Genomic DNA, 57,671 nt, shown 5'->3' with positions numbered 1-57,671 from the left:
GGTTGCAGTATCGCCGCTTTTTATTTGACGCTGAAAATCGATTTGATAAGCATAAGCATTAATCAGCTCTATTATACTATTATTCGATAAACCCAGTTTTTTAAGGGCTGACATAAAATTTGATTCAATACTTACCGATGATTTAGCAACTTTCTTAGTTAAGGGCGCTATAATTTCTGCAACTTTGAAATTATCACCTTCTCTAATTACTTCAATAGTTTTTAGCTTATCGATAATTATAACGATTTTATTTAAGAATGTTACCTCTGAAGTTAAATCTTCATCTTCGTTTTCGGTAATTTTTGTTTCATATTCAAAAGTAATTTGCTGCCCTATTTTAAGAGCAGAAGATAATTTTCCCTCTTTTATTAAACTTACAATTTTTTCTATTTCATTTTTAGGGATATGTTGTTCTATCAAAATTGACTTTATAGTATCGCCTTTTTTTACTACTACTTCTTTAAATGAAATTGTTTCTTCTTCATTACTATCAGGTTGTACTAAAGTTATGGATAAAGTGTCGTTAACATAATTATTAACGGCAAAAGAGACAAAAACAACTAATGCTATAAATAATAATAAGGAGGAAGAGGTGAGAATTTTCCTGAGACGTGCACTAATAAAAGATGATGGTAATATGTCATTAAAATCATAAGATAGTGCGGTATCATTCATTAAAATTGCTCTGAAGATTATTTGAATCAATTTTTCATTACTAATAATAATATGAACTATATATAAACAAATTACAATAGAAAATTATAAAATTTTGTTTTATTTCTGTTTTATTAGTTTTTTATTGATTAAAATTAAATTTTTTATATAAGTTAATTTTTATTAACTTATTTAGAGAAAGATTATGCCTAGACTTTTCCTATTTCTATTAATTTTTATAAATCTTATGTCCTGCTCATCTAACCATAATGCTGTCAAACCGCCCAAAATAGAATATTATGAGAATATTTCTTTAAATAAAAACTGCCCTATAAATAGTGAAATAGTTCTAGTAGGCGGTTGTTTTGATTTATTACATTACGGTCATATAGAATTTCTACGCAAAGCTAAAAAACAAGGTAAATACTTAATAGTCGCTTTAGAGCCTGACGAAACAATTATTAAATATAAAAAACGTCAACCTATACATAATCAGGTCGTGCCTCGAGTTATGGCAAAAATAGATGTTAAGTGTAGATATTGTAACAACACAGAAGAAGTAATAAAGTCAGGATATTCAATTTCAAAACAACAGAGATATCAATGCAAGCGGTGTAATCGATATTTTCAATTGGAGTATATTAATAATGCATCTAAGCCTGGAGTTAAGGAGCAAATAGTAGAAATGTCAATCAACGGCTCTGGAGTTAGAGATACAGTAAGAGTATTAAAAGTGGGTATCAATACAGTTATCCGTGTTTTAAAAAATCTAGTATTAAAAACAATAAATCATTCTATCAGTACAACAGAAGTAATTATTGCTCCTGAGATAGATGAACAATGGTCTTATGTACAGAATAAATCCAGACAACGATGGCTTTGGTATGCCTTGGATAAGATTTCGTTAAAAGTAGTTGCTTATACGTTTGGTACAAGATGTGATAGCACATTAGAATCATTACTGAAAAAACTAGAGAATTTCAAGGTGACTTTTTACTATACAGAGGCATGACCACATAATCAATTACAACGAGCAAAAATTTTAAGTTCTTTCACATTTGTTGATAAAGTACTTATATTACCTAAACTAAAAGATTTTAATGATTACGCCCGATTAGTACAAAATATTTGTCCTGCTGTAATCGCTGTAACAAAGCACGATCCTCAGTTAATAAATAAACAAATTCAAGCAAAATTAATAAATGCGAAAGTAATAGAAGTTATTGACTTACTGCAACATCCTAATATAGGAACACTTTCTAGCTCAAATATTATTAAAAATATGTAGTTTTTACAAAAATTTATCGATTTTTACTTTAATAAAACTGTATATACATTTATATTATATATAGAAATAACTTTATATGTGCTATGAAAAATATTATTAGACATCTTTTTAAACCAGCTTATAGAGAGGAATTTAAAGGAGACACTTCACCTCGCACCGCAGCATACATAAGCAATTGTGCAGATGCGAGTCTAGGCTCGACATCTAAATTACCTCTAGAAGCGAAGTTTGGGAAAATGTCTATTACTTTTATTAGTTTATTGATTTTTAGCAATATTTGCTTTGCCTCCGAGCCGTTACCTTGGCAGGTAACGTTCCAGCCGCCGGCAAGTCCGATTATGGAGGAATTACATCATTTTCATAATTTTCTGCTTTATATCTCAACAGCTATTGTTTTATTCGTTGCCGGATTACTTGGCTTTGTATGTATCAGATTTAATGCAAAAAATAATCCAGTACCGGCAAAATTTTCACATAATGTTTTAATAGAAATAATTTGGACTGTAATCCCTATTATAATTTTAGTTATTATTGCAGTGCCGTCTTTTAGAATATTGCGTCATGCCGAAAAAATACCCGAAACGGATTTAACTATTAAAGTAGTAGGTTATCAATGGTATTGGCATTATATATATCCTGATCATGATAATTTAGAATTTGATAGCGTAATGATCTCTGATGAGAATTTAAAACCTGACCAAAAAAGATTATTAGACGTTGATAATCGAATTGTTATACCTGAAAATGCTACCGTAAGGTTTCTCATTACCGCAGGTGACGTAATACATAGTTTTGCCGTTCCGTCACTTGGGTTTAAAATAGATGCAGTGCCTGGAAGAATTAATGAAACATGGACAAGAGTTGCCAAGAAAGGTGTATATTACGGGCAATGCTCGGAGCTTTGCGGCATCAATCACGGCTTCATGCCGATTGCTATAGAAGTAGTAAGCAAAGAAGATTTTGATAACTGGATTGCAAGCAAGAACAAGACGGCCATGAATGGCGAGAATCCAAAATTAGCGGCTAACTAATTATTATTTAGAAATTTTACGGGCATTTTCAGATATGACCAACCACAATAATCCTTATCCACATCTTTTTCCTAAACAAGCAAAAGAAACGATATTTTTAAAACATTTTATCCATAATCCAAATATAATAGTCGGATATTACACTTATTACAATGACGCTAATCATCCTGAGAAATTTGAATATGAAAATGTTAGAGGAGCTTATTTTGTTAAATTGATTATAGGGAAATTTTGTGCTATTGCTATGGGTACTAGTTTTATAACCGATGATATGAATCATCCTATGGACGGGTTTTCTACTTATCCTTTTTTTATTTTTGAAAATTGGAATAATTATACGCCTTCACCTGACAAAAGAAGAGACACAATTATAGGAAATGACGTATGGTTTGGTACTAACTCTACCATTTTACCTGGAGTTAATGTAGGTGACGGAGCAATTATCGGTGCTTGCTCAGTAGTAGCAAAAGATGTACCACCATATAGTATTGTTGTCGGTAACCCTGCAAAGATAGTACGTTATAGATTTTCTGATGAGATAGTTGAGCAATTACTTGAAATTAAATGGTGGGACTGGGATTATGATAAAATCACTCGGAATATTCCGGCAATTGTTGGAGCAGATATCGAAAAATTAAAACAGGCAAAATAATAATTATGGATATAACTACTACCGAAATTTATCACGATGACCACCATACCCCGCACGGCTGGAGGCGATGGCTTTTTTCTACCAATCATAAAGATATCGGCATTATGTATATCATATTTGCCGTTTTTGCCGGAATTGTCGGAGGGTTATTTTCTCTTCTCTTTAGGTTAGAGCTTGCAATGCCTGGCGGCACTTTCTTAAATCACGATTTCCAGCTATATAACGTGCTTATCACCGCACATGCGGTTATTATGGTATTCTTTATGATTATGCCGGCTTTGTTCGGTGGTTTTGGTAACTATTTCGTACCTCTGTTAATAGGGGCACCCGATATGGCATTTCCACGCCTTAACAATATCAGTTTTTGGCTGTTAGTTCCTGCTTTCATCCTACTTATGGGTTCTGCTTTTGTTGACGGCGGTCCTGGAACGGGCTGGACGCTCTACCCTCCTTTAAGTAATTTGAGCGGTCACCCGGGAGCAGCCGTTGATATGGCTATTTTCAGCTTACATTTAACCGGTCTATCGTCAATCCTTGGATCAATTAATTTAATCGTTACTATATTTAATATGAGAGCTCCGGGCATGGGGCTTTTCAAGATGCCATTATTTGTTTGGTCTATATTAGTTACTGCATTCCTTATAATCTTAGCCATGCCGGTACTTGGCGGAGCTATAACTATGCTGCTTACCGATCGTAACTTTGGAACTAATTTCTTTAAACCGGACGGCGGCGGTGATCCTGTATTATTTCAGCATCTATTTTGGTTTTTCGGTCATCCTGAAGTATATATCGTAATACTTCCAGGCTTTGGTATAGTAAGTCAGGTTATCTCGACTTTTTCACGCAAACCTATATTCGGTTATCAAGGTATGGTCGGAGCTATGGTAATAATCGGATTCGTCGGGTTTATCGTATGGGCTCACCATATGTTTACTGTTGGTCTTTCTTATAATGCACTTATATATTTCACTGCCGGAACAATGATTATAGCAGTTCCGACGGGCATTAAAATATTTAGTTGGATAGCGACTATGTGGGGTGGCTCGATTACATTCCCGACTCCTATGCTATTTTCAATAGGGTTTATCATATTATTCACGATTGGCGGCGTAACCGGCATAATCCTATCAAATTCAGCACTTGATAGGGTACTGCATGATACATATTATGTTGTGGCACATTTCCATTATACAATGTCGCTCGGTGCTTTATTTACGGCATTTGCAGGATTTTATTACTGGTTCGGCAAAATATCCGGTAAACAATATCCGGAAATTTTAGGCAAAATTCATTTTTGGATTACATTTATTGGGGTTAATTTAACTTTCTTCCCACAGCACTTTTTAGGGCTTGCGGGCATGCCAAGAAGAATACCGGACTACCCTGAAGCTTTCGCCGGCTGGAATATGGTTTCGTCGATAGGAGCAGGTATCTCTATGTTTGCTGCTCTTTATTTTGTATTTATCGTTTTCTATACACTAAAATACGGAAAAGATTGTCCTAACAATCCTTGGGGAGAAGGGGCAGACACATTAGAGTGGACACTTACCTCACCACCACCATTCCATACTTTTGAAACACCCCCGCATATTGAGGGGTAATAGTGGCTTTGCTGTGTGGATGCCAAGTCGTCATTGCGAGGAGTTGCGTTAGCAACGACGCGGCAATCTCATAAGATAATTTAAAAAACTCCTGAGATTGCCACGCCAGCATAAATGCTGGCTCGCAATGACGGGACTTTTATGAACAACATAGCTGACAGAAAAATAATAAAACGATAATAAAATGAAAAAGAAACCGATAATAGGTGTTACACCTGATTTAGCTCAAAATTGTGAAAAATATACTTACGCTGCTTTTCCATGGTACGCCTTGCGAAGAAACTATACCGATGCTATTATTGCCGCCGGTGGTGTACCTCTATTATTACCTTATCAAACTGATACAATAAATCAGCTTATGGAACTTGTTGACGGTGTTGTAATTCCAGGCGGTGATGAGGACATACATCCTAAATTTTATGAGCCGGAATACGCCAAAGATGTAGTAATTTCTAATGAAGAACGTGATAATTTTGAGATATTAGTTTTAAAGAAAGCATTAGAGAGAGATATTCCGATTTTAGGAATATGCCGAGGTATGCAGCTATTAAACGTTATTTTTAAAGGCACGCTTATTAAACATATTCCTGATTATATTGAAACTGTAATTAATCATACACAACCTTCGCCTAAAAACATAGTTTCGCATGCAATTAATATAGAAGCAAATACTAAACTTGCTAAAATAGCTAATAATCAGCCACAAACTATGGTTAATTCAACTCATCACCAGGCTGCTAAACAACTTGGTAATGACCTTATCGTATCTGCAAAAGCAGAAGACGGTATAATTGAAGCCATTGAATCAACGAAACATAAATTTGTTATCGGCGTTCAATGGCATCCTGAATATCTTAACGATAATGGAGTAGATTTAGAATTATTTAAAGAACTCGTAAAAGTTAGTAAGTAAATATTAGTTTTCAACATAATTAGATGAACATATTACAAACGCTTTATTATATTCATATCCAAGCGGCCAACAACATACGGAATTTTTAGAGCGTTCACATACGAAAATAGAACCTCTACCATTGTCTCCCAGTTGATACTGACCATAAATTACAGGTCCACATTGTTCTTGCCAAGCAATTGAATATTTTACTCGATTATCTTGCACATCCCATTGTTGTAAACAGCCACCAATAATACAATTCATTTCAGCCGCAAATAGTTTAACCAATTTTTGTATTATCAAATCTTCTTGTTGTTCTACTTGTATATTATCACAATAAGCTATATGTGAGTTTAAATTATTAGCATAAGCTCGTGATGTTATAGAGACTATAATAGTAAATAATATAATAAAAATTTTCATATGATACCTTATTTATAAAATTTAAATTAATATATTTTAAGATACTTAATAAGAAACTAATAAGCAAATATTATTTATTGTACTATATTATCGTTTTAAATAAGATTTGTTTCAGACCTTGGATCTGCTATATTATCGTAAAAAACATTATTTATGACTGCTGATTATTCTTTTTTGAAAAGTTTTGCTGAGTATATCATTGATAAATTAGAGAAAGGTACAGAAGTTCAAATAATATTGCCTAATAATTTCTCATGCCTAGAATTAAAGAAAATTTTAACCGATAAATATAAAATTAAATTACCTATAATTATTCCTTTTAATTCTCTTATTTCAAAAAAAACCGATTCGGATTATATATCTAAAATAGAAGAACTTCTTATTATATCAAAAATAATTACAGAATATAAAGACTTACAATTTAATAAAAATGAATCATTAAAAGCTGCAGAAATTCTAAGAAAATTGTTTAATGATCTTATAATCAATAATATCGATATAAAATTAATTGAAGTCTATAACAATTCTAATTATTGGCAAAAGATTTATAAATTTCTAGAATATTGCTTTTTAAGATGGCAAGAAGAAATATCGTTTACTCAAAAACAAACCAAAGCAATCCATAAATTAAAGCTATTACAAGAAGAAATAATAAGGATAAAGAATAGGAATAAGCAAATAATACTCGCCGGAATGTTCAAGTCTAATATTTTTTTAAAAAGATTTGAAGAAGAATTAAAGAATTACATAATTCACTATAATCCAGCCTCCAAGCAGGTTAGCGATGGTATATCTTATTATGAACCTAATGACATTTATGAAGAGGCGGTAGCAATAGCTTATATATGTAGCCGTAATAAAGATAAACGAATAGCAATCGTTACGGATAATAATAAGCTTAAAAGAGTATATTGTAATTTTTTAGACAGATACGAAGATCTACTAGGTAATGACTTAAGGCTTACTAATATAGGTGAATTACTAACTTCCATTATTAAAATATTATGTAATAATTTTGATTTAAAACTCCTATTTTTATTACTTAAAAATCCTTTAATTAACTGCTCTGCCGTACAAAAGTTAGAGATGATACTATCTAATAAAAACCGCTTTATATCCTCACCGAAATATTTATTACAATTACAATTTGATAACGAGGATACAATAGAATATTGCCGTAACTTAATAGATATTTTATTTACCGATAACCTGCATAATATACTAGATATTCTGACCTTAACTAAAGAAATAGCTGAAAAACTTTTACCTACTATTTGGGAAAAAGAAGGAGGAGCAGAACTAGTTGAGTTTTTAACAAATTTAACTGCATATAGCAAATATATAAATTCAATGGATAAAAAGGATTTTCCTAAAATTTTTTCTTTTTTACTCTCTAATATCAAATATTATAAAAATACTGACTCTGCTAGTATTATTATAGGACGACCTGAAGATTTAGCATTATGTACATTCGACTTAATTATATTACCGCATTTTAATAGCGAAAACTGGACACCTACCGCTAAATCTCACCCATGGCTTAGCAAGAAAGCTTTGCAGATACTAAATATAGATTACGAGGAAATCGCCTCTACTCTATATTCAGATTACTTCAATTTATTTCTACAAAATAAACAAGTAATTATACTAAACGCTAAAAAATATGATGGTAAGTTGTCAGTGCCGAGTACTTTATTTTTGAAATTACAGGATGTCATTCCTGCGGAAGCAGGAATCCACCTAGACATGGATTCCCGCCGTTGCTGGAATGACATAAGGAAGGATGACATAGGGGACGAGTCCACAGCACATAGCCACTTTTTCCCAAGCATCTTATCAGTAACCGACATAGAAACATTAATAAGAAACCCATACGGGTTTTATGCTAAGAAAATCCTTGGACTACGTAAAAAAGATAATATATGGGAAGAGCCTAAAATATCGGATTTCGGTAATTTTATTCATAAAGTTTTAGAGGAGTATTCTAAAAATTACGACAAACAATTTATTAATTTAAATTTGCTTGATAAACAAGCTGCTTTAATAAATATCGGCAATCATATTTTATATGGCACTATTTTACCAAACTACACAAAAAAAACTTGGCAAATAAAACTCACGGCTTTCAGCAAAGCTTTTATTTTATTTGATATAGAACGCCGAAAAAACTGCAAAGAAATCTATTTTGAGACTAAAGGGGAATTACGGCTAAATATTGCAGGTCAAGATATAAAAATAATCGGTATAGCTGACCGAATTGAAATAAGTAAATCAAACCATATAACTATACTAGATTATAAAACCGGTACTATTCCGACTAAGAAAGAAATAGAGCTTGGACTCTCTCCGCAACTTATTATAGAAAGTTTGATGTTACTAGAAAACGGATTTACTACAGCGTCGTTCAGAAAGCTTGATACAAGCGAATTTTCTGACATTCGCCTTTGCTCACGTACTTTTGTACGCTCCGCAGGCTCAGTCGTCAATTCATCTTGTCTAAAGCTTTCTGAATCTAGCTGTATAAATAAAGAAGTCACTATAGCCTATGTGAAAATAACCAGTACCGAACCTTATATACAAACAACAGAAATAGCTTTAAGCATCGAGACTTTAAATAGACATAAAGCAGGACTCGTAAAATTACTTGAATATTACGTTACAAATAAGTCTTTTTCTTATGATTTGAATTTATCAAAATATAATGATTATTTGCATCTCTGTCATACCGTGGCTTGACCACGGTATCCAGGAAAACAACTTAAAATATCAATAATATTGATATTTTTAACTGGATCCCGTGAATAAATCACGGGATGACAGTGGTGAAACCGAGCCCTGTGCCTACGGTCGCATAGCTCATGACGACGCAATAGCACTTACAACCCCATCACTAACTTAAATCCTTTATTCTTCCCCATAATAATCTTACTATCCGTATTATAAATAATCGGATCATTAATTTTTTCATGACCGAATCTATTTGTTTTAAATACCGGAATATTTAAATTATCTGCAAAATTACGAAGCACTAACATTGTGGCGTCAAGATCTTTACCAAATGAACCAAATATTATAGCCTTAACATCCTCAAGTAGCCCAGCTTGCTTTAAGTGTAAAAGCTCACGATCTAATCTAAAAGGAGCTACATTCACATCTTCTAAAAAAAGAATTTTGCCTTTAGTCTTTATTTGCCAACTCGTTCCTATACTAGTTTGCACCATAGTTAAGTTACCGCCTGTTAGTTTACCGTTAACAAGATCACTTGATTTTGCTATATCGTTAAGCGGACTCAAATTATCTATAGTAACCTGCTTTACCTTACCTTTTAATATTTCAGCAAGCTTGGTAAAATTACTTTGTTCTTTATCAGGTTTTAATAAATCAGCTATATTACTGCCGTGAATAGTTTTCCATCCCCATTCTTGTGATAGAAAAAGATGTAAAGCCGTTATATCGCTATATCCTATAAAGAATTTCTCTTTATTTGGTTTTGGTAGCTTTAGTAAATCGGGAATTATTCTAGCAGAACCGTAACCGCCTCGTAAACTCCATACTACATTATCAGACTCATCAAATAATATATCCCGCAGGCAATTAAATCTTACTTCATCGCTACTTGCAAGAAAGGGTAGCTTACCTTTAGCAAAACATTTAGAAGGAATTTGTAAATTTAATCCATTAATATTTTTTAAATCCGATAAAGTTTTATTATCAGCACCTGTTGCCGGAGCAACAACAGTAATAGGAATATTTTTTAGGTTAGTAGCAGCAGAAAAAGCTGATATTGAAAAGAATAATATTATTAGTAAAGATAAGTTTTTAAGAATCATGAATATAATTGATAGGTATTTGAGAATCCTGTTATATGAATCAGTAAACCCTACTATGTCATGCCGTGACTTGACCACGGCATCTAGTCTTTATTTTATTTTTTCTAGATACCGTGGATAAACCACGGTATAACAGAGGAAAAAAATTATTCTAAATAAGAAGCACCACCGGTAATTTCTACTTCTTTGGCTTTTATTTCATCAATACTCAAATTATTATTTGCTAGCCAACCATCTGATAAATCAAAATCATCATTAAAAGAATAAATTATCTTGCCTGCATCCCTTTTAGTAATAAGACCTTTTTGTACATCATATACAAGCTTTAATACTATTTCTTTTTCTACCAGTTCAGCAATATCAGGGGTCACTTTTTTTAAAACCATATTTACAAACTCTTTATCAGATAGATCTTTTAGAATAGCCTTAACTTCAATTGTAGTACCATTATTAAGCGTTACTTTAGATTCTAGTAATTGTGATATAACCTCTATATCATCATCAGAATCTTCTTCTTCAAAACTAGCTCCCTGATCAGCAGTTGAAGCATTAGCACTGTTATACGCTTCTTCCTGCACCTCGCTTTGCATACTTGGTTCTATTTTACTATCAAAAGAGGCATATGGATTTGTTATACCATTTTCTATAAAAAACTTTTGTGTTGAAACACCGTTCCATATTGTAGGATATTTGATATTCAGTGCGTTATCTAAAAGAGCAGTACCCACACATCCGTCAACATTAATCGTTGTACCTTTAGTACGGTGCATAAATTCTACTACACCATCAGGATCTAACTTTGAGAAGTGATCTTTAAATTCAGCAGTTACATTATTTGCTTTAGTGCCACGTTCTGCTTCTGCTAAAGCCTTTTCTACTAATTCTTCTTGACTGATTTGTTGTGTCGGTACAGTAATATTATGCTTCTTAATATTAACATCAAGTGCATTTTTGGTACTAGCATTCAAGTTAGATACTAAACTATTATATTGAACCGGGTTACTTTTAGCTTCCTTTAAAGTTCTTACTACATCCTTAAATATTTGCACTATTTCTGAATGACTACTCGTAGTGCTTGTCATCCAATCCCATTTAAAATATTCAAACCCGCCGGTAGCATGATTTGGAACTTCAACATGTGCAGATTTATGGTCATATCTAATGCCAATTACATCAAGATCTTTTTTATATTTCTTTACTTGAGTATCGGTATCATTACGCTGTTTCTTAAAGTGTTGCTCTAATTTTTCATACTCTCCTCCTTAATTCATATTATTAATTAGTTTCCATATCATACTTATATATTACTATATGTCAAAACAAAACACTAATGGAAAATTAACTTTTCACTATATCACAAGCATGTAAGTCACGCTTAAAGTACAAGTTACTATTCTTATTTAAGATTACCCTATAAATTTGAATATTTTCAAGTACCCGTTGGACATAATCTCTAGTTTGAGAGTATGGTATTAATTCAATCCAGTCAATAATTTTTCTTGTATCTTTGATATCCCTTGGATCCCCGAATCTATCAATCCATTTTACTACCTTATGACTTCCGGCATTATAAGAAGCGATAGATAGAATATAAGAACCTCTATGATCATCTAATAGTTTTTTGAAATGATGCGAACCAAGCTTAATATTATATACCGGATTTCTAGTTAAATCCGCTACATCACATTTCATATTGATAGATTTTGCGGTATCACAAGCAGTACCCTTAATAAGTTGCATTAGCCCCATAGCATTTGCATAACTCACTGCCTTGTGATCAAACACCGATTCCTGCCTAATTATTCCGTAAGTTAAAGAGGATGAAATCGGTAAACCTGCTAAATTATAAGGAGCCGGGAAAGCACAATCCGGAATAAAAGCATTATTTTGAGCAGCAATTTTTGCTACATCAACCATATAATGGGTATTATTACATCCCTTAATAATATTCACGATTATTTGAATCTCAGCAGGATTTTTAGTATTTTTAATTGCTTCTTTGGAATATATCATAGCTAAGTGGCTTTTATTATATTTAACCAATAACCTTATTGCTTTGATAATCTCTTTATTTTCTATAGTTTTCCTTTCTTCAGAAGTTATCACGGGAACAGGCGGCAAAACTAACTTCGTCCTATTTAACTCAATATTTGCTACCTGTCCATAAAAGGTAAAAGAATATTTGGCTGCCTGTTCATAAAATTTCTTAGCAGTTTGTTTATCACCTTTTGCTTCATAGGTGCGACCAAGCCAATAAAATCCACGTGCCAAACTAATGGGGGTCTTAACAACTTTGATAAACTTATTAAAATGTAATAATGCTTGATCCGGCTTTTTTAAAAAGCTTAAGGAAAGCCAGCCCGCAAGCCACTCCTGCTCCCTTATAGTTTCAGGGCATGTAGCAAACGGCATGCTAGCCATTCTATAACTATTTGCAAAATCCTTATAATCTATAAATTCACGAGCATAATAAGATTGAATGCGACACCATTTTCCAAAATGTTTACGGTTATTTTTAGCCTTCTTAAATAAAGCAATATCTCCACTTGTCAGTCTTTGCGTTTTTTTAGAATCTAAATAACGATATAACAAGCCGGAAGTATAGTACTTTTCAGGAATGCTTCTAAAAAGCTTTTCAGCATTTTGTGATTTATTAATAATTGCAATTTGTGCTTTGAAAGAATTACGATAGCCTTGATCAACATATTTTAGGGATTGCTCGGCAGACCTAATATCATTTTTCCATAAATGTTCTTCTATTCGCTCTAAATGATCATTTGCAGTTAAATATTTATGCCACTTATTGTAATATGTATTTTCTTCTTCAGGAGTGAAATTGGCATATACCCAAGACTCTTTAATAATAGGTAGTAATATCTTCTGATCTTTAATTAAACTACTTGCAGCTGCCGCATAAAATTTATAACCTTTGCCGGTAAGAGGAGGATGTTTACTAAACCAATCAAAAATTACTTTTTTATTTGTATTATTATTTAGATATTCTCCCGCTCTTTCTTCAAGCAGCTTATTTTGAGGCCAATTCGGGTTATTGCGTAAAAATCTTATTACATGTTCAAAACTATTATCTGAATATTTATTATCTAAATATTTCTGAGAAAGTACAATTTTTGTTAAGGCTTTATTATTTACCTCGCAGGCTAAATCTTCAGCCTGAGACCAGTTTTTTTGATCGATATAGGTAAAAACTTGCTTAACATTATCTACAGAATCAGAATTTACCGCAGTTGTCATCCCGTGGCTTGACCACGGGAGCCAGTTCAAAGCTAATAAAAATATAGAAGTTAATAATTTTATTGTGATTTTCATAAGTTTTATGATTTGTTGCGTAGTGTTTATGTAATTCCCGCATAGCATTGCCCGCGTGGATACTGATGTCATTCCTGCGAAAGCAGGAATCCAGTACTTTTATGTCATCCCGCGACTTGATCGCGGGATCCAGTTAAAAATACTAATAATTATTAGTATTTTTATTGTTTTTTGGATACCGTGGTCAAGCCACGGTATGACACCGAACGGATTTTCCCATCCACGCAACAATACCCACTCGCAATGACGTTTTTAGAACTCTTAAACACCCGTAGAACCAAAGCCACCGCTACCACGCATCGTTTCCGTAAGGCTACTACTTTCTTCCCATAATATGCGTTCGTACTTAGAAATTATCATCTGAGCAATTCGCATCCCTTTTTCTATAACGAAATCTTCTTTACCGAGATTAATAAGAATCACCTTTATTTCGCCTCGATAATCTGCATCAATAGTACCTGGTGAATTAGCAACCGTAATACCGTGTTTAACGGCAAGACCCGAACGAGGTCTTATCTGTGCTTCAAATGAGTCAGGTAATGCTATAGCGATGCCGGTTGGAATTAGCTGTATTTCACCTGCTTTTATTGTTATAGGTTGCTCATTTGCGGCTATTAAATCCATCCCCGCACTATGCTCTGTAGCATATTCCGGCAAACTACCTGAAAAATTTTCTAATTTCTTAATTTTAACTTGCGTTATAGTCATACTACCTTATATCAAATTTATCGTTAACAATTTTATTTTCTACTGCATCAATTAAAGAATTAGCAAGATTATCGGTTAATATCTTACTTCCCATGCCAAGTTTCTTTTTAAGCCAAGGCTGTTTAGCACACAGATATTGAAACTTAATATTATCGCCGAATTTTTCTTTCATTACGCTATACATATCACCTATGCCATCAATTAAACCGTAATCAAGAGCCGTTTGCCCTGCCCAAAATTCGCCGTTAAATAAAATCTCGTCTTGTTGTGTTAGCTTCCCTACTCTTCTTGTTTTTACATATTCTACAAAATGCTCGTAAACCTGCTTTTGCAAATCTTTGATAATTTTAAGGTCCTCTTTATTAATAGGTTTAAAAGGATCTAAAATTGCTTTATTTTTTCCTTCCGTATAAACTCTACGCTCTATTCCAAGTTTATTAATCGCTTCATGGAATCCGAATCCGCTTGATACTACTCCTATACTACCTATAACCGAACTATAAGAAGCATATATCCAGTCACCGCTGCAAGCAAGCCAATATCCGCCTGAAGCCGCCATATCTTCAATAAAACTATAAATTTTTATTTTATTTTCTTTAGCAAGGACACGAATACGTTTCGCAATAAGTTCAGATTGTACCGGAGAACCGCCAGGAGAATTAATAATTAAACATAATGCTTTTAATTTCTTTATTTTAAAAGCTTTTTCTATTAGTTCATTTAATGATTCTAAAGTAAGTCCCGATTGCATAGTACTTACTTTACCGATAACACCGCTAAGGCGTAAAACGGCAATCACTTCTTTAGAATCACCAAAAACCGAAGCAAATAACTGATCTAATTTACTTATCTGCCGTTTGGTTATTATCTGATCAAATTCTGCATTCGCCATAGTTGATTTATTTACTTCATTCATTGATTTTTCTCATTTTTAATTTAATATACTCGCTGAATTTGAAAAATTGGCTTCGTCGCTTTGTAATTCCTCCGGTCCTCACGTATTAAGTATACGCAGCTCGCCTCGGCTTACAGCCTCCTTGCTCTTTTCCAAATTGAGCTTCGTCTATTTATTTGGAGTTACTATAGCATCTTTTTTTACAGGCGGCAAAGGCTTAGCCGGTTTATTCAGAGATTGCTCGTTATAACTATTTTTAGGTTCAGGATAATTTCCAGGAATGGCAGATAAAATAGTATCTCTAACTTTTTCGTCATACCAATTTGTATTGCCGACAAAGCTAGTTATTATTTTGCCGTTTGGGTCTATTAATATACTAGTCGGTAAGCTAACAACCCCTAAGGCTTTAAATAATTCATTTCTATAATCATGATAAATCGGCAAATATCTTATTTGATAGCTCTTAAAATATTCTTTAACAACTTTTATGTCTTGATAATCTTCTGAAATCGGAATTACTGAAAAAGGTAATTTCCTAAAATCTTTTTGCAACATATCAAGGTCAGGCATTTCTTTGACACAAGGAGCACTCCAAGTAGCCCAAAACACTAACAATATAGTCTTTCCTTCAAACTGATCAAGAGAATATTGATTTTTTTCTTCATCAAAAAAAATTATATTATCAGGAACGCTTGAGCCTCTTAAAAATTCTAATTTATCCTTAGGCTTCTCATAGAGCTTAGCATGAATTTTAGGAATAAAAATTATTATAGATAATAAAAACACTATAATATATATAAGATATTTATTATAATTTCTTAAGGTCATATAATAATTTATAGTAATGAAAATATTTTATTTATTCGTATTAGCACTTACATTATGTAGTTGTGGTATAAAAAAACCTTTAGAAGCACCCGAAAAAGAGGCAAAACGTCATTGCGAGGAGTTGCATTAGCAACGACGCGGCAATCTCGTCAAGTATCCTGAGATTGCCACGCTCCCTACGGTCGCTCGCAATGACGTACTGCATCAATACCTCTTCAGTGTCGTACCTTGTAATACTAAATCAAAACAATAAGACGGCATATTTTCTTGCGGTTCGATTAATATCGGATTTACTTCACCGCACTCATTATCACACATATTTTTATCAGATAAGTCTAAGCGTGTTTCAAGAGTAGTAAGACTGGGATGCTCTATTCTTATGTTTGCACTTCTCAAATAACGAGAAGATTTATAAGGCAACATGCTAATAAAGTAATATTCTCCTTTATTATTAGTAGTAGCAATACCGGAACCGGTAAAGCTTGAATCGCTTTTACTTGTAAATCTTCTTTTATCAACTCTAGTTTTTAAAGGTTCATAAGGGTATTTACCTCCGCTTCCTACTTGCCATAAATAAACTTTAGCATCTGCAACCGGCACACAATTTTGATCTAATATTTTTCCTTTAATTAATATCCTTTCACCGTAAAATTTTGATAATCTTCCTGTTTTACGTAATAAATTATTAGTAGTCTCAAAAACTTTCGGTTCATAATCATTAAATATATTTCTAGTAATTTTACAACGATTAAGCTTATTAGGGTAAGTTTTAGAAGCAGCAAATATGTTTAATGTCCATAAACATAAAAAACAAAATATAAATTTTTTCACTTTTCACCACTATATTTATAAAATTCTGCATTTAAACTTAAATCAATTATTGATATTAATCAAATTATTTTTATTCTCATTTGATTATTAAGTAATTGATTGTTATAGTAATACGTGAGCAAAGGCGAGTCCTGCAAAATTTGCTTGTATTGAGCTTTCTGAAATAGCTGTAGCGAATTTTTCAAATTAAACGAGTATATATGCAAAAATTTTTATCTTTAATAATTGTAATCCTAATACTTTACAATATAGTAAAGTTAAAAATATCTCCCGACAACAATAATCCTACAACTATAGAGCAAACGGCTTCAAATAATTCATCTACCGATGAAAACCAAACTAGTATAAATAATGAACTTCCTATTTCATTAAACGGTAATTTATTTGAACGTACGGTTTCAAAAATAGTAATAAATGCTCTTAAAACCGAAGAAGGGAAAGCATTTTTTGAAAATATTTTACAACCGTTAAATGGACCTATTAATCCTAATGATTACACTATTGAAGTACGTAAGGATTTAGTAAAAACACTGTTTAAAATTAATACGCTCGGTAGCGGTAATATCGGCCCCGCTTCTTGCGGACATGTAGTTACCGTATTTTATCAAATATCAGATATGAACAATACTTTAATATCTGAAGATACTAAAACTTTTACTTTAGGCTCTGCTCCTGTAATGCTTGGCTTAGATAATGTAATAATCGGTATGATGGTAGGAGAAGCACGAGAAGCTATTATTCCTGCAAAATATGCCGTTAATAATAGTAAAAATATTATCTTCGATGATGCTTATAATTATAAAGTTAATGTAATTTTAAAATCCATATTACCGCAAAATTTTGTCAAAAATAATGAAGTAAAAATTTATGACGATGAGATAGCTTATCGTGTTCCTTTATTATGTGGTGAAAAAGTAAGCTTTAATGCTAAAATTACTCGTTTATCAAACGGTAAAATACTATATGATTCTAAAGCAAAAGGACAACAAATAGATATGAAAATCGGCGATATTACATATCCTTTAATTTTTTCTTACGCCTTACAAGGTAAAGTAACGGTTGGAACACGCAGTGTTATTGCCGAAAGCAAAACTTTTAAAGCCTTAGGTTCTAATATAAATAAAATTATTTCTCATGAATCATTACCGATAAATGAATATCTTTTACTTGAACTTAATGATTTTAAACAAAATTAAATAAATATGAAACAAACTAAAATATCGGATAATAAAAAACAAAAAAATTATATTTTATTATCTATCCTTGTCATAATGATAATAATTGTATATCTTATAGCATTAATAAAAATTGCAGGATAAATTTTGTAATTATTAAAAATTTAAAACTCAAATTAAATGAGTATATAAGAATCTTACTTTAAACTTTAATTAAGCTAGGAGTTTAGTATGGAAATTATTAAAAAAAACAAAAATATTATTGTACTAGTAGGTTTGATATTTTTAGCAGTAATTATTTATATCTCTACAAATAAGAGCTCCGATAATAAAACAAATGATAATATATTAGAAGTAAAGATAACTATAAAAGATCATAAATTTGTTCCGAATATAGTTGAAGTACCGAAATCTACTAAGATAAGGTTAATTGTTCATAATGAAGATGATACAGTAGAAGAGTTTGAAAGTCATGATTTACATCGTGAAAAAATAGTTATGCCGAATGAGTCAATAAATATTATACTTGCACCGCTTAAACCCGGAAAATATGAAATTTTTGGGGATTTTCATCAAGATACGGCTCAGGGTATTATAATTGTTAATGATTAGATAAAAAATATGTTTAAAATTGCTTTAGTAGTGTTTCGTGAATGTTTAGAAATATCCTTATTACTTGGTGTAATACTCGCCGTAACAAAACAAATAGAAAAATCTCGTCTTTATATTATTGCCGGAGTAATGCTTGGAGTAGTATTTGCTTCAATTTTTGCATTTTTTACCCGTAAATTATCTTTATCTTTTGGCGGAATAGGCGACGAGCTATTCGATTCCGGAATTATGATACTAATAACAATTCTGATTAGCTGGACAATAATATGGATGCAAGGTTACGGTATAAAAGTAAAGCAACATATAAACGACTTATCAGTAAAAATTCATGAGGGTAACGCCAGTTATTTCATGTTGGTTTTTTTAGTTGCCACTACCATATTACGAGAAGGTGCAGAAATTATTATTTTAGTATATAGCATATCTTCAGTTGAAACAATATCAAGCAGTATTTACTTGCAAGGAGTGATAATAGGTGCTACAAGTGGCTTCTTACTTGGTTTAGTAATATATTTCGGTTTAATCAAGATTGCTAATCAAAAATATATTTTTAAAATCTCTACTGTATTATTAATGCTAATAGCAGGAGGATTTGCAGCAAGTGCTGCAGGTATTTTAACCTCTTCCGGTCTAGTTATGTTTTTATCCGATCAACTTTGGGATAGTTCATGGTTAGTGGCAGATAGAAGTATGATAGGTAAAATCTTACATATTGTTACCGGTTATATTGCAAGACCTAACGGGCTACAAGTACTTGCCTATTTTACTACTATATTACTGATAAATATTTTCATACAAATAAAATTAAGATATTCCAAAAATAACTTAATATCAGTACAAAAAAATGAATCAAATTAATTTTATCAAAGAGAACAATTAAATTAAATATGTTAAAACTTTTATCAGAAATTGGTCCGGTAATAGCATTTTTTGCAGGCTTTTTTTATGGAGGCGGTATACAAAACGCTACTCTTTATATGCTTATTACCTCTGTTATTTGTATTACCCTTTGTTATGTTATTGATAAGAAAGTATCCAAGCTTTCTATTATTTCTACAACTGTTTTATTAGTTTCGGGAAGCATTACTTTAATTAGCGGCGATTCAATGTATATAAAAATCAAACCTACTATATTATATGTTATTTTTGGAATAATATTTCTCATGAGCGGTATAAGAAAAAATCCTTTTATCAAATATGCTTTAGAAAGTATAGTACGTCTTAAAGAAGAAAGCTGGATAATTTTAAGCTATAGAACAGCGGCTTTTTTCTTTTTTATGGCTGTAGTTAATGAAATAGTTTGGCGTAATTTCTCAGATGAAGCATGGGTAAAATTTAAAGTATTCGGTGTAATACCTATTACTTTTATATTTATTTTACTGCAATTACCTCTTTTATTAAAGAATAAATTACCGGATAGTAAGATATAATACCTTACTATTTTTACTCTATATCATTACCGCGTGGCATTATTGCGTAGACCTGCTTTTTGTCATTGCGAGAAGAATTACGTAGTAATTCGACGAAGCAATCCAGTTAAAAATTCTGATTTACAGAATTTTTTTATTATTTTTTCTGGATTGCAGCAAAGCTTCGCTCCTCGCAATGACGATTAGATATCCACGCGGGCAATGACGACTCGGTATGACGCAACAAGGTCCGGTACTATAGGGAATGACATAAACAAACAGTTAATTCTTAAACAAATATAATCTTTTTAAAAATCGTAGGGTACTATTATTATGATGTTACGAGTTCTAATTTTTATAGCTCTTTCTTTTAGTCTATCTGCTTGTTTACCTGCTATTTTTACCGCAGCAACCACTACTGGTATTGTTGCTTCAAAAGATCAACCAATGTCTGAAACATTAAATGATTCAAGGATTTCTGCAGGTATTAAAGCTGATTTAGTAAAAAATAATTTTAGAGATTTAGGAGCTAAAATAAAGGTTGAAGTATCACAAGGAAGAGTATTATTAACAGGAAATATTCAAAAAGAATCTGATGCGTTAAAAGCCGTAGAAATTGCTTGGAATCAAAAAGGCGTAAAAGAAGTTATTAATGAGTTGAAAGTAAATAAAAATAGTAATCATTTTGACTTAGCCCAATATACTAAAGATAGTATGATAACCACGCAAATTAAAGCTAAAAACTTAGTCAGAAAAGACATTAAATTTGCTAATTATACTATTTTAACTATAGATAATATTGTTTATTTATTTGGAGTTGCAAGATCAGAAGAAGAGCTAGAAAAGCTTGCTTCTATTGCATCAAAAATAAAAGGTGTTGAAAAAGTTGTGTGTTACGCTAAAATAATGGATAATTTTAATAAGCATGATGATGATACGACACCATAAACTTATTGTATTAATTTTTTTATTGATTTTTTGTCTAAGTGGTTGTAATACCTCAAAAAGATTACCTTATTCTCATAAATATTCTTACAAAGAATTATCAAAAGATGATCCTCATAATCTAACTTATAAAGGACATTATAAAGTTGGAAAAAATTATAAAATAAAAGGAAAGACTTACAAACCTCACAGTCCTAAATCTTTTACCGAAACAGGTTATGCTTCATGGTACGGGGGACGTAAAGACGGTTTTCACGGTAAAAAAACAGCTAACGGTGATAGATTTAATAGAAATTTATTAACTGCCGCACATAAAACTCTTCCGCTTCCTTGCTTAGTTAAAGTTACCAACAAAGCCAATAATAAATCAGTAATTTTAATGGTTAATGATAGAGGTCCTTTTAAGAAAAATCGTATAATAGATGTTTCTCAAAAAGCAGCCGAAATTTTAGCATTTAAAAATCAAGGTATAACTAAAGTAAAAATAGAATATTTACCTAATGAAACTGAGAAATTTCTAAAAAATATTAATCTAAAAAAACCACAAAGTAAAACTTTAGCTAAAAACTCTAAAAAATCTTCATCTACTAAAGTTACAAGAAACGCTAAATGTAGTGTTAATTGTCATATAAAACTTGTAAATCTAAAATATAAGCTGGCAGTGAATCCTTAAAATAACTCATCATTACGAGCGACTGAAAGTGTTGTTGCATGGTCCGTTTTATGTCATTCCTGAGAAAGCAGGACTCCAAAAAAAATTATCAATACAGCAAATTTTTGAAATTAAAAGCTCGATTTATCTTGCTTTATGATGGATTTCTGCTTTCGCAGGAATGACATCAAGCCGTTTTTTGAGCCATGCAACAATACTGGCTTGACCATGGGATCTTGTGCCACAAATTGTATCCTAAGATCCCACGATCAAGTTAGCTAGGATGACATATACAAGAACTGGATTCCCCGCCACAGCTGTCCGAAGTTGAAAAATAAGTAGAGTAGTGATAAAATAATTTCTATTTTTAGTAGGAGTTATATATGGTAGTAAGATATTCAGAATTGTTATCAAAAATACCGGACAGTTTATTTGAGTCAGTTGGAGCAGAATATGGTCGTGCCTCCGTATTGCAGTTTAGAGTAAATAGTCTATAATCCTCAAACAGTAATAAGAGAGAATTATAGTTAAGGAGTTATGGCAAAAATAGATGTTAAGTGTAGATATTGTAACAACACAGAAGAAGTAATAAAGTCAGGATATTCAATTTCAAAACAACAGAGATATCAATGCAAGCGGTGTAATCGATATTTTCAATTGGAGTATATTAATAATGCATCTAAGCCTGGAGTTAAGGAGCAAATAGTAGAAATGTCAATCAACGGCTCTGGAGTTAGAGATACAGTAAGAGTATTAAAAGTGGGTATCAATACAGTTATCCGTGTTTTAAAAAAATCTAGTATTAAAAACAATAAATCATTCTATCAGTACAACAGAAGTAATTATTGCTCCTGAGATAGATGAACAATGGTCTTATGTACAGAATAAATCCAGACAACGATGGCTTTGGTATGCCTTGGATAAGATTTCGTTAAAAGTAGTTGCTTATACGTTTGGTACAAGATGTGATAGCACATTAGAATCATTACTGAAAAAACTAGAGAATTTCAAGGTGACTTTTTACTATACAGATGGATGGGGGAGTTATGCTAGGTTATTAGACCCTAAAAAGCATATTATCAGTAAAAAATACACTCAACGGATAGAACGAAGTAACTTGAACCTTAGAACGAGATGCAAGAGGCTTGCACGTAAGACAATCTGCTTTTCCAAGTCATTGGATATTCATGATAAGGTTATTGGTACTCTTATTGAACGTATAGCTTTTTAATAGGCGTAACTGCAATATGGAGGCATGACCAATTATTTGATTCTACTTTGGTAACGCTGTCGAGTAAATTGTTAAAATGCGGTTTTAAGACCTCAACAGGAAGTAAGCATCAGATAAAATTTAGTGTAGGATTTGACTCTCTACCGTCTAGCGTACGTTTTGGTGATAAAGCTAGTGATAATAGTGAGGATGTAGCCCTTAAAGCCGCTATAGAAGAGGCAAGTTTATCAAAGGAAGATATAGTTGTATTTGATAGAGGGATAAGCGCACGTAAAACATTTCAAGAGTTTAAGCAAGCAGGGATAAAGTTTGTTACCCGTTTAAATGATAAGGTTAATTACAAGATAATAAAGTCTAATGAGCAAGAGGCGGAAGCAGGTTTAGAAGCAGATAGAGATTTGGATATATTAGGAGATTATATAGTAAATCTACGAAGCAGAGATATACATTGGATTAAAGAAGAATTTCGATTAATTAAAACAAAACACCGGATTAATGGGAAAGAGTTTGTATTTTTAACGAATCTAACAGAACTAAGTGCTGTTGAGATAACAGATATTTATAAGATGAGATGGGATATAGAAGTATTTTTTAAGTTTATCAAACAACACCTAAATGCTAAGCATTTTCTTCTAGAGATATAAATGGTATTAAGGTAGTGTTTTATATAATATTAATAGCGGCTTTACTTATTCTAACTTTTAAAAAGCTAAATAATATTGATAGTTTCAAGTTAGCTAGAAAAAGATTTGTTGAACAACTACGAAGAGCTATTACTTATGATATTATACTTTTATACCAGCACGACCCATCCAAGTTCAAGAATTCCTTTGTTTTCTAGGCTTCCTCGAACTTCGGACAGTTGTGATTCCCCGCGGGAATGACATAAAACGCTCCACGCAAGCAATGCCTCTCGCAATGACGATACATATCAACTACGTATATTCTTTTTCTTTATTATTTTTGATTTAGCTTTTGTAGTAGATTTATTATTAGAGGCAAGTTTGATTGAAGGTTTAGGGACTATAGGCTTAATATTAAAATGCTGATCTAGTAGCCCCATCATTTTTTGATCACGAGATGCAGCACTTTTGCCTCCTGTAACAACGGCAATCAATGATTTACCATTCCTAGAAGCAGTAGTTACTAAATTATAACCTGCCGGTGTATGAAAACCTGTTTTCATACCTTCTGCACCTTGATAATTTTTAGTAACCCTATTATGTCCGTTTACTATGTTTCCACGAAATACAAAACTGGTTTTAGCAAATAACGGATAATATTTAGGATAATCTCTTTTTAAGGCCATAGCAAGTTTAGCCATATCTCTTGCGGTAGTTTGCTGCAATGGATCGTGCCAGCCTGAGGCGTTTTTAAAATAGGTATTCTTCATACCGAGCTGTTTAGCTTTAACATTCATTAAATGAGCAAAAGCTTTTTCTGAACCTTTCATGCCCTCAGCAACCGTTACAGCAGCATCATTAGCGGATTTTATGATTAATCCATTAATTGCTTCTCGAACGGTTATAGTTTCCCCTGCTTTTAAACCCAGTTTACAAGGCGGCATTTTTGAAGCTTTTGTTGATACAAGTAATTTTTTATCTAAAGGCAATTTACCGGCTTCAATTGCTTCAAACATTAAGTATAGAGTCATTAGCTTAGTTAAAGAAGCGGGATAAATCCGAATTTGTGAATTATGGGCCTGCAATACTTTGCCGCTTTTTGCATCAATTACTAAACTAGTTTGAACAGGAGGTTTGGGAGTATTTTTTACAGCTTTCTTCGCTTCGCTTATGGGAGCAAAGAAAAATGTTGCAATAAAAATATAAGGTAATAAAAATTTACTAAACATTTTAAATAAATAAAATATTATTCAAATTAAATCAAGTGGGATTTTTCATCATTGCTCAATAAGTATAGATTTCGTCATTGCGAGGAGCGAAGCATTGTTGCAATCTTATGAAATAATAACAAACTCCTGAGATTGCTTCGTCAATTTACTATTGTAAATTTCCTCGCAATGACGTTAAAAACAAAACTTACTACACCTTAACCTTCTTATTAAGATACATTAATATAAACAAAGCAGGCAAGGCTAAAATTATAGTAAAGATGAAAAAACCATCCCAACCCATCATATTTACAAGTTTTCCGGCATAAATAGTGACAGTATTGTTACATAAACTACTAGCACTACTAAGTAAAGCATATTGTGTTGCAGAATATTTTTTATTACATAAATTGCCTATATATCCGACTAAAGCAGTAGCCCCCATAGCAGCAGCAAAATTCTCTATAGTAATAGCAATTAATAAAGCTTCAAAAGAAGGAGGTTGGTGATTAAGCCAAATAAATGCAAAATGCGTTAGGCTTTGAGCAATACCGGTAATAATCAAACCTTTAAAATTCCCTACCCTATACATTACAATACCACCGGCAAAGCCTCCGACTAAGGTCGCAATCAACCCGTAAAGTTTAGCTATTATTGCTATTTCGCCTTTTGTATAACCAAGCTCTATATAAAACGGTGAAGCAACCGCTCCAAGCATAGCATCGCCTAATTTAAAAAATATTACCGCAAGTAAAATAGTTACGGCAAATTCTCTTTTGAAAAAATCCTTGAAAGGATTAATTACTGTAGAAATCCATGAAGTAATAGAAGTAATATTAATTTTTTCTCTTACTAATTCTTTTTCTTTTACGGTTATTATAAATATCGTTGCAACAGCAAATATTATAGCTATAACAAAGAAAGTTAGTTGCCAATTATTTCCGGTTATTTCTGCAAGATACAAAGCACCTGCCCCTGTAATAAGCATACCGATTCGATAACCGAATACGGCAGTTGCACTAGCAATAGTTTGAGTTTCCTGATCAAACTTATCTATACGCAACGCATCAACAGCAATATCGAACGTGCTGGATAAAAAGCCTAATACTATAGTCAAAAAATATAAAGAAGTTAAAGAAACTTCAGGATTTTCCTTGCTCATAGCAATTAGCACTAAAACCATTAAAGAGCTACATAATATAAGCCAGCTTTTTCGATGTCCCCACCTACTTAAAAAAGGTATTTTAAAATTATCGACTAACGGTGACCAAAATACTTTTAACGAATATGATAATCTTGCAGCCGCAAAAGTAGTAATAACGGCGATATCTATACCGGATTCTTTTAACCATACCGAAAGAGTAGAAAAAATTATAACCAGCGGCATACCGCTAACTATTCCTAAAATAAATATTTCAAATAATCGATAGTCTTTAAAAATCTTGGCAATGAGCATTGAGGTGTTCCTTGATAGAAAAGCGTCATTGTGCGGTTTGCATTTTTTTGTCATTGCGAGGAAGGACATAGTCCCGACGTGGCAATCTTGTCAAGCATCCTGAGATTGCTTCGTCAATTACTTCGTAATTTCCTCGCAATGACGATTTAAGCCACACAATAATAGTTAATAAAAATTAAGAAATATAAACTATTTATTTTATAAATCAACCGTTCTCCCTTAACTCCTTATTATACAACCTATAATATTCATCTTTATTCTTAAGCAATTGAGTGTGAGTACCCTGCTCACAAATCTCACCGTTTTTCATGACGATAATATTATCAAGGTCGGTAATACTACTTAAACGATGCGTAATAATTAAAGTGGTTTTTCCTTGGCGTAATTTCTTTAAAGATTCTAGAATTTTCTGTTCGGAAGCTTGGTCTAAGCTACTTGTTGCTTCATCCCAAATTAAAATAGGTACGTCTTTTAAGAAAGCTCTAGCAATAGCTAAACGCTGACGCTGACCGCCTGAAAGAGTTGTCCCCTGCACTCCTATTTGTGTGTCGTAACCGTTCGGCAGATGTATAATAAACTCATGAGCATCTGCATATTTCGCTGCTTCAATTATTTCTTCTCTTGTAGCGTTTTCCTGACCGTATGCTATATTTTCGGCAACGCTTGTATCAAATAAATGAGTATCTTGAGTAACTAAGGAAATCTGACCTCTAAGCATCGTCAGCTTAATATCTTTAATATCATGATTATTAATTAAAATTCTTCCTTCATTTGGATCATAAAAACGCACTAATAAATTACTAAGGGACGTCTTACCGCTACCTGAACGCCCAACAAACGCAATCATTTTATGAGGCTCTAGCTTTAAATCTATGTATTTTATAGCTACTTTACTTTCAAAACTTAAAGATAGTTTTTCAAAAGTAATTTGTGGATTATATAAATCTACTTCTTTAGCATCTTCATGATCTTTAATAAGAGGTTCGGTATCCAAAATACTAAATACCCTCTTAGCTGCGGCTATTCCTTCCTGCAAATTAATATTTAACGATACCAAACTTTTAAACGGTCTATAAGCTGCAGCAAAAGCAGCTAAAAAAGCAAATAATGCACCGGGTGTTGTTTTACCCTCAAGAACTAGATTACCTCCGTACCAGACCATCCCTCCGACTGCAAGACCGCTTAAACCCTCCATAATCGGTGAAACCATCGCATCTAGCTTAGATGTTTTTTTGTAGAACTCTAAAATATTATTAATAATCAACGACGCTCTATTACTTTCTATTTTTTCGCCTACAAAAGATTTAATAATCTTAATTGACTGAAATGTTTCATCAAGCCTAGAAGTATAATGTCCAAGCTCCTCTTGTGATTGTGAAAATATTTTTCTTATCTTTCTACCCATCCTTTGCACCGGATAAACAGCCAAAGGGAACACAAGAAAAACTACGCAAGATAATAGCGGTTCTAAATGAAACATAGTTATTATTAAACATACTACAGTTAGGAAATGTTTAGCACATCCGACAAGTAAATTAGAAACAGCCCCACGCATCAAAGAAATATCATTAGTAAAACGAGATATTAAACGTCCTGAAGATTGGTTTTGAATAAAAGAAATATCGGCAAGTAACAAATGCTCATACATTTTTATCTGCAAATCATTTAGTACCCTCTGCCCAACAAATTTTATTAGATAATTCTGATAATACTCTGAAATTCCTTTTATAAAAAAAGTTACAGTAAGCACTATAGGCATTATTATAAGCATTTTCTTATCATGCGTTAAAAAAATCTTATCAATAATAGGTCTAACCGCATGTACAATCACTGCCGTACAAAGTGCTGCAATAACCATGCAAAATATCGAAAAATATATTTTATTTGCGTAAGGTTTCACATGATCTTTTATCAGCCTTTTTATAACATCTGTGGCTGTATAACTATCATTTAAATTATTATTACTCATTCTCGTTAAAAATATTAAATTGATGATGTGATTGATTAGGTATCGGCATTTTCAAATGCTCAAAAGCGGCAATCGTGATTACCCTACCTCTAGGAGTTCTTTGTAATAAACCTATCTGTATAAGATAAGGCTCTATGGTTTCTTCAAGTGCGTCACGCTGTTCAGAAAGGGCTGCTGCAATCGTTTCAATTCCGACAGGACCGCCGTTATAATTATCCGCTATGAATTTCAAATAACGATAATCATTACTATCAAGTCCTATGCGATCAACTTCCAAACGATTTAACCCAAAATCAGAAATTTCTTTATCTACTCTTGATTTACCGTCAACTGCTGCAAAATCTCTTATACGACGAAGCAATCTTAATGCAATTCTTGGCGTTCCTCTACTTCTTTTTGCTATCTCTTCCGAACCTGAATCGGTCAAATCAATATCAAATAATTTACTCGCTCTATTTAGAACTTTCTTCAATTCTTCAGTATTATAAAAATTAAGCCGCATAGGAATACCGAACCTATCACGCAAAGGATTACTAAGCAGCCCAAGGCGTGTAGTAGCCCCGATTAAGGTAAATTTCGGCAAGGTTATTTTCACTGACCTTGCGGCAGGTCCTTCACCGATAATTATATCAAGCTCAAAATCCTCCATAGCAGGATATAAAACCTCTTCAACCGCAGTATTTAAGCGGTGGATTTCATCAATAAATAATACGTCGTTCTTTTCAAGATTGGTAAGAATAGCAGCAAGATCAGCTGCTTTAAGTATAGCAGGACCGGAGGTGGATTTGAAATTACCGCCGATTTCATTAGAGATAATCTTAGCAAGCGTAGTCTTACCAAGACCGGGCGGACCGTAAAATAAAGTATGGTCAAGATGCTCATTTCGAGATTTTGCAGCTTTAATAAATACAGAGAGATTTTCTTTAATCTGCTGTTGACCGACAAATTCTTGCAAATATGACGGTCTTATCGGCAATTCTTGATCATTTTCACTTTTTTCAGGCGATAATATATTAGTCATTTTATGTCATTCCTAGCTAAAAGCGGGAATCCATTAATTAAAAGATATATAAATATAATGACTAATAATAGCTAAAAAATAGTTTTATGCTATAAATTATTTTAAGATTCTATATCACTTGATTTATTTATTATATTAGATAAATCCCCAATACAAGATGCGATGTAACTAGTTATATCAGTAGGCACAAATAAACCATCAGCATATACCTCTTTTGCAATTCCCACCATCTCAAAAAAATGCTCGTTAATATATTTATCTGCGTTTTCTAGAATAAAGTTTGCATCATTTACTTTTAACTTTTCTAACTCTTCTATAACACTATCTTTATTTAACTTTTGATATAATTTTAAGTAACTATGAATTGTACCCATATGCAAATCGTTAGGCATTTCAGACCAATCTTTTAAAACTTGTGCTACTTCTTCTAAAATACTCTGATTTTTATCGGTTCTCTTCTTAATTTGACTTGTGCATGCTTTTTTTTCTTCTTTCTCTTGCTGTGACATATCATTTGGACCCGTAAACAAGCAATTAAGAAGAGCTTTATTATTTTCTATAGAAGTTAATAATTTTGCTTTTAATTCATTACTTATTTCTCTACCTAAAAAAAACTCAAGTTCATTAATTTTGCTATGTTTGATTGCTTCACAAAAAATATCTATATCGCTATTGTTTAGAGTAAGACCGGTCAAACCTAAAGCGTTTAGATTCATTTTTGGTATCGCTTTCAATAATTCTATTTTATTTTTTTCTGTTATACCGTTGTGTGATAGTAATGATGCTGAATTCCATACAGAACTTTCAATCTTTAGCGTTTTTACAGTATCATCTCCTTTTAAAGTTTTTAGTAAATCTTCCAAATGATTGGGTAATACCTCATCATTGATATTTAATGTAGCCGGGTCTTTTTCTAGTTCCGCAATTAACTTATTAGCATTTATACTTGCTAAAAATATTTTTAATTTTGACATAATTTTACCTATTAATTTTAATGATATTTTTTTTGAATATGTATTATATATCAAAATTAAATAAAAGTAAAGGAAATGTTAATAAATTAATATTTAATTTAAAGACCGACATTTCGGTTTTTTAAGGCTGTTTTGATTAACTCATCAATAGAAATTTCGGGGTTTTGGATAATGATGCCTTGAACGGCATTTTGAGCTTCAAATCTAGAAAATCCTAGATTTACTAGAGCTTTTATTACTTCATTACTTGCGACGGGCGTGATATTCTTAATATTCAAGCTATCTTTAATAATAGCTGAACCGCTGGATATTTTCGCTACTTTACCTTTCAGCTCTAACACTATACGCTCAGCAAGCTTAGCCCCGACGCCGGATATTGCTTTAAATATATTTTTATCTTCATTATTTATAGCAATTTGAATATCTGAAGGTGTAAGGCTTGATAAGATAGATAAAGCCATTCTTGTACCTATACCGTTTACTGATTGTAACAAATTAAAAAAATTTTTCTCTTCTAGAGTCAGAAAACCGTAAAGATGAATATGCTCCTCTCTAACATGGGTTTCGATAAATAGTTTATAAAACTCACCTTCAGCAAGTTTACCTAAAGTTTTACCTGAAGCATAAACAAGATACCCTACCCCATTTACGTCAATTATAATGTAATCATCGCCTTGGGAATCAATCTTACCTCTTAATTTACCGATCATATAATTTATTTCTTCTTTTTCTTACTTCTACTATATATTAAAATTAGTGCCGGTAAAGCGGTAATAATTGCTGCTAAAATGTAATGAATAACAAGCGGTCTATCCATCATATGACACTGCCCATCATTAGGAATAGTTTGAGCCAAAACCATATAAGCAACTATTATTGTTACTACTATATATAAAACGGTAAAAAATAAATATTTTATAAAATTTTTCATGTCTCTTACAATATATTTTATTAGAAAATATTTTTTAATAACTTATACACTTCAGAATCATTACGCTTGCCAACCAATATCACGTAAATTGTAGTTTCATTAAAACGATAAATTATTCTATATTCTCCAATATCGCATCTATAGAAATCGGGATAGCCTACTAATAATTTACTATCATGTGGTACTGGAGTATTCATTAAAGAGAGAATCTTGTTTTTAATTTGACGCTGATGCTTTTCGGGATAACGTTCTAATATTTTTATTACCCTTTTTTCTAAAATTATTTCTTTCATTAGCCTTTAAGAAATTTTTCTGATTCTTTTGCTGATAACCATTCCGGCTGTTTTGTAATATTTGTTGCTGCTTTCCCCCAATAATCATCTTCAAGTTTAGTAAAATATTCATAGTCTACTAAAACAACGGTAGGTCTGCCTTGCTTATTAATGACTATTGGCTCTCGTAGTGCTTGATCAATGATTTTTCCGGGATTTTTATTTAACTCAGTTGCAGATATATTCATATATTTTACGTATTATATTTAATATACCTATAATACTATCTCAAAGGAGTTTATAAGTCAATGAGCGGAGCGTATATTAAACGTTCAGCATCATTGAGCTTATAAAACGACATAACAAATTTTTAAAGTTCTATGTTAGTATACCTATAATAACTCTGATTCTTGTTGCCTTTACTCTCTAGTATCCCCTGCTCTAAACCATATAACAAATCTCTACTAGCCGTTGCCGTAGAAATATTTTTATGTATATTAGTATAATCTTTTCTAGAAAACCATTTATCTATTAAATTAACCTTAGCAAATTCAATTCTATATAATGGAGTACTTGCCTCATATGTTATATTATTACTATATAATCTTAATGCTGCAACTATTTTATCAAGCATAAACTCGATAAACAAAGTTGACTCGCCAAGTTTATCACATTTGCTTAAGACCCTATAATATTCGCTTTGATTATTTCTTATCAAACTTTCAACGGAAATATATTCAAAAATTTTATTAGTTCGCATTAGTAGCAACTGCTGCCATAACCTACCGATTCGCCCGTTACCGTCTGAAAAAGGATGGATAAATTCAAACTCATAGTGAAATATACAAGCTTTAATTATTCCGGAAGTACTATCATTTTGATTTATAAACTCAAATAAATCCTGCATTAATAAGGATACACGACTTGCCGGAGGTGCAAAATGTACAATCTCTGTGCCTTTAAATATAGCGGCGTTACCTTTACGCCACTTTCCGTTATCTCCTACTAATCCTTGCATTAATATCTCATGTGCTTTTAATAACGATTCAACCGAAAAAGGATTAAATATAGTCAGATCATTATATAATTTTATAGCATTATTTACTTCTAAAATATCTTTTTCAGGTGCAAGTACACGCTTACCATTTATTATATCGGTTATCTGCTCTACGCTTAAACTATTTCCCTCAATTGCTAAAGAAGAGTGGATGGTTTTAATTTGATTATTTTTACGAAGTTTTATAGGCTGAGAATAAAGCTTGCTACCGGCTAAAATACCAAGCTCATAAGAAATATCTTGTAGTAATACCAAGATTGTATTAGTTATCTGAAAAGGCGGTCTGTTACTCATTATATGATAGTATCATATGATACTATCATTGTCTACGAAGAAAACTGTTTTAATTATTCTGAGCTAAAGTACTATGATTTGCTAATTTTGCTCACCCTGCAAAAATTAATAACATAGTTTAGAGGTTAGAATCCCATATGGCTAGCCACATAGGACATCTAGTCAAATATTAGGTGAGAAATCCTTATTTTAATAAGCTATTCAGAGGTTCGACAAAATTTTACAATTTTAGAGATATTTTCAAAATTTTTTATAAAATACTATATTAGTCCTTGATTTATTAAGGATTTCTATCGCTTATGGTTCGCATTACGTCCCATATCCCCTGCCACATAGTACATCTAATCAAATATTATTGAGAAATCCTTATTTTAATCAACTATTCAGAGGTTCGACAAAATTTTACAATTTTAGAGATATTTTCAAAATTTTTTATAAAATACTATATTAGTCTTTGATTTATTAAAGATTTCTATCGCTTATGGTTCGCATTATGTACCATACTCATGCCATCGAGGACAACCTGAACATAACAAATTATATGAATAAAACTTTGCTTTGTTTAGATAAATCATCTACCTCAATATCCTCAATCACTGCGGTTTTACGGTTTTTTAGTTCAACAATATCATCTGCTGCTTTTTTAGGACCGATTATAATTTGATGAGGTGAGCCGATAAGGTCGTGTGTTGCGAATTTACTGCCCGGGCGTGCTTCGGTATCGTCATATAACACTTCAATATTCTGATCTGATAGCTCTTTATAAGCTTTTGCCGCAAGCTCTACACATTTACTATCATGGATATTCAAATTAATTAAAGATACTTTAAAAGGAGCAACGCTAGAAGGCCATATGATACCTTTCTCATCGCAATTTGCTTCTATAACAGCTGCAACTAGCCTTGAAATACCTATGCCGTAAGAACTCATTTCTACGGGAGTTAGTTTACCGTGTTCATCATTAATAAGAGCATTCATATTAACCGAATATTTTGAGCCGATATAAAAAATATGCCCGACTTCTATTCCTTTACTGCTAGTTATTTCTTGTTCGGATATAGGCAATTTATTCAAATCATGCTTTTCTTCGGCTGCTGCGTACCAGCTTTTAATTTCCTCTACATCAATATTAGGATTATCTTTTAAAGTCTTAAATCTTTTATCATAATAAATAGTGCTTTCACCGGTTTCGGCAATAATATGAAACTCATGGCTTAAATTGCCGCCGATCGGACCGTTATCGGCAATAACCGGGATAGCAAACACCCCTAAATCCCTGAAAGTATTAATATAAGCCTTATACATTTGGTTATAGGTCTTAACGGCATTTTCTTCGTTAATATCAAAAGAATAAGCATCTTTCATAAGAAACTCCCGACCTCTCATAACACCGAAACGGGGTCTAATCTCATCACGAAACTTCCATTGGATATGATAAAGATTTTTCGGCAAATCCTTATATGACTTAATATTATGACGGAAAATATCCGTAATCATATCTTCATTAGTAGGACCAAATAGTAAAGTATTATCGTGACGATCTTGAAATTTCAGCATTTCCTTACCGTAATTATCAAAACGTCCCGATTCCATCCATAAATGTGCCGGTTGAATGCAAGGCATTAAAACTTCTAAAGCTCCCGCTTTATTCATGTTTGAGCGTACTATATTCTCGATATTCTTAAGTACTTTCAAGCCGAGCGGAAGCCATGTATAAATACCTGCCGCTTGCTGCCTAATCATTCCACTTCTAAGCATTAATTTATGCGAAGTTACTTGAGCTTCACTTGGCTCTTCCTTTAAAACAGGTAAAAAATATTTTGATAATAACATAGAATTTTTTTAGTTTAATGTATTTTGCCGTCATTGCGAGAAGGCATTGCCTGCGTGGGTGCCTAATCGTCATTGCAAGGAAAAACTGTAAGTTTTGACGAAGCAATCTCATGCCAAAGTCCTGAGATTGCCACGTCGCTTCGCTCCTCGCAATGACGCTACGGGTTACCTTTTAGCAGTAAGATTCAAAAACTCCTGGCGATATTTCTGCTGTTCGGCAAATATACCCGTATAATGCATAGTGTTCATAACGCTATTATCTTGCATCACCCCACGCATCGACATACAACTATGCAGGGCAGAAATCTTAACGGCAACGCCAAGTGGCTTTAAATTCTCCTGTACGCTTTCTGCTATTTGTACCGTCATTTTTTCTTGAATTTGTAACCTTCTAGCAAAAATATTTACTATTCGTGCTAGCTTACTTATGCCGACAATACAATTATCAGGAATATAAGCTATATGTACCGTACCGTTAAAAGGTAACATATGATGTTCGCAAAAAGAGGTAAATTTTATGCCTTCCAACGAGATAAAGTCCTGAAAATTACAAGTATCGTAAAATTTAGTACTTAATATCTCAGCTATATCTTTTTCATAACCGGAAAATATCTCTTCATAGCTATTAATTACTCTCTCGGGAGTTTTAAGTAACCCTTCTCTATTTGGATCTTCACCGATAAATTTTAGTAACGTTCTTACCGCTTCTTTAGCTTCTTCTCTAGTTGGTTTACTCATGTTCTAGTTTTATACTTTTTAAAAACATTGTTTTACCACAAATATAAACAAACATCAAGCCGCCTACTATAGCAATAAGCCCTCCCCCGCCCATCATTCCCATTAATAGCTTAGCTGACATCGGCATTACACTATTTGGGTCTTTCCGCATAACCCCATAACCACCGGCGAATGCTAGCCCGAGTATGTGCAGAATCTGCCCGAATGTTAGGAGGTAGAATGTAAAATTGATAATATTGTCATTGCGAGGAGGCACAAAGTGCCGACGTGGCAATCTCGGGAGTTTTTGTATTACTTCATGAGATTGCCACGCTCCTTTCAGTCGCTCGCAATAACGTTGATGCCCCTCAATACCCAAATAACTATACCCCATACAAGCAATGCTAATCCCTACTATAGAGCCGTGATAATGTGCAGGAATTACTACATTTATACCGGTGATGTTCATGGCAATAAGCCCCCCAAGTAGGAATAAAGTAATAGAACACAGGAGGGTGGTTTTAGTGATATCGTCATTGCGAGAAAATTGCATAGCAATTGACGAAGCAATCTCAGCAAACATCCTGAGATTGCCACGCTCCTTACAGTCGCTCGCAATGACGGTACAGTGACATACCCCCTCACCCCCCATACCGACCAAACATAAAACAGGAGCAATGCCGCCTAGATATTTCATATGATTTGTATAGAATTCTTTAAATGCTCTATCGATAATGTCATAAAACGCATGACCAAATATTGCAATAATGCCAAAAATAAAATTCAAATAAAGTAAGAACAGATAAAATTTTTGGAATTTTAATTCTCTGCCTATTAGCTTCTGAAATAAGACAATCCAAATAAATATTAATATTTGAGTATATATAAATTGTAATAAATGACCTCCGCTCCAAAAAAGTAATTCATAATAAAATTCTATCTCGATTGGAATAATTTGAATGATATTTTGTAAGCCTTTATAAGACAATCCAAAACAAACAAAGCTTAAAATAAACATTATAATAGTCGATAATATAGTAAAATTAACTAGATTATTTAAGTTCGTCCAATCGAAGAAATATAAAATATTTATAGCGTATAATAAAAGCGTAACGCCAAATAAGCTTAACCCCAAAATAAAGACGATATTTTCAAGCATCGGTATATAATTATTCATCACCGGATTATGCCCCGCTATTGGAGAAATAGCGATTAGAAGAGTAGCTAGAAAAGCGAGTTTAGGGTAAAGACGAAACACGTCATTGCGAGCGAACGTAGAGAGCGTGGCAATCTCATGAAGCAGTGCAAAATTCCTAAGATTGCCGCGTCGAGGCTTTGCCTCTCCTCGCAATGACGTTTCACACCCCCAAACACTAGCTGTAACGGACAATAACCAAATCAATACCGATAAATTAACATGAATAATTAAAGCAGATTTGAAAATATGCGGATTTGGGAAAAAATCAGCTAATTGAGGAGTACGTAATACTACCAAAATAACCGAATATAAACCCGCAAACCCTAAGGATAAAATACCAAGCTTACGCCAAGAAATGGTTAAGCTATTATTTTGTGAGTGATTAGTAGAATTCATAAACTACAGGTAAATATTAAATATAATCTACAAATAGCTTACGGTATCTAAATAAGCAATATTTTTTATTTGATTTGGAAACTAACATAAGCTATTAATAAGTCAATCACGAGTTAATAGTTAGATATGACTAACCACCCCCGCATTGGAACCGGTATTTTAATCTTTAATAATAGAAATGAAATTTTATTAGGTAAACGTATTAGTTCCCATGGTGAGTCTAGTTATGCTCCTGCCGGTGGACATTTAGAATTTGGGGAAACATTTGAAGAATGTGCTATCCGTGAAGTTTTAGAAGAAACAAATCTAATCATTGAAAACCCACAATTTATAGCGGTGACTAACGATATTTTTGAAAAAGAACAAAAGCATTATGTCTCGATTTTCCTTAAAGCTAATTGTTTAAATGAGCATGAATTACAGAACCTTGAGCCTCATAAAGTAGAAAACTGGCAGTGGTTTGCTCTTGATAATTTACCCCCTAACCTCTTCCTGCCTCTAAAAAGACTCATCGAGAAAAAATGTTATCTATACAAAGAAATTATTGATTAATCTAATATTTCTTATTCTTCTTTAAATATGTAATTATAGATCTTAGTGGATTGAATGGTGGGTTTGAGAAGACTTGAACTTCCGACCTCACGCTTATCAGGCGTGTGCTCTAACCAGCTGAGCTACAAACCCACAAATAGAAATGTGGTGAGCTCGCCGGGATTCGAACCCGGGACCCTTTGATTAAAAGTCAAATGCTCTACCGACTGAGCTACGAGCTCTTAAATATATTAAAACCTACGTCATTGCGAGGAAATTATGAAATAATTGACGAAGCAATCTCAGGAGTCCTACTTCCTAAGATTGCCACGCTCCTTGCAGTCGCTCGCAATGACAAAATATATTCAAAAATTATGTTTTACTTTATCGCCGAAAAAGGCTAATCTGTCAACAATTATTTTTTAATTTAATATATAGGAAGTTTATGCAGCATCAGGATGTGGCTATAATTATCCCCTCAAGGCTAAGTTCAACTAGGCTTAAACAAAAACCGCTGCAGCTTATCGGCTCTATAACTTTAATCGAGCGGGTATTCAAACAAGTGAATCAGGCTAACCTTGAGCATACATATGTTGCGACCGACTCGGAAGAGATAGCAAATATTATTAAAAAAGTCGGAGGAAAAGTAATATTCACGGATAGTGCTATCCCAACCGGTACTGATCGTACTTATGAAGCTTTTAAATTAATTCCAAATAATCAAAACATTAATTACATAGTTAATGTACAGGGAGATATGCCTTTCATTGAACCTAGCTCTATTTTGAAAATTATAGAATATTTAAAAAACAGCGAGTACGATATTGTTACACCGGTAGTAAAGGTAGATAGGGAATCAGTAGAAGCTAGTAGTAATGTTACCGTAGCGGTTGACTCGGCGGGGAAAGCATTGTATTTTTCGCGTAGTCTTATTCCAAACGGTGCAGAAGAATTTTTATATCATGTAGGCATGTATGGTTTTCGCAAAAACGCTTTAGAAAAATTTGTATCTCTTAAGCCAACTTTTTTAGAAAAAACAGAACGTTTAGAACAATTACGTGTTCTTGAAAACGGCATGACTATAGGTACATGTTTAGTTGAGAATGTTCCTATTTCCGTAGATACGGAAGAAGACTTAAAAAAAGCAGTAAAATTTTACGAAAATATTAGTAAACTAGGTTTATAATAAATAATGGTACGTTTCATTTTTGTTACCGGCGGCGTTGTTTCATCACTCGGTAAAGGTCTAACGGCAGCATCTCTTGCTATGCTACTACAAGCAAAAGGATTTAAAGTTTGCGTACGAAAACTAGACCCTTATCTTAACGTCGACCCTGGGACTATGAATCCTCACGAACATGGGGAAGTATATGTAACGGATGACGGAGCAGAAACCGATCTAGATCTTGGACATTATGAACGTTTTACCGGAATTTCCTCGTGCAAGTTTGACAGCATCACAACAGGAGCTATATACTCAAAATTACTTAAAGATGAGCGTTTAGGAAATTACACCGGCGTTACCGTTCAAATCATCCCGCATGTTACAAATATAATAAAAGATTTTATACTTTCAAACACCAAGGGCTTTGATTTTATTATTTGTGAAATAGGTGGTACAGTCGGTGATATTGAAGGTCTACCGTTTTTTGAAGCTATAAGACAAATCGGTAACAAATTAAAAAACGAAAATTGTTTATTTATTCATTTAACATTATTACCTTATGTTAAAACCGCCCGTGAATTAAAAACAAAACCTACCCAACACTCAGTTAAAGAATTACGTGCTATAGGCATTACACCTAATATACTAGTATGTCGTGCAGAACGTAACATTTCAAAAAGCGAAATAGATAAAATAGCTTTATTTTGTAATATAGAATCTGAGTATGTTATTCCGGCAATAGATCAAAAAAATATATATTTAGTACCGATTGCGTATCATAATTCAGGTCTTGACAATAAAGTACTAAAATTTTTTAATATTAATGTCGTACCGTCCAAATTAGATAAATGGTATGATATAATTGGTAGGCTAAAAGATTCTAATTCAAAAGTAAGAATCGCTATAATAGCTAAATATCATAAATTAAAAGATGCTTATAAATCAGTAATCGAGGCACTTGATCATGCAGGTATTTATTACAAATACAAAATTGATTTAGTATGGATAAATGCTGAAAATCTAACTGAAGAGAATATTAATAAAAAATTATTAAATATAGATGGGATTTTAGTACCAGGCGGATTTGGAGAACGGGCAACTAAAGGAAAAATTACAGCAATAACATATGCCCGTACTAATAACATACCTTTTTTTGGAATATGTTTCGGTATGCAACTTGCAACGATCGAAATAGCTCAGAACTTAATCGGTATTAAAGATGCAGTAACGGAAGAATTCAAAGTAGACGGTACAAAAATTATTGAGAAAATAAATAAAAACTGTGAAGACTCAAAAATAACAATTGAAAATGTAAAAAAGACTATGAGGCTCGGCTCTTATCCTTGTAGTTTGGTTGCAAATACCATTGCAGCTAATGCTTATAAAAGCCTTGAAATAAATGAGCGACATCGTCATAGATATAAGTTTAATAATGAATTTCAAAATATTTTTGAAAAAAACGGAGTAGTATTTAGCGGTTTTTCAAAGGATGAAGAGATTGTAGAAATAATTGAACTACCGGAACTTCGTTGGTTCGTAGGAGTACAATTTCATCCGGAATTTAAATCTAAGCCTTTTGAAGCTCATCCGTTATTTATTCAGTTCATTAAAGCAGCGATTGAGTATACTCTGCGTAAATGAATAGTTGGTATACGAAGATCAACTTAGAAAAGAGTAAGGAGTTCACAAGACAAAGAGCGGCAGCAGTTACTTAATACGTGAGCACCACAGATCTTGTAGAACGACGTAGCCAATTTTTCAAGTTCATCGAGTATATAACAAATGTAATTAACAATAAAATATAAGACTATTTTAAAAAATCTTGACATAGTTTTTATTATAGTCTAGGTTGCATAAAAAATAATATAGCCGGACAGTTTTTGAAAAACGCTGGGGGTCATCCCTGCAAAAGTCTTGTTGCGTGGAACGGTTTTTCCGTCATTGCGAGCAGCCTTAGGCTGCGTGGCAATCTCATGAAATAATACTCCTGAGATTGCTTCGTCGATTACTACGTAATTCTTCTCGCAATGACGACTCTAGTATCCACTCCGGTACTAAAAAAAATAAGCTCATAGTAAATCAATGGATGCCGTGGATTCTAACTTCACAATTTGGAATAAAGCCAGAAACAGTAAATTTAGGCATATAGTATGGCCGATTAGATCGTATGAATTAACCAAATTCATCCCGATGGCTTTACTAATGTTTTTTATTCTACTTAATCAAAACTTAGTTCGTAGTATTAAAGATAGTTTTGTTGTTACCTTAATTAGCTCGGAAGTATTGAGTTTTATCAAACTTTGGGGCGAAATGCCGATGGGAATTTTATTTGTTATTCTTTATTCTAAACTCTGTAATATTATGACAACAGAGCAAGTTTTTAGGATAATTACCGGCACTTTTTTATTTTTCTTTGCAATTTTTGGCTTTATTTTATTTCCGTACAGAGAGTTTTTTCATCCCGATCCTGAATTAATTAAGCACTATATCACTGTTCTTCCTCACTTAAAATGGTTTTTAATAATTTGGGGACAGTGGAGTTTAGTATTATTTTATATTATGGGAGAATTATGGCCGGTTATAGTATTTACTCTTTTATATTGGCAGCTTGCAAATAAAATTACTAAAGTCGAAGAAGCACCGAGATTTTACTCATTTTTTACTTTATTTGGACAAACTAATTTACTCATCTCAGGAACAGTAATTATTTATTTTGCTAAGAGTGAGCATTTCTTATTACCTTTATTTTCTCATCTAAACGATACAAATGAAATCCTTTTAAAATCCTTTATTACGGTTATTTTAATATCAGGATTAATTTGTCTAGCTCTTCATAAACTTATTGATAAATCAGTCGTAGAAGCAGACAAAAATATTAAATTTAAAAATCAAAGAACGGATATATTAAAATTAAGCTTAGTCGAAAGTGCAAAAGTAATATTAACTTCTAGATATCTCGGTTTTATTTGTCTTCTTGTAATGTCTTATTCTATGAGTATTAGCCTAATAGAAGGATTATGGATGTCAAAAGTAAAACAACTCTATCCTGCTACAAAGGATTTTATATCCTATCACGGTGAAGTGTTTTTTTGGACGGGAGTACTCACGCTAGTTAGTGCGTTTTTAGGAAGTAGTTTAATTAGAATATGCGGCTGGTTTTGGGGAGCTATTATAACACCGATTATGATGTTTGGAGCAGGCGTTATGTTCTTTTCATTCACGGTTTTTGAAAATCACCTAGGAAATATCGTAAATACTCTCGGCTATAGTTCGCCGCTTGTCGTTATAGTTTTTATCGGCGGACTTTGGCATGTACTTTCCAAATCCGTAAAATATTCACTTTTTGATGCTACTAAAGAAATGGTATATATTCCGCTTGATAGTGAAATGAAGACCAAAGGTAAAGCCGCCGTTGATGTTATGGGTACTAAAATCGGTAAATCAATAGGTGCTATTATTCAATTCATATCCTTTAGTATTTTCCCGAACGCCGTACATAACGACATAGCCGGTTTATTGATGTTTAGTTTTATTATCGTATGTCTATTATGGCTATACGGCGTAAAAGTTTTATCGGAACACTATAATAAGATGATAAAACGTTGATAGTTTTGTATATCATCCTGCAAGACATTGGCGTTGTTGCGTGGACCTGCTTTTCCGTCATTGCGAGAAGAATTACGTAGCAATTCGACGAATGCTCGCAATGACGTGGTGGTATCCACGCGGGAATGACATAAAACAAGCCATACAACAAGATCTTGACCACTAAATCGATCCACGTAATAGTTGCTCAAACTACTGTATTTTGAGCATCCTCTCCTATTAATCCTTGATCAAGTAAATCAAAGCCTCATCCAAGCACTTATATAATGCATTTTCTTGAGCTACTTCCGAATAATCTTCGATTAACCCTAGATTTTGACAAGTAGTAACAAGTTTAGCTTTTAAACTATCATTCTCTTGATTTTCTCAATATAATCTAATATTATTTTTGAAATATCTTGGTTTGCTTTTCATATTTATTTTTTTAAGTTCTGCAATCTATCAACATATACTCTTAACGTTTCTACTTCTTTACTTTGATATATTAAGCCCTTTATTTTTTCAATTCGTTTTATTAACCGCTCTGCCTCTTCATGTGGTTCTTTACATTGTCTTACCAAGTTTGCTTTTGTAAAGTTGGTATTAGCATTATTATACATTAATAGTGAAAGAATAATTTTGTTTTCTACTGAGTTACGACCACAGTAATATAATACTTTACCCATCTGTTTATAGTCATTCACCGTAGCACCATATTCAAGTAACATTTTGGCTTTTTCAAAATTACCTGTAACTTCTAAAGCAGTATAACCATTCTCATCTTGTATATTAGGATCAATATTTTTTGAGTAACTCTTTAAGTTCTACTAGGTCAGTTACATGATGTAGGTACTTTTGTTTTCTGGGCTATCTACCGTATCAAAGCTTACATCTTTACTATTAAGACTATTGTTAATACTAATGCGTAAATCATGAAACACATCTGGAACGGTTTTACATCTTTTGCATTACTCTTCTATACAAGATTTAAAAATATTGATTAACTTAGAAATTTTAGGCATATTTATCTTCTTTTTTTTAGTTATTTTATTAAAATTCCATGTTTCATGGTATTTTCGATTCGGCATTATATTAATCTATTTTAATAAAGTCAATGTGAATGGTTAATTTTTATGAATTAACCAATTAATAATATAATTTAAAAATTCTTTTTTCTTGAATCTATTTGTAATATAGTAATAGGCATATTTAATATTTGTAGAGGGAATAATGAAAAAAAATCCAAAAATCTCATTAATAGGTAGCGGTAACATAGGTGGTACGCTTGCTCACTTAATTAGCCTTAAAAGAACTCGGTGATATCGTGTTATTTGATGTGGCTGAAGGAGTACCGCAAGGAAAAGCATTGGATCTCATGCAAGCCGGTACAATAGCCGGATCTGATATCAAAATAAAGGCACAAACGACTATAAAGATATTGAAGGGTCTGATGCAATAATTATTACTGCCGGTTTACCAAGAAAACGGAATGAGTAGAGACGATTTAATTAGCGTTAATCAAAAATTATGAAAGACGTAGCACAAAATATAAAAAAATATGCTCCGAATGCTTTTGTAATAGTAATTACCAATCCGCTTGATGTTATGGTATATGTCATGCTTAAAGAAAGCGGACTACCTCATAATAAAGTAATAGGTATGGCAGGCGTACTTGACTCATCAAGATTTAATCTTTTTCTTGCCCAAGAGTTTAAAGTATCGGTGAGCAATGTTAATAGCACGGTTCTCGGCGGTCATGGTGATGCAATGGTACCTCTTGCAAGATATTCTACAATATCGGGCGTACCGATACCCGACCTAATAAAAATGGGCTTATCAAGTAATGAGAATATTGAAAAAATAATCGATCGTACTAGAAACGGCGGCGGTGAGATTGTTGCATTACTTAAAAACAGGTTCTGCTTATTATGCCCCTGCAGCCTCAGCAATAGAAATGCTTGAAGCGTATTTAAAAGATAAACGTCAAATTCCTAACTTGTGCCGCTTATCTACAAGGTGAATATGGGGTTAATGATTTATATGTCGGATTACCTATTATTATAGGTAAAGAAGGCGTCATAAAAGTAGTAGAACTACAGCTAACTAAAGAAGAAAAAGCATTATTCGACAAATCAGTTGAGGGAGTAAAAAACTTATTGAGACGATAAAATAAATGATAAAATTATATTATTGAAGCCAAATGCAACAAGATTTAAAATATTGAATTAATACTAATTATTAGTATTGTTAATTTAACATAAATGGTATTACATTTTGGTTTATTTTTATTAATAGAGGGAAATTATGAAACATAAGAATGAATTAGACCGGCTAATAAGAAATCTTTATTTAATAAAAAATACTAATTTAAATAATATTTTAGAAGCAGATAAACTAGCTATAACACGTACAACTAATTTTATAGAAGCTCTAATAAACAAAATAGACCCTAGAAAGCCTGGACCGTATGTTTCTCAGCAACAAGCTAACTTCAAAGTAGCAAACAAAGTGGCAACTGATAAAAATATACAAGGTGCTAGTAAAGAAATTTATTTAAAATCTACCTATTAGTATTGGTAAAGTTGAAGGCTTTAAGAAGACGAAAAAGGTAGAAAAACAAAGCTAACTTGATGTCCTAATATCCTCTTCAGATTTTTCAGAATTATTAAGACTAAGTAATTCATTACCGATCACTAATGAGCAAGGATTAGAAATAAAGAGCAACATTAATCTATTGCAATTGATGGAAGAAGTTGTTCAGAAAGTAGGGAAAAGTAACTTAAATATACAGCAAGATAAAAAAATACTTACCTCACAAAAAAAAACTGCACAAGCTATAACACACAGTCAACAAAAAAGTAGAGCTTAGCTAAAGAAGAGATAATAAAATTAAGGAAGCATTCAAAAACAATCAAAAATCCAACTAATAATGAAGAATTTAATAAGACATCAAAAGAAATTTTAGATTTGATTAATAATATCAACTCTCATCAATCATCTAGATTACAGGCAGCTAGAAATAAAATCCTGAGTAGCGGAGGAAGCCCTAATGCTAAAAATACAAAAATAGAGGAATTTTTTCTTGAACAACATGAATGGGATAAATTTCAAAATTAAGAGAAAGATTACAAAAATATAAAGAACCTAGAGAAAAATTAGATGAAAATGAAAAATTTTTATGATGTGATTAATTCATTAGATAAAAATATCATTCTAAGAGAATGCAAGAGAAACAAAAAGTTCAACAAGCTTCTAATCAAAAAGCACAAGAGATTATAAGAAGTAAATTTTTATACCTTGATAATGCCGGAGATTTTTCAGACGGTTTACAAAATTTATTTGAAGAGTTAAAAAATAAAGAAGAGAAAGGGCAAAAAAGAACTTATAGAAGCTTCTAAAAATATACTCAGCAAAAGTATATCAGTAAATAAAATTACTTCCGTAATACTAATAATTCAAGCGAATTAGATTTAATATAAGATGTTATTAATAGATCATGCAGATAATATCTCGCAAAATATAAAGGAGGCTCTAGTCTTATATGCCGAAGTAATAACAATAACCAGATTGATATATTATCTGAAGAATTAGCAAAATAAATTTAAAAAAATATAAAATTTAATAAGGCAAAATGAATCAGTACTACAGAAAGAAACAGGTAAATATTCTCCTTCTTTAGAAACTATACCTGAAGATTCTATACCTAAGTTATCTCACCGGCAATAGTACATTCCTCAACAGAACTTTTGCAAACTAGAAAAACTCATTCAATGAACTAGAACAATTCACTGATAAAATATTAATAGATGCCGGCAAATCTTATGTACAACAAGCAAATATTAATCCTAAATCTAATAATGTTTCTAGATCTTCTTCTATTGATTCAGGAATCGGTTCAAGTCAAGAAGAATTATCTACCACATTTGGAAAAAGCAGCTCTACTTAATTTAATTGAAGTTTGATTTAGCACAAGGAAAATTTTATCAAATTCAAATACAACAAAAGATAAGTTAACGGCAACAAAAAGAACTACAAAAATCTATCCAACAAAAAGAAGTAAGCAATGAAAGACTTACTCAAGAAGAAATAGATAATATTTATAAAACACTAGGTATATTTGAAGAAATTAAGGAATATGAAAAGAGCGAAAATTCACGTGATCGTTTGTTAAATAAAAACTACTATAAACTAACTGATCCTCGTGAGGAGCGTAGAAGCGATAATATCGCTTTTAGAGTGGGATGATACCGGAATGCTAACTACTGATACTGATTTAGAGTGGATGACACCGGAATGCTACTCCTTCCCAAAATAGTGCCATTTTAGATAAATTAAAGAAGCAGTAGATGATTATATATCTGAGCTACAAAATGAAAAACTATCTATAGATACATCACCGAGACATGTTAATATCGACAATGTATTACCTAAAATACGCAATTTATTTAATGACGAGTTAGCTAAAGATACATCTCCAATGCAGGAAGCAATACCGGCTCCTCCTGCTCTTTCCTGGAATACTCATCCTATATTCGGTGATACAATAAAGTTCTTAAAGAGATTTAAAGAAGAGATAGATAAATTTCCACAAGATTACACTAAAGCCTCTACCATACCTCTATATTTAAGTAATGTTAATAGAAATTTAGGAAGAAGCGAATTTTTAGCAAGTATGGTATCGACTTCTCAAAAAGATGAGAATTAATGATATATTAGATAAGCTCCAAAAAATTTCTACTAATTGTAGTAAGATAAGTAATAATGATGATAAGTTTAATAACGAGATTAAAGAATCTTTGTAGAAATTAATACCACATTAAAAAATATAATAGAATATAAAGGACCCGAAATAGAATATTTAAATTCCAATATAGAAAAAGTTCAAAAGAACTTATCTGTTTAGAATCTTTTACTTATGAATTATCTAAAATACATCTACGAAACATACTAAGCAATCAACCCAAGAACAACATAAAATATCTACAGGAGCAGTTACCGGTATAAAAGATAGAATAACAAATTTGAGACTCTGACAGCAAAATCAAAAAATACTGGACAGAAGAAAAGAAACAGACTGTAGAAAAACAACATGAAAATAATACTCAATCTGACTATATAACTCCTAAGAAAAATTTTGAGTTTGAAAATCGAGGTAAAGAAATTAAAGAGAATAGCACCAAAATTTAATAAACAAATTTGAAAAAGGCTTTGATGATAGTAAAATAACAAGATACTGGACATCACCGGAGGAATGGGATAAATGGGAGGAAGAAAAACAGAAAGGTACAGGGAAAGAGAAATGAACTAATAAGACCTCGTACAAAAAATTTTTAATAGAACATTCTAAGCATGCTCAATCTAAAGATAATGCACCTAAAAGGCAAACTAAGAGTTATATAGAAGCTAGTGAAGATACACATATAAAAGAAGGCAATACAAAAAGCTTAAAAGACAAATTTGAAAACTTAGCAAAAGAAGCGAAGCAAATTGGAACACAGGCACAGCAAAGCTCCAAATCTTCAAGTAGCCCTAGCATAAAACCTACAGGTCGCAGTAAAAACGGAAGAGTTATCTAAGACAATTGATGTTACTATCTTGTTTTGAGTCTGTTGCATGGCTCATTTATGTCATTCCCGCGTGGCATTGTTGCGTGGATACCCGAACCGTCATTGCGAGGAGCCGTAGGCGACGCGGCAATCCAGAAAAGTAATTAAAAAAATTCTAATATACAGAATTTTTTTCTTCCTTGCTTCGTCGAATTACTGTGTAATTCTTCTCGCAATGACGACTCGGTATCCATGCAACAACGCCTTCCCGCGTAGGCGGGAAGCCAGTATAAAGCGAGCTTTTAATTTCAAAAATTTGCTGTATTTATACTTTTTTTTGGATTACCACGTCGCTTCGCTCCTCGCAATGACGGTTCGGGTATCCACGCAACAATACCCACTTGCAATGACGATTTAGTATCCATGTAAGGATAACATCTTACGTAAAACTAACACTGTACTCATTAATATTATAAGCAAAAATATAAAAAAGCTTAAAGTTAGAGATAGTGACTTAAAATTTTGCCACAACAACATACTAAAGAAAGGAGTAGTTGAGGATAGAATAATACCTCCAAAAGAATGAGATAGACTATAAAGCCTCATTTTAACATTAGTCTTAAATAAAGATTGAACAATAATTTGTAGCGGTACTGCATAAAATGCTGCAAGTCCTATTAATATAATGGGACAGAGAATATTAAATATTTGTTTGTATAACATTATTTGCATTCCTAAAGCAACAATAATGCTAGCAAATACAGTCCATGTAATCTGTCTTAAAGGGTTTATTTTATCGGCAAGCAGCCCTGCAAAAACTGCTGATATTCCATAGGTAGTAGTAAGAGCTATATTCATAAATCTTATTTCAGGATGATTTACAAAAGCTATTTTTGTTAAAAAAACTCCTAAGAAAATTACCAAAAAGTGATACACTCCTCCAATAGCACCGTTTATTAGTAACGCTATTATAAAAGATGTTTTATTATCCTTTATTATCTGTTTTATCGTACTTTTCGATGATTTTCTTAAAAACTCGCTACTTTCTTTAAAAAAATTTCTCATCAAAATAGCAAATAAACCAAATATTGTACCGATAAAGAAATTAAAACGCCATAAATACTGGATATCAGAATTACTAGCATAATAATAAGCTATAGCCGCAAGTAATGCACCTATTTGGCTACAACACGAAACTATTCCTATATTTAAATTTTTCCTATTATCTCCTGTTTTTTCAGCCACATAAACCTTTATTCCGTCAACTTCTCCGGCAAGGCTTGCTAAAAAAAACATTCGACATAATGTTAGTATTACCGTAGCAAAAATACCTATCATCTCAAAGGAAGGAGTAATAGCAATTAATCCGGTAGAAATGCTACTCATGAACATTGATATCTTAATGGATTTAGTACGCCCGTATTTATCTCCGATAAATCCAAAAATTAAAGACCCTAAAGGTCGTACTATAACGGCTGCACTAAGAATGGCAAAAAAACCGAGTAGTTGTTTATCCTGCTCTATATCAGGTAAGAAATTTTGTGCAAGAATACTAGCCGATAAACCGAATAAAGCATAATCATAATAACGGATAATTGTTGTAAAAAATGCAACTAAAAAAGCTGAATTAGACATATAATATTTTCTTTTGGTGACAACATCATATGATACAAACTATTTAGTTTCAATAGACTTCTTGGTCGTGCCTCCGTATTGCAGTTTAGAGTAAATAGTCTATAATCCTCAAACAGTAATAAGAGAGAATTATAGTTAAGGAGTTATGGCAAAAATAGATGTTAAGTGTAGATATTGTAACAACACAGAAGAAGTAATAAAGTCAGGATATTCAATTTCAAAACAACAGAGATATCAATGCAAGCGGTGTAATCGATATTTTCAATTGGAGGGTCGTGCCTCCGTATTGCAGTTTAGAGTAAATAGTCTATAATCCTCAAACAGTAATAAGAGAGAATTATAGTTAAGGAGTTATGGCAAAAATAGATGTTAAGTGTAGATATTGTAACAACACAGAAGAAGTAATAAAGTCAGGATATTCAATTTCAAAACAACAGAGATATCAATGCAAGCGGTGTAATCGATATTTTCAATTGGAGTATATTAATAATGCATCTAAGCCTGGAGTTAAGGAGCAAATAGTAGAAATGTCAATCAACGGCTCTGGAGTTAGAGATACAGTAAGAGTATTAAAAGTGGGTATCAATACAGTTATCCGTGTTTTAAAAAAATCTAGTATTAAAAACAATAAATCATTCTATCAGTACAACAGAAGTAATTATTGCTCCTGAGATAGATGAACAATGGTCTTATGTACAGAATAAATCCAGACAACGATGGCTTTGGTATGCCTTGGATAAGATTTCGTTAAAAGTAGTTGCTTATACGTTTGGTACAAGATGTGATAGCACATTAGAATCATTACTGAAAAAACTAGAGAATTTCAAGGTGACTTTTTACTATACAGATGGATGGGGGAGTTATGCTAGGTTATTAGACCCTAAAAAGCATATTATCAGTAAAAAATACACTCAACGGATAGAACGAAGTAACTTGAACCTTAGAACGAGATGCAAGAGGCTTGCACGTAAGACAATCTGCTTTTCCAAGTCATTGGATATTCATGATAAGGTTATTGGTACTCTTATTGAACGTATAGCTTTTTAATAGGCGTAACTGCAATATGGAGGCATGACCATATCTCTGTTGTTTTGAAATTGAATATCCTGACTTTATTACTTCTTCTGTGTTGTTACAATATCTACACTTAACATCTATTTTTGCCATAACTCCTTAACTATAATTCTCTCTTATTACTGTTTGAGGATTATAGACTATTTACTCTAAACTGCAATACGGAGGCACGACCTAAGATTTTATTCAGAAATTGATATTAACAAACAATATAATTTTAGAGGCTAATTGATAAGATTCTTGCAAGAATAGTTATTCATATTTCAAAAAAATCTTATAATTCGCAGCAAAAAAAATTAAATTATCGGTTAAAATTTATTTATAGATAGCCTCTTAAACTTCTTTTATAGCCTCAACGCAAGCAAAAGTTGCTATTTTTAGTATTTCACTAGCTGTTGCTGTAGCTTGAAGTATTTGAACGGGTTTTTCAAAACCGTTTGTTATAGGACCTATGAAGCTATTGGATGAAAATTCTTGTAATAATTCAGTAGAAATAGCCGCTGAATTTAAACCAGGCATAATTAATACATTTGCAGATCCTGATAATCTACAAAATTTATATAATTTACGTAAATCACCGTCTAAAGCTACCTTAACCGACATCTCTCCATCATATTCAAAATCTACTTTCATGCCGCTCAGCTCTTCTTTGTCTTTACTAAAATTATCTAGTATATTTACTGCTTCACGAATACGAGCTGTTTTTTCCTTAGAAGCATTACCGAAGCTGGAAAAAGAAAGAAGAGCAACTCTTGGGGTAATTCCCATATTTTTAGCAATTTCTGCCGTTTGTGTTGCTATTTGAGCAAGCTCTAAGCTGTTTGGATATTCAGTAATACAATTATCAGAAATAATAATATTATTGTCTTTAGCAATCATAATTGAATAGCCAAGGATTCTACGATTAGGTTTTGGCGAAATTACTTTCATGATATCTTCTAAACTATCGATATAGCTTTTAGTAACACCGGTTAAAAGAGCATCACCGTCACCGCAAGCTACCATACAAGCAGCAAAAATATTCTTATCTGTTTTAACAAGTTTAGCACAATCACGATATAAATAGCCTTTTCTCTGAAGTCTTTTATATAAATAATCAATATATTTCTCTAAACTATCAGTTAAAGCTGCATTCATTATTTGAATTCCGTCTAAGCTAATATCTTGACCTATCTTTTTTAATGTAGCCTCAATTCGCTCAACACGACCAATTATAATCGGATGACCGTATTTCTCGTCTCGCATCATAAGGGCGGCAGAAATTACTTCTTCTTCTTCACCTTCAGCAAAAACAATCCGCTTAAGCAGTGCATTATGAATTTTTTCAGCTAAGAAATTCATATAGTTAGCAGTAGGGTTTAATCTACTACCCAATTCTTTCCTATATTTACCTATACTAAAATCTTTAACTCTAGCAACGCCGCTTGCTATTGCAGCAACGGCAACCGCTGCTGCTACTACGGTAATTAAACGAGGATCAAACGGTACGGGAATGATGTATTCCTTACCGAAAACCATCTTACGCCCTGAGTAAGCTTTATATACCTCTTCCGGTACAGGTCTACGGGCTAAATCTGCAATAGCTTTTGCTGCTGCTATTTTCATTTCTGTATTAATGGTCCTCGCTCTTACGTCTAATGCTCCTCTAAAAATATAAGGAAATCCCATAACATTATTAATCTGATTATTATAATCAGAACGCCCTGTTGCTATAATTGCATCATCCCGCACAAGCTTTATATCTTCAGGAGTAATTTCCGGATCAGGGTTAGCCATAGCAAAAATAATCGGATTATTTGCCATCCCTTTCACCATCTCTTTAGTTACCGCCCCTTTTACTGATAACCCTATAAATACATCTGCATTATTTAAGCTTTCCGCTAAGGTTCTAACCTTAGTATCGCTTGCATATAGCTCTTTCCATTTATTCATACCTTCTAGGCGTCCTTTGTACACAACACCTTTTGTATCACATAAAATAATCTTTGATTTATCGACTCCAAGAGCAATTAATAAATCAATGCAAGCAATAGCGGCAGCCCCTGCTCCATTAACCACGATTTTTAAATCTTCAAGCTTGCGATTAGTAAGATATGCTGCATTTATTAGCCCTGCGGCGGTAATAATCGCCGTTCCATGCTGATCGTCATGAAAGACCGGTATATCCATTAAAGATTTTAATTTTTCTTCTATAATAAAACATTCAGGAGCTTTAATATCTTCAAGATTAATACCCCCAAAACTATAACTGAGATATTTCACGGCATTAATAAATTCTTCAGGATCTTCCGTATTCACTTCCAAGTCAATTGCATCAATATCGGCAAATTTTTTGAACAGTACGGCTTTTCCTTCCATTACCGGTTTTGAAGCAGCCGCTCCTAAATTACCAAGCCCAAGTACGGCAGTACCGTTAGAGATTACGGCAACTAAATTACCGCAAGCGGTATATTTATATACATCCTCTAAATTTTTAGCAATTTCAAGGCAAGGAGCAGCTACACCCGGTGAATATGCAAGCGATAAATCTTGCTGAGTAACTAAAGACTTTGTTGCAGAAATAGCGATTTTACCCGGTTTATCTTTTTCATGATATTCAAGGGCTTCAGCATAATTTATTTTATTCATTTCATCCATTTTAGAAATTCCTGTTTTATTGTTTTGATTTTCCGTCATTGCGAACAGTCGTTGTTGCGCGGATACCCGAATCGTCATTGCGAGGAGCGAAGCGACGTGGCAATCTCGTCAAATATCCTGAGATTGCTTCGTCGAATTACTATGTAATTCTCCTCGCAATGACGTGGTAAATTCACCCCATTACATACATAATAATTGATATAGTAACCACTGAGAAAAAAGTAGTAAATGTTATAATCGACGCCATAGAATCAGGATCACCGTCAAGCTGACGAGATAGAACATAAGCCGTACTTGCACATGGAAGACAGCTATATAATATTCCTACCGATCTATCTATCCCCTCAATTGACATTAACCATAATACTATTACGCTAACTAGAGGAAATGCAACTAATTTAATAAAGCTTGTAAATATTACATTGTGTAAAAGCTCTCGCCTAATAGTAAAATTAAGCCCTGCTCCAACATTTAACATACCAATAGCTAAAGCAGCATTAGAAAGACTATCTAGTGTTTTCTTAAGCCCTAAATGTAAATCAAGATTTGAGTAATTAAAAACGAACCCTACTAAACTTGCGATAATTAACGGGTTACGCACAATTAATTTCATCATTAAAACAAAACTAGTTCTAATAGTATTAGTAACGGATTTATTAGGGATATAATAAGCAAAAATCATTACCGATAAAATATTGGTAAAAATAATCATATAAGAAGAAATAACGGCAACAATAGAAAGCCCACTAGGACCAAGCAGCGGGCTACTTACTCCAAAAAAAATGTAGCTATTATAACGAATTGATCCTTGAAAAATGGAAGTAAATTGGATTTTATCTATGTTGTATTTTTTTTGGTAAATTATAAGACCAATTGATACAAGGATAGTGGAAATAATAAGAGCCACTACTAACTTAATTATCGATGCAACGCTTAAGTCGGCAGTAGATACGTAATTAAACAGCATGGCAGGAAATAGTACAAAATACGATAATTTCTCAATACCACGCCAAAATTCTTCTGAAGTTAACCATTTATTTTTGATAATACTACCAAGAAGCGTAATTAAAAAAATAGGTAACGTACTACAAAAAATTTCATTCATTTGTTAATAGTTTTTATTTTAACGTCATTGCGAGGAAAGGCGAAGCCTTGACGTGGCAATCTCATGAAACAATACAAAATTCTTGAGATTGCTGCACTCGCTTCGTTCGTTCGCAATGACGCTTAGATGCCCACGCAGGAATAACATTAATACAACGTGAAAGTATACGAAGATCAACTTCAAAAAGAGCAAGAAGTCCACAAGACGAGGAGCGGCAGCAGTTACTTAATACGTGAGCACCGCAGTACTTGTAGGACGACGTAGCCAATTTTTGAAGTTCTATCTACGTATACAACTTTCCTTCAACCAGCTTTATAGTTTCTTTTATACCGTAAAGCTTTATGAAAGTCCCAAGTCTTGGACCTTCGCTTTGTCCTAGCAATATCTGATATAGATCCTTGAAATAATCACGCAGATTTTCATATCCTGCTTTCATTCCTATATCATATATTGCTTTCTGAATCGCTTCAGCTTCGGTTTGATCAGATATGCTAGATAACATATCTAATATATCTTGTAAAATAACCTTATGCTTTTCAGAAGGAGCTAAATACGATTTATGTGCTTTAATAAAGTCATTATAATATCTTATAGCAAATTCTGCTAAGTGGTCAAGATAAGGACTAGTCTTTGGAGTTGCTTTTGGCTCATATTTGCTAATAAATCCCCAAAGTACCGATTTATCGGAAGGATTACACACAGAAGTAAGATTTAAAAGCAACCCATAGGTAATACCAAAAGTCTCAATTTTCGGTACATTCCCGTGATGTATGTGATAAACTGGATTTGCAAAACGCTTTGCCCTATCCTCTTCTAAATGATATTTCTGATTAAAAGTAATATATTCATCAACATTTTTAGGAATTACATCAAAAAACAAACGCTTAGCTCTAGTCGGATTTTGGTACATAAATAATGCCATACTTTCAACGGGAGCATATTTAAGCCAATCATCAACACTAATACTATTACCTTTTGATTTTGAGATTTTCTCACCGTTTTCATCTAAAAATAGCTCATAACATAGCTGCACCGGCGGCTTACCTCCTAGGATTCGGCAAATTTCCGAATAAAGCCGAGCATTTGCTAGATGGTCTTTGCCGTACATTTCATAATCGACTTTAAGAGCAGCCCAACGCATACCAAAATCCGGTTTCCACTGTAATTTACAATGCCCTCCCGTTACCGGCACTTCTATATAATTACCGTCCTCGTCTTTATATGTAACAGTACCTGCTTTAGCATCCCATTTCTCTATAGGCACTTGCAGCACTTTACCCGTTTTCGGGCATATAGGCATGAAAGGCGAATAGGTAGCTTTTCGTTCTTCTCTAAAAGTCGGTAGCATCAGCTCCATTATTTCGTCATATTTCTCTAGAACTCTTATCAGCATTTCATCAAACATACCTGCCTTATAACAGTTAGTACTGCTATAAAATTCATACTTAAAACCGAATTTATCAAGGAATGAGCGAAGCTTTGCATTCATATAATGCCCATAACTCTCACATTCACCAAATGGATCAGGGATAGAGGTAAGCGGCATATCCATATACCCGGCTACCATTTCAGAATTCGGGATGTTACTTGGTACTTTACGAAGCCCGTCCATATCATCGGAAAAGCAAATTAGCTTAGTCGGAATATCGGATAATTGCTCAAACGCTTTCTGCACCATCACCATACGAGCATTCTCACCAAAAGTACCGATATGAGGTAAACCTGAAGGACCATAACCCGTTTCAAATAATACATAATTTTTTTCAGGAGCTTTACCGTTTAAGCTGTCTAATATTTTCTTAGCCTCAACAAAAGGCCAAGCGTTTGACTTAATAGCATCTTCCCAAATTTCTGACATTTATTTTTCTTGCACTTTAATTAATAATCAGTGACAATATACTAAATTTATTTATTTGTAAAATATCACTTGAATTTTTTACGATTTTAAAGAATAAACTAACGTCATTGCGAGGAGCGAAGCGACGTGGCAATCTTGTAAAACATCCTGAGATTGCCACGCTCCCTTTGGTCGCTCGCAATGACGTTCCTTAAAAAAATAAAACCCATGCCATTTACTACTATTATAAATTACATCAGAAAAGATAGCTATAAAGTTCTACATTTAGGACTAATTGCAATTTCTATAATAGCACTTGCTACCGCTTATATTGCTGAATATATATTCCATTATACACCCTGCCCTTTATGCGTTTACGAAAGGTTTCCCTATTTAACGCTAATCAAAATTTGCTTAACTGCTTTAATCATCAGACAATTAAGCAAATATACTTTAATATTCATTCTCCTAACTATCCTTAGCTCTTGCATATTATCAACCTATCATAGCTTCGTAGAAAGAGGGATAGTACAACCAAGTGCTCTTTGCTCATCGATGATCCGTATCCCGAAAGGCTTGTCTATACAACATATCAAGCAAATGTTCTACTCTCAGCCAATCACTTCCTGTACTAAACCCGCAATCAAAATCTTCGGTATTTCTATGACCGAGTATAATCTACTCTTAAATATCGGTCTTCTAATCTGTTTACTCCTCGTTTGGTTTTATCCAAAAAAATCTTAGTTTTAAAGCAACAGCAATCAATTTCATTCTCACTTTCGTAGAGAGGTATTGCCTACGTGGCACTAGGAAACCCATTCGGTGTCATCCCGTGGTCCCACCACGGGATCCAAAAGACAACTAAAAATACTAACAACGTTAATATTTTTAACTGGATTCCGTGAATAAATCACGGGATGACATCGATTTAAAAATCACGTTACCTCAAATATTAAATTTTATTAATTAATAATTAAGAAGTTAACTATTAGCTTGCGGAAATTAAAAATATTGTGTATAATACCCGCACGACAAAATAATATTTAAATTCAAAAAGGATATTTATATGCCAAAAAAAACAGAAAATAATATTAATAATGAAAGACTTCCGGATGGAAGTACCCCTTTACACAACGAAGTACGTGCAGGAAATGTAAAAACTATTAAGCTTTTAATTACCCAAGGTACAGATTTCAATGTTACAGATGATCAAGGAAAAACTCCTTTAGATTATGCACCTACAGAAGAAATTAAGAAAATCTTAACTACAGCAATGCGGGTAAACCAAACATTGACTTACTCTAAAGCAGATAAATATTTTAATGACTTAAAAAATACTTATATTAAAACGGAAGCAGATAAGGGAAAAGCTATTGATATATTATTTAGTGATGATGATATTGAAGATAGTGTAAAAGAGATAGTGATGGAAAAAATTTGGAATTATAATGTTACCGGTAATAATGAAGTAGCAGCTCCTGTAGTAGCAATACCTGCACCAGCACCGGCATCTATAACAACCGCTACGACAACTACGGCAATAGAAGCAAATGATGAAGTACGTGCACCGATTCCTGCAAGATTCGATACCTTAATTGAACCGGTAAGCACTTCGAC

52 protein-coding genes, 2 tRNA genes and 8 pseudogenes (1 of these 62 running past the window's edge) are annotated in these 57,671 nt (G+C 32.8%); 32 read left to right on the top strand and 30 right to left on the bottom strand.

The genetic code is table 11. The features are described 5' to 3' along the window. Positions 1 to 675, bottom strand: the start of a protein-coding gene (locus tag ACNFN7_RS06350) for a peptidoglycan DD-metalloendopeptidase family protein (RefSeq protein WP_485441300.1). Its footprint begins 690 nt before the window's first position; only the first 675 of its 1,365 coding nucleotides appear in the window; it begins with the start codon at positions 673 to 675; its stop codon lies beyond the left edge, outside the window. 226 nt (positions 676 to 901) lie between these two features. Between ACNFN7_RS06350 and ACNFN7_RS06345 the strand changes: the two are divergent. The 7 genes and pseudogenes from ACNFN7_RS06345 to ACNFN7_RS06315 all read left to right on the top strand — a co-directional run. Continuing rightward, positions 902 to 1,153: pseudogene (locus ACNFN7_RS06345) on the top strand (adenylyltransferase/cytidyltransferase family protein); the annotation flags it as partial. A 12-nt stretch (positions 1,154 to 1,165) separates the two neighbouring features. Beyond that, entirely contained in the window at positions 1,166 to 1,666 is a 501-nt protein-coding gene (locus ACNFN7_RS06340) for an IS1 family transposase (RefSeq protein ID WP_485441389.1), read from the top strand. A gap of 3 nt (positions 1,667 to 1,669) precedes the next feature. Next, positions 1,670 to 1,942: pseudogene (locus ACNFN7_RS06335) on the top strand (adenylyltransferase/cytidyltransferase family protein); the annotation flags it as partial. Positions 1,943 to 2,025: 83 nt separating this feature from the next. Further along, the gene (coxB, locus tag ACNFN7_RS06330; RefSeq protein ID WP_485441299.1) at positions 2,026 to 2,973 is read left to right on the top strand and encodes a cytochrome c oxidase subunit II; all 948 of its coding nucleotides are present in this window, start codon (positions 2,026 to 2,028) and stop codon (positions 2,971 to 2,973) included. A 34-nt stretch (positions 2,974 to 3,007) separates the two neighbouring features. After that, positions 3,008 to 3,625: a CatB-related O-acetyltransferase gene (locus ACNFN7_RS06325; RefSeq protein WP_485441298.1), complete on the top strand. Its 618-nt coding sequence runs from the start codon at positions 3,008 to 3,010 to the stop codon at positions 3,623 to 3,625. Between the two features lie 5 nt (positions 3,626 to 3,630). Next, positions 3,631 to 5,229 (top strand): cytochrome c oxidase subunit I, encoded by a 1,599-nt coding sequence (gene ctaD, locus ACNFN7_RS06320; protein ID WP_485441297.1) that lies wholly within the window; start codon positions 3,631 to 3,633, stop codon positions 5,227 to 5,229. Between the two features lie 184 nt (positions 5,230 to 5,413). Next, on the top strand, positions 5,414 to 6,142 hold the full coding sequence (locus ACNFN7_RS06315; protein ID WP_485441296.1) for a gamma-glutamyl-gamma-aminobutyrate hydrolase family protein: 729 nt from the start codon (positions 5,414 to 5,416) through the stop codon (positions 6,140 to 6,142). 3 nt (positions 6,143 to 6,145) lie between these two features. On the opposite strand, the gene ACNFN7_RS06310 is transcribed toward ACNFN7_RS06315, so the two are convergent. Then, positions 6,146 to 6,547: a hypothetical protein gene (locus ACNFN7_RS06310; protein ID WP_485441295.1), complete on the bottom strand. Its 402-nt coding sequence runs from the start codon at positions 6,545 to 6,547 to the stop codon at positions 6,146 to 6,148. A gap of 153 nt (positions 6,548 to 6,700) precedes the next feature. Here ACNFN7_RS06310 and ACNFN7_RS06305 point away from each other — a divergent pair, with 153 nt between their 5' ends. Next, positions 6,701 to 9,283: a PD-(D/E)XK nuclease family protein gene (locus ACNFN7_RS06305; RefSeq protein ID WP_485441294.1), complete on the top strand. Its 2,583-nt coding sequence runs from the start codon at positions 6,701 to 6,703 to the stop codon at positions 9,281 to 9,283. 140 nt (positions 9,284 to 9,423) lie between these two features. Here the strand turns inward: ACNFN7_RS06305 and ACNFN7_RS06300 are convergent, their stop codons facing one another. The 7 genes and pseudogenes from ACNFN7_RS06300 to ACNFN7_RS06270 form a co-directional block, all read right to left on the bottom strand. After that, complete coding sequence (locus ACNFN7_RS06300; RefSeq protein ID WP_485441293.1) at positions 9,424 to 10,377, bottom strand: LD-carboxypeptidase; 954 nt, start codon at positions 10,375 to 10,377, stop codon at positions 9,424 to 9,426. A 530-nt stretch (positions 10,378 to 10,907) separates the two neighbouring features. After that, positions 10,908 to 11,627 (bottom strand): annotated as a pseudogene (locus tag ACNFN7_RS06295) (hypothetical protein); the annotation flags it as partial. 88 nt (positions 11,628 to 11,715) lie between these two features. Next, positions 11,716 to 13,704: a lytic transglycosylase domain-containing protein gene (locus ACNFN7_RS06290; protein WP_485441292.1), complete on the bottom strand. Its 1,989-nt coding sequence runs from the start codon at positions 13,702 to 13,704 to the stop codon at positions 11,716 to 11,718. A gap of 261 nt (positions 13,705 to 13,965) precedes the next feature. After that, positions 13,966 to 14,412: a dUTP diphosphatase gene (dut, locus tag ACNFN7_RS06285; RefSeq protein ID WP_410526519.1), complete on the bottom strand. Its 447-nt coding sequence runs from the start codon at positions 14,410 to 14,412 to the stop codon at positions 13,966 to 13,968. Position 14,413: 1 nt separating this feature from the next. After that, positions 14,414 to 15,328: a S49 family peptidase gene (locus tag ACNFN7_RS06280; RefSeq protein WP_485441291.1), complete on the bottom strand. Its 915-nt coding sequence runs from the start codon at positions 15,326 to 15,328 to the stop codon at positions 14,414 to 14,416. A 147-nt stretch (positions 15,329 to 15,475) separates the two neighbouring features. Next, positions 15,476 to 16,135: a TlpA disulfide reductase family protein gene (locus ACNFN7_RS06275; protein ID WP_485441290.1), complete on the bottom strand. Its 660-nt coding sequence runs from the start codon at positions 16,133 to 16,135 to the stop codon at positions 15,476 to 15,478. A 204-nt stretch (positions 16,136 to 16,339) separates the two neighbouring features. Then, the gene (locus tag ACNFN7_RS06270) at positions 16,340 to 16,966 is read right to left on the bottom strand and encodes a dioxygenase family protein (protein ID WP_011270947.1); all 627 of its coding nucleotides are present in this window, start codon (positions 16,964 to 16,966) and stop codon (positions 16,340 to 16,342) included. A 200-nt stretch (positions 16,967 to 17,166) separates the two neighbouring features. Between ACNFN7_RS06270 and ACNFN7_RS06265 the strand changes: the two genes are divergently transcribed. From ACNFN7_RS06265 to ACNFN7_RS06225, 9 genes and pseudogenes are all read left to right on the top strand, one after another. Continuing rightward, positions 17,167 to 18,162: an FKBP-type peptidyl-prolyl cis-trans isomerase gene (locus ACNFN7_RS06265; protein ID WP_485441289.1), complete on the top strand. Its 996-nt coding sequence runs from the start codon at positions 17,167 to 17,169 to the stop codon at positions 18,160 to 18,162. A 210-nt stretch (positions 18,163 to 18,372) separates the two neighbouring features. Further along, positions 18,373 to 18,753, top strand: coding sequence for a cupredoxin domain-containing protein (locus tag ACNFN7_RS06260; RefSeq protein ID WP_410526524.1), 381 nt, complete (start codon positions 18,373 to 18,375; stop codon positions 18,751 to 18,753). 9 nt (positions 18,754 to 18,762) lie between these two features. Beyond that, on the top strand, positions 18,763 to 19,611 hold the full coding sequence (locus ACNFN7_RS06255) for an FTR1 family protein (protein ID WP_011270944.1): 849 nt from the start codon (positions 18,763 to 18,765) through the stop codon (positions 19,609 to 19,611). 29 nt (positions 19,612 to 19,640) lie between these two features. Then, entirely contained in the window at positions 19,641 to 20,183 is a 543-nt protein-coding gene (locus ACNFN7_RS06250) for a septation protein A (protein WP_485441288.1), read from the top strand. A 312-nt stretch (positions 20,184 to 20,495) separates the two neighbouring features. Beyond that, positions 20,496 to 21,110 carry a BON domain-containing protein gene (locus tag ACNFN7_RS06245; protein ID WP_202069949.1) on the top strand — a complete coding sequence of 205 codons (615 nt, stop codon included), beginning with the start codon at positions 20,496 to 20,498 and terminating at the stop codon, positions 21,108 to 21,110. Between the two features lie 22 nt (positions 21,111 to 21,132). Then, a complete protein-coding gene (locus tag ACNFN7_RS06240) occupies positions 21,133 to 21,780 on the top strand; it encodes a septal ring lytic transglycosylase RlpA family protein (protein WP_485441287.1) in 648 nt (215 codons plus the stop codon). A gap of 516 nt (positions 21,781 to 22,296) precedes the next feature. Beyond that, positions 22,297 to 22,990: pseudogene (locus ACNFN7_RS06235) on the top strand (IS1 family transposase). Positions 22,991 to 23,037: 47 nt separating this feature from the next. Beyond that, a complete protein-coding gene (locus tag ACNFN7_RS06230) occupies positions 23,038 to 23,634 on the top strand; it encodes a transposase (protein WP_485441286.1) in 597 nt (198 codons plus the stop codon). Positions 23,635 to 23,648: 14 nt separating this feature from the next. After that, positions 23,649 to 23,831 carry a hypothetical protein gene (locus ACNFN7_RS06225; RefSeq protein ID WP_485441285.1) on the top strand — a complete coding sequence of 61 codons (183 nt, stop codon included), beginning with the start codon at positions 23,649 to 23,651 and terminating at the stop codon, positions 23,829 to 23,831. A gap of 90 nt (positions 23,832 to 23,921) precedes the next feature. On the opposite strand, the gene ACNFN7_RS06220 is transcribed toward ACNFN7_RS06225, so the two are convergent. The 13 genes from ACNFN7_RS06220 to ACNFN7_RS06160 all read right to left on the bottom strand — a co-directional run bounded on the left by ACNFN7_RS06220 (position 23,922) and on the right by ACNFN7_RS06160 (position 36,939). Then, positions 23,922 to 24,842, bottom strand: coding sequence for a D-alanyl-D-alanine carboxypeptidase family protein (locus ACNFN7_RS06220; RefSeq protein WP_485441284.1), 921 nt, complete (start codon positions 24,840 to 24,842; stop codon positions 23,922 to 23,924). A gap of 190 nt (positions 24,843 to 25,032) precedes the next feature. Next, positions 25,033 to 26,277 carry an AmpG family muropeptide MFS transporter gene (locus ACNFN7_RS06215; RefSeq protein ID WP_485441283.1) on the bottom strand — a complete coding sequence of 415 codons (1,245 nt, stop codon included), beginning with the start codon at positions 26,275 to 26,277 and terminating at the stop codon, positions 25,033 to 25,035. 205 nt (positions 26,278 to 26,482) lie between these two features. Continuing rightward, on the bottom strand, positions 26,483 to 28,246 hold the full coding sequence (locus ACNFN7_RS06210; protein WP_485441282.1) for an ABC transporter ATP-binding protein: 1,764 nt from the start codon (positions 28,244 to 28,246) through the stop codon (positions 26,483 to 26,485). Beyond that, entirely contained in the window at positions 28,239 to 29,267 is a 1,029-nt protein-coding gene (gene ruvB / locus ACNFN7_RS06205) for a Holliday junction branch migration DNA helicase RuvB (protein ID WP_485441281.1), read from the bottom strand. The genes ACNFN7_RS06210 and ruvB overlap by 8 nt, the downstream gene beginning before the upstream one ends. Positions 29,268 to 29,368: 101 nt before the next feature. Beyond that, complete coding sequence (locus ACNFN7_RS06200; protein WP_485441280.1) at positions 29,369 to 30,241, bottom strand: hypothetical protein; 873 nt, start codon at positions 30,239 to 30,241, stop codon at positions 29,369 to 29,371. A 98-nt stretch (positions 30,242 to 30,339) separates the two neighbouring features. Next, the gene (ruvA, locus tag ACNFN7_RS06195; protein WP_485441279.1) at positions 30,340 to 30,951 is read right to left on the bottom strand and encodes a Holliday junction branch migration protein RuvA; all 612 of its coding nucleotides are present in this window, start codon (positions 30,949 to 30,951) and stop codon (positions 30,340 to 30,342) included. A gap of 5 nt (positions 30,952 to 30,956) precedes the next feature. After that, positions 30,957 to 31,172 carry a hypothetical protein gene (locus ACNFN7_RS06190; RefSeq protein WP_041078059.1) on the bottom strand — a complete coding sequence of 72 codons (216 nt, stop codon included), beginning with the start codon at positions 31,170 to 31,172 and terminating at the stop codon, positions 30,957 to 30,959. 20 nt (positions 31,173 to 31,192) lie between these two features. After that, positions 31,193 to 31,465 carry a type II toxin-antitoxin system RelE family toxin gene (locus tag ACNFN7_RS06185; protein ID WP_485441278.1) on the bottom strand — a complete coding sequence of 91 codons (273 nt, stop codon included), beginning with the start codon at positions 31,463 to 31,465 and terminating at the stop codon, positions 31,193 to 31,195. Then, positions 31,465 to 31,692 carry a type II toxin-antitoxin system Phd/YefM family antitoxin gene (locus ACNFN7_RS06180; RefSeq protein WP_011270931.1) on the bottom strand — a complete coding sequence of 76 codons (228 nt, stop codon included), beginning with the start codon at positions 31,690 to 31,692 and terminating at the stop codon, positions 31,465 to 31,467. Before ACNFN7_RS06180 ends, ACNFN7_RS06185 begins: the two co-directional genes overlap by 1 nt. A gap of 122 nt (positions 31,693 to 31,814) precedes the next feature. Next, on the bottom strand, positions 31,815 to 32,795 hold the full coding sequence (locus ACNFN7_RS06175; protein WP_485441277.1) for a Fic family protein: 981 nt from the start codon (positions 32,793 to 32,795) through the stop codon (positions 31,815 to 31,817). A gap of 537 nt (positions 32,796 to 33,332) precedes the next feature. Continuing rightward, a complete protein-coding gene (proS, locus tag ACNFN7_RS06170; protein ID WP_485441276.1) occupies positions 33,333 to 34,628 on the bottom strand; it encodes a proline--tRNA ligase in 1,296 nt (431 codons plus the stop codon). A 165-nt stretch (positions 34,629 to 34,793) separates the two neighbouring features. Next, positions 34,794 to 35,366: a GTP cyclohydrolase I FolE gene (gene folE, locus ACNFN7_RS06165; protein ID WP_485441275.1), complete on the bottom strand. Its 573-nt coding sequence runs from the start codon at positions 35,364 to 35,366 to the stop codon at positions 34,794 to 34,796. Beyond that, complete coding sequence (locus ACNFN7_RS06160; protein WP_485441274.1) at positions 35,359 to 36,939, bottom strand: cbb3-type cytochrome c oxidase subunit I; 1,581 nt, start codon at positions 36,937 to 36,939, stop codon at positions 35,359 to 35,361. Before ACNFN7_RS06160 ends, folE begins: the two co-directional genes overlap by 8 nt. A gap of 126 nt (positions 36,940 to 37,065) precedes the next feature. Between ACNFN7_RS06160 and ACNFN7_RS06155 the strand changes: the two genes are divergently transcribed. Continuing rightward, positions 37,066 to 37,491 carry a nucleotide triphosphate diphosphatase NUDT15 gene (locus ACNFN7_RS06155; RefSeq protein WP_485441273.1) on the top strand — a complete coding sequence of 142 codons (426 nt, stop codon included), beginning with the start codon at positions 37,066 to 37,068 and terminating at the stop codon, positions 37,489 to 37,491. 55 nt (positions 37,492 to 37,546) lie between these two features. Here the strand turns inward: ACNFN7_RS06155 and ACNFN7_RS06150 are convergent. Both ACNFN7_RS06150 and ACNFN7_RS06145 read right to left on the bottom strand, forming a co-directional pair. Next, positions 37,547 to 37,623, bottom strand: a tRNA-Ile gene (locus ACNFN7_RS06150). A gap of 13 nt (positions 37,624 to 37,636) precedes the next feature. Continuing rightward, a tRNA-Lys gene (locus ACNFN7_RS06145) sits at positions 37,637 to 37,712 on the bottom strand. Positions 37,713 to 37,915: 203 nt separating this feature from the next. On the opposite strand from ACNFN7_RS06145, the gene ACNFN7_RS06140 reads away from it, so the two are divergent. The 3 genes from ACNFN7_RS06140 (at position 37,916) to tlc2 (ending at position 42,241) form a co-directional block, all read left to right on the top strand. Next, entirely contained in the window at positions 37,916 to 38,656 is a 741-nt protein-coding gene (locus ACNFN7_RS06140; RefSeq protein ID WP_485441272.1) for a 3-deoxy-manno-octulosonate cytidylyltransferase, read from the top strand. Positions 38,657 to 38,662: 6 nt separating this feature from the next. Further along, on the top strand, positions 38,663 to 40,276 hold the full coding sequence (pyrG, locus tag ACNFN7_RS06135) for a CTP synthase (protein WP_485441271.1): 1,614 nt from the start codon (positions 38,663 to 38,665) through the stop codon (positions 40,274 to 40,276). 441 nt (positions 40,277 to 40,717) lie between these two features. Further along, on the top strand, positions 40,718 to 42,241 hold the full coding sequence (gene tlc2, locus ACNFN7_RS06130) for a nucleotide exchange transporter Tlc2 (protein ID WP_485441270.1): 1,524 nt from the start codon (positions 40,718 to 40,720) through the stop codon (positions 42,239 to 42,241). Between the two features lie 416 nt (positions 42,242 to 42,657). Here the strand turns inward: tlc2 and ACNFN7_RS06125 are convergent, their stop codons facing one another. Next, positions 42,658 to 42,948: a hypothetical protein gene (locus tag ACNFN7_RS06125; protein ID WP_485441269.1), complete on the bottom strand. Its 291-nt coding sequence runs from the start codon at positions 42,946 to 42,948 to the stop codon at positions 42,658 to 42,660. Between the two features lie 502 nt (positions 42,949 to 43,450). Between ACNFN7_RS06125 and mdh the strand changes: the two are divergent. The 7 genes and pseudogenes from mdh (at position 43,451) to ACNFN7_RS06090 (ending at position 47,796) form a co-directional block, all read left to right on the top strand. Beyond that, a pseudogene (mdh, locus tag ACNFN7_RS06120) lies at positions 43,451 to 44,388 on the top strand (malate dehydrogenase). A gap of 136 nt (positions 44,389 to 44,524) precedes the next feature. Then, complete coding sequence (locus ACNFN7_RS06115; protein WP_485441268.1) at positions 44,525 to 44,791, top strand: hypothetical protein; 267 nt, start codon at positions 44,525 to 44,527, stop codon at positions 44,789 to 44,791. A 396-nt stretch (positions 44,792 to 45,187) separates the two neighbouring features. Next, complete coding sequence (locus ACNFN7_RS06110; protein ID WP_485441267.1) at positions 45,188 to 45,337, top strand: hypothetical protein; 150 nt, start codon at positions 45,188 to 45,190, stop codon at positions 45,335 to 45,337. Between the two features lie 104 nt (positions 45,338 to 45,441). Then, positions 45,442 to 45,618: a hypothetical protein gene (locus ACNFN7_RS06105; protein ID WP_485441266.1), complete on the top strand. Its 177-nt coding sequence runs from the start codon at positions 45,442 to 45,444 to the stop codon at positions 45,616 to 45,618. Positions 45,619 to 46,892: 1,274 nt separating this feature from the next. Continuing rightward, positions 46,893 to 47,123: pseudogene (locus ACNFN7_RS06100) on the top strand (hypothetical protein). Then, positions 47,114 to 47,523: pseudogene (locus tag ACNFN7_RS06095) on the top strand (hypothetical protein). The pseudogenes ACNFN7_RS06100 and ACNFN7_RS06095 overlap by 10 nt, the downstream one beginning before the upstream one ends. 93 nt (positions 47,524 to 47,616) lie before the next feature. Then, the gene (locus ACNFN7_RS06090) at positions 47,617 to 47,796 is read left to right on the top strand and encodes a hypothetical protein (protein ID WP_485441388.1); all 180 of its coding nucleotides are present in this window, start codon (positions 47,617 to 47,619) and stop codon (positions 47,794 to 47,796) included. 384 nt (positions 47,797 to 48,180) lie between these two features. Here ACNFN7_RS06090 and ACNFN7_RS06085 read toward each other — a convergent pair whose 3' ends face one another. Beyond that, entirely contained in the window at positions 48,181 to 49,401 is a 1,221-nt protein-coding gene (locus ACNFN7_RS06085) for an MFS transporter (RefSeq protein WP_485441265.1), read from the bottom strand. 145 nt (positions 49,402 to 49,546) lie between these two features. Here ACNFN7_RS06085 and ACNFN7_RS06080 point away from each other — a divergent pair, with 145 nt between their 5' ends. Beyond that, positions 49,547 to 49,714: an IS1 family transposase gene (locus ACNFN7_RS06080; protein ID WP_485440582.1), complete on the top strand. Its 168-nt coding sequence runs from the start codon at positions 49,547 to 49,549 to the stop codon at positions 49,712 to 49,714. A gap of 40 nt (positions 49,715 to 49,754) precedes the next feature. Continuing rightward, a pseudogene (locus ACNFN7_RS06075) lies at positions 49,755 to 50,448 on the top strand (IS1 family transposase). Here ACNFN7_RS06075 and ACNFN7_RS06070 read toward each other — a convergent pair. The 4 genes from ACNFN7_RS06070 to ACNFN7_RS06055 all read right to left on the bottom strand — a co-directional run bounded on the left by ACNFN7_RS06070 (position 50,392) and on the right by ACNFN7_RS06055 (position 56,075). Next, positions 50,392 to 50,568, bottom strand: coding sequence for a hypothetical protein (locus ACNFN7_RS06070; RefSeq protein WP_485440583.1), 177 nt, complete (start codon positions 50,566 to 50,568; stop codon positions 50,392 to 50,394). The pseudogene ACNFN7_RS06075 and the gene ACNFN7_RS06070 sit on opposite strands and share 57 nt — an antisense overlap. A 240-nt stretch (positions 50,569 to 50,808) precedes the next feature. Further along, positions 50,809 to 53,112 carry an NADP-dependent malic enzyme gene (locus tag ACNFN7_RS06065; protein ID WP_485441264.1) on the bottom strand — a complete coding sequence of 768 codons (2,304 nt, stop codon included), beginning with the start codon at positions 53,110 to 53,112 and terminating at the stop codon, positions 50,809 to 50,811. Positions 53,113 to 53,284: 172 nt separating this feature from the next. Continuing rightward, the gene (locus ACNFN7_RS06060; RefSeq protein ID WP_485441263.1) at positions 53,285 to 54,217 is read right to left on the bottom strand and encodes an AEC family transporter; all 933 of its coding nucleotides are present in this window, start codon (positions 54,215 to 54,217) and stop codon (positions 53,285 to 53,287) included. Positions 54,218 to 54,500: 283 nt separating this feature from the next. Then, the gene (locus tag ACNFN7_RS06055) at positions 54,501 to 56,075 is read right to left on the bottom strand and encodes a lysine--tRNA ligase (RefSeq protein WP_485441262.1); all 1,575 of its coding nucleotides are present in this window, start codon (positions 56,073 to 56,075) and stop codon (positions 54,501 to 54,503) included. Between the two features lie 207 nt (positions 56,076 to 56,282). On the opposite strand from ACNFN7_RS06055, the gene ACNFN7_RS06050 reads away from it, so the two are divergent. Next, positions 56,283 to 56,798: a disulfide bond formation protein B gene (locus tag ACNFN7_RS06050; RefSeq protein WP_485441261.1), complete on the top strand. Its 516-nt coding sequence runs from the start codon at positions 56,283 to 56,285 to the stop codon at positions 56,796 to 56,798. 322 nt (positions 56,799 to 57,120) lie between these two features. Next, positions 57,121 to 57,671: ankyrin repeat domain-containing protein (locus ACNFN7_RS06045; protein WP_485441260.1), on the top strand; the 551-nt coding region annotated here is incomplete at its 3' end.

This window comes from Rickettsia sp. MAE-05 (assembly GCF_057319745.1).
This window is presented reverse-complemented; position numbering and strand designations above follow the sequence as displayed.

Excerpts from the sequence above, each read along its gene's own strand:
- ACNFN7_RS06340 (WP_485441389.1), top strand. The coding sequence starts at position 1,166 with ATGGCAAAAATAGATGTTAAGTGTAGATATTGTAACAACACAGAAGAA.
- coxB (WP_485441299.1), top strand. The coding sequence starts at position 2,026 with ATGAAAAATATTATTAGACATCTTTTTAAACCAGCTTATAGAGAGGAA.
- ACNFN7_RS06325 (WP_485441298.1), top strand. The coding sequence starts at position 3,008 with ATGACCAACCACAATAATCCTTATCCACATCTTTTTCCTAAACAAGCA.
- ctaD (WP_485441297.1), top strand. The coding sequence starts at position 3,631 with ATGGATATAACTACTACCGAAATTTATCACGATGACCACCATACCCCG.
- ACNFN7_RS06315 (WP_485441296.1), top strand. The coding sequence starts at position 5,414 with ATGAAAAAGAAACCGATAATAGGTGTTACACCTGATTTAGCTCAAAAT.
- ACNFN7_RS06310 (WP_485441295.1), bottom strand. The coding sequence starts at position 6,547 with ATGAAAATTTTTATTATATTATTTACTATTATAGTCTCTATAACATCA.
- ACNFN7_RS06305 (WP_485441294.1), top strand. The coding sequence starts at position 6,701 with ATGACTGCTGATTATTCTTTTTTGAAAAGTTTTGCTGAGTATATCATT.
- ACNFN7_RS06300 (WP_485441293.1), bottom strand. The coding sequence starts at position 10,377 with ATGATTCTTAAAAACTTATCTTTACTAATAATATTATTCTTTTCAATA.
- ACNFN7_RS06290 (WP_485441292.1), bottom strand. The coding sequence starts at position 13,704 with ATGAAAATCACAATAAAATTATTAACTTCTATATTTTTATTAGCTTTG.
- dut (WP_410526519.1), bottom strand. The coding sequence starts at position 14,412 with ATGACTATAACGCAAGTTAAAATTAAGAAATTAGAAAATTTTTCAGGT.
- ACNFN7_RS06280 (WP_485441291.1), bottom strand. The coding sequence starts at position 15,328 with ATGAATGAAGTAAATAAATCAACTATGGCGAATGCAGAATTTGATCAG.
- ACNFN7_RS06275 (WP_485441290.1), bottom strand. The coding sequence starts at position 16,135 with ATGACCTTAAGAAATTATAATAAATATCTTATATATATTATAGTGTTT.
- ACNFN7_RS06265 (WP_485441289.1), top strand. The coding sequence starts at position 17,167 with ATGCAAAAATTTTTATCTTTAATAATTGTAATCCTAATACTTTACAAT.
- ACNFN7_RS06260 (WP_410526524.1), top strand. The coding sequence starts at position 18,373 with ATGGAAATTATTAAAAAAAACAAAAATATTATTGTACTAGTAGGTTTG.
- ACNFN7_RS06255 (WP_011270944.1), top strand. The coding sequence starts at position 18,763 with ATGTTTAAAATTGCTTTAGTAGTGTTTCGTGAATGTTTAGAAATATCC.
- ACNFN7_RS06250 (WP_485441288.1), top strand. The coding sequence starts at position 19,641 with ATGTTAAAACTTTTATCAGAAATTGGTCCGGTAATAGCATTTTTTGCA.
- ACNFN7_RS06245 (WP_202069949.1), top strand. The coding sequence starts at position 20,496 with ATGATGTTACGAGTTCTAATTTTTATAGCTCTTTCTTTTAGTCTATCT.
- ACNFN7_RS06220 (WP_485441284.1), bottom strand. The coding sequence starts at position 24,842 with ATGTTTAGTAAATTTTTATTACCTTATATTTTTATTGCAACATTTTTC.
- ACNFN7_RS06215 (WP_485441283.1), bottom strand. The coding sequence starts at position 26,277 with ATGCTCATTGCCAAGATTTTTAAAGACTATCGATTATTTGAAATATTT.
- ACNFN7_RS06210 (WP_485441282.1), bottom strand. The coding sequence starts at position 28,246 with ATGAGTAATAATAATTTAAATGATAGTTATACAGCCACAGATGTTATA.
- ruvB (WP_485441281.1), bottom strand. The coding sequence starts at position 29,267 with ATGACTAATATATTATCGCCTGAAAAAAGTGAAAATGATCAAGAATTG.
- ACNFN7_RS06200 (WP_485441280.1), bottom strand. The coding sequence starts at position 30,241 with ATGTCAAAATTAAAAATATTTTTAGCAAGTATAAATGCTAATAAGTTA.
- ruvA (WP_485441279.1), bottom strand. The coding sequence starts at position 30,951 with ATGATCGGTAAATTAAGAGGTAAGATTGATTCCCAAGGCGATGATTAC.
- ACNFN7_RS06190 (WP_041078059.1), bottom strand. The coding sequence starts at position 31,172 with ATGAAAAATTTTATAAAATATTTATTTTTTACCGTTTTATATATAGTA.
- ACNFN7_RS06185 (WP_485441278.1), bottom strand. The coding sequence starts at position 31,465 with ATGAAAGAAATAATTTTAGAAAAAAGGGTAATAAAAATATTAGAACGT.
- ACNFN7_RS06180 (WP_011270931.1), bottom strand. The coding sequence starts at position 31,692 with ATGAATATATCTGCAACTGAGTTAAATAAAAATCCCGGAAAAATCATT.
- ACNFN7_RS06175 (WP_485441277.1), bottom strand. The coding sequence starts at position 32,795 with ATGAGTAACAGACCGCCTTTTCAGATAACTAATACAATCTTGGTATTA.
- proS (WP_485441276.1), bottom strand. The coding sequence starts at position 34,628 with ATGTTATTATCAAAATATTTTTTACCTGTTTTAAAGGAAGAGCCAAGT.
- folE (WP_485441275.1), bottom strand. The coding sequence starts at position 35,366 with ATGAGTAAACCAACTAGAGAAGAAGCTAAAGAAGCGGTAAGAACGTTA.
- ACNFN7_RS06160 (WP_485441274.1), bottom strand. The coding sequence starts at position 36,939 with ATGAATTCTACTAATCACTCACAAAATAATAGCTTAACCATTTCTTGG.
- ACNFN7_RS06155 (WP_485441273.1), top strand. The coding sequence starts at position 37,066 with ATGACTAACCACCCCCGCATTGGAACCGGTATTTTAATCTTTAATAAT.
- ACNFN7_RS06140 (WP_485441272.1), top strand. The coding sequence starts at position 37,916 with ATGCAGCATCAGGATGTGGCTATAATTATCCCCTCAAGGCTAAGTTCA.
- pyrG (WP_485441271.1), top strand. The coding sequence starts at position 38,663 with ATGGTACGTTTCATTTTTGTTACCGGCGGCGTTGTTTCATCACTCGGT.
- tlc2 (WP_485441270.1), top strand. The coding sequence starts at position 40,718 with ATGGATGCCGTGGATTCTAACTTCACAATTTGGAATAAAGCCAGAAAC.
- ACNFN7_RS06125 (WP_485441269.1), bottom strand. The coding sequence starts at position 42,948 with ATGTTACTTGAATATGGTGCTACGGTGAATGACTATAAACAGATGGGT.
- ACNFN7_RS06115 (WP_485441268.1), top strand. The coding sequence starts at position 44,525 with ATGAAACATAAGAATGAATTAGACCGGCTAATAAGAAATCTTTATTTA.
- ACNFN7_RS06105 (WP_485441266.1), top strand. The coding sequence starts at position 45,442 with ATGCAAGAGAAACAAAAAGTTCAACAAGCTTCTAATCAAAAAGCACAA.
- ACNFN7_RS06085 (WP_485441265.1), bottom strand. The coding sequence starts at position 49,401 with ATGTCTAATTCAGCTTTTTTAGTTGCATTTTTTACAACAATTATCCGT.
- ACNFN7_RS06080 (WP_485440582.1), top strand. The coding sequence starts at position 49,547 with ATGGCAAAAATAGATGTTAAGTGTAGATATTGTAACAACACAGAAGAA.
- ACNFN7_RS06070 (WP_485440583.1), bottom strand. The coding sequence starts at position 50,568 with ATGGCAAAAATAGATGTTAAGTGTAGATATTGTAACAACACAGAAGAA.
- ACNFN7_RS06065 (WP_485441264.1), bottom strand. The coding sequence starts at position 53,112 with ATGGATGAAATGAATAAAATAAATTATGCTGAAGCCCTTGAATATCAT.
- ACNFN7_RS06060 (WP_485441263.1), bottom strand. The coding sequence starts at position 54,217 with ATGAATGAAATTTTTTGTAGTACGTTACCTATTTTTTTAATTACGCTT.
- ACNFN7_RS06055 (WP_485441262.1), bottom strand. The coding sequence starts at position 56,075 with ATGTCAGAAATTTGGGAAGATGCTATTAAGTCAAACGCTTGGCCTTTT.
- ACNFN7_RS06050 (WP_485441261.1), top strand. The coding sequence starts at position 56,283 with ATGCCATTTACTACTATTATAAATTACATCAGAAAAGATAGCTATAAA.